At 74.2% G+C, this 57,671-nt stretch carries 42 protein-coding genes (1 of these 42 running past the window's edge); 9 read left to right on the forward strand and 33 right to left on the reverse strand.

All coding sequences use genetic code 11. From position 1 onward, the window contains the following. Positions 1-334 precede the first annotated feature (334 nt). The 9 genes from ACFYUY_RS36460 to eccD all read right to left on the reverse strand — a co-directional run bounded on the left by ACFYUY_RS36460 (position 335) and on the right by eccD (position 11,402). Positions 335-2,020 carry a ribonuclease J gene (locus ACFYUY_RS36460; protein ID WP_387907356.1) on the reverse strand — a complete coding sequence of 562 codons (1,686 nt, stop codon included), beginning with the start codon at positions 2,018-2,020 and terminating at the stop codon, positions 335-337. A 169-nt stretch (positions 2,021-2,189) separates the two neighbouring features. Beyond that, a complete protein-coding gene (gene dapA, locus ACFYUY_RS36465) occupies positions 2,190-3,089 on the reverse strand; it encodes a 4-hydroxy-tetrahydrodipicolinate synthase (RefSeq protein ID WP_360214392.1) in 900 nt (299 codons plus the stop codon). A 261-nt stretch (positions 3,090-3,350) separates the two neighbouring features. Beyond that, on the reverse strand, positions 3,351-4,082 hold the full coding sequence (gene thyX / locus ACFYUY_RS36470) for an FAD-dependent thymidylate synthase (RefSeq protein WP_360214394.1): 732 nt from the start codon (positions 4,080-4,082) through the stop codon (positions 3,351-3,353). Next, complete coding sequence (locus ACFYUY_RS36475) at positions 4,079-4,537, reverse strand: tetratricopeptide repeat protein (RefSeq protein ID WP_360214396.1); 459 nt, start codon at positions 4,535-4,537, stop codon at positions 4,079-4,081. Before ACFYUY_RS36475 ends, thyX begins: the two co-directional genes overlap by 4 nt. A gap of 25 nt (positions 4,538-4,562) precedes the next feature. Then, a complete protein-coding gene (gene dapB / locus ACFYUY_RS36480) occupies positions 4,563-5,309 on the reverse strand; it encodes a 4-hydroxy-tetrahydrodipicolinate reductase (protein WP_360214398.1) in 747 nt (248 codons plus the stop codon). A 13-nt stretch (positions 5,310-5,322) separates the two neighbouring features. Beyond that, positions 5,323-6,675 (reverse strand): pitrilysin family protein, encoded by a 1,353-nt coding sequence (locus ACFYUY_RS36485; RefSeq protein WP_360214400.1) that lies wholly within the window; start codon positions 6,673-6,675, stop codon positions 5,323-5,325. Positions 6,676-6,790: 115 nt separating this feature from the next. Beyond that, positions 6,791-8,998, reverse strand: a complete 2,208-nt coding sequence (locus ACFYUY_RS36490; protein WP_360214402.1) for a polyribonucleotide nucleotidyltransferase — start codon at positions 8,996-8,998, stop codon at positions 6,791-6,793. Between the two features lie 454 nt (positions 8,999-9,452). Continuing rightward, positions 9,453-9,743 carry a 30S ribosomal protein S15 gene (gene rpsO / locus ACFYUY_RS36495; protein WP_360214403.1) on the reverse strand — a complete coding sequence of 97 codons (291 nt, stop codon included), beginning with the start codon at positions 9,741-9,743 and terminating at the stop codon, positions 9,453-9,455. Positions 9,744-9,944: 201 nt separating this feature from the next. Then, positions 9,945-11,402, reverse strand: a complete 1,458-nt coding sequence (gene eccD / locus ACFYUY_RS36500) for a type VII secretion integral membrane protein EccD (RefSeq protein WP_387907362.1) — start codon at positions 11,400-11,402, stop codon at positions 9,945-9,947. 474 nt (positions 11,403-11,876) lie between these two features. On the opposite strand from eccD, the gene eccCa reads away from it, so the two are divergent. Together eccCa and ACFYUY_RS36510 are read left to right on the forward strand one after the other, a co-directional pair. Continuing rightward, positions 11,877-15,821 carry a type VII secretion protein EccCa gene (gene eccCa / locus ACFYUY_RS36505; RefSeq protein WP_387907364.1) on the forward strand — a complete coding sequence of 1,315 codons (3,945 nt, stop codon included), beginning with the start codon at positions 11,877-11,879 and terminating at the stop codon, positions 15,819-15,821. A gap of 467 nt (positions 15,822-16,288) precedes the next feature. Next, positions 16,289-17,692 carry an APC family permease gene (locus ACFYUY_RS36510; protein ID WP_360214409.1) on the forward strand — a complete coding sequence of 468 codons (1,404 nt, stop codon included), beginning with the start codon at positions 16,289-16,291 and terminating at the stop codon, positions 17,690-17,692. Between the two features lie 69 nt (positions 17,693-17,761). On the opposite strand, the gene ACFYUY_RS36515 is transcribed toward ACFYUY_RS36510, so the two are convergent. The 6 genes from ACFYUY_RS36515 to ACFYUY_RS36540 form a co-directional block, all read right to left on the reverse strand. Next, positions 17,762-19,054, reverse strand: a complete 1,293-nt coding sequence (locus ACFYUY_RS36515; protein ID WP_387907369.1) for a hypothetical protein — start codon at positions 19,052-19,054, stop codon at positions 17,762-17,764. Between the two features lie 69 nt (positions 19,055-19,123). Continuing rightward, entirely contained in the window at positions 19,124-19,666 is a 543-nt protein-coding gene (locus ACFYUY_RS36520) for a SigE family RNA polymerase sigma factor (protein WP_360214413.1), read from the reverse strand. Between the two features lie 142 nt (positions 19,667-19,808). Then, a complete protein-coding gene (mycP, locus tag ACFYUY_RS36525; protein ID WP_360214415.1) occupies positions 19,809-21,041 on the reverse strand; it encodes a type VII secretion-associated serine protease mycosin in 1,233 nt (410 codons plus the stop codon). A 99-nt stretch (positions 21,042-21,140) separates the two neighbouring features. Next, positions 21,141-21,431, reverse strand: coding sequence for a WXG100 family type VII secretion target (locus ACFYUY_RS36530; RefSeq protein ID WP_360214417.1), 291 nt, complete (start codon positions 21,429-21,431; stop codon positions 21,141-21,143). Positions 21,432-21,532: 101 nt separating this feature from the next. Continuing rightward, positions 21,533-21,838 (reverse strand): WXG100 family type VII secretion target, encoded by a 306-nt coding sequence (locus ACFYUY_RS36535; RefSeq protein WP_360214419.1) that lies wholly within the window; start codon positions 21,836-21,838, stop codon positions 21,533-21,535. 180 nt (positions 21,839-22,018) lie between these two features. Continuing rightward, positions 22,019-23,725 carry a type VII secretion protein EccB gene (locus ACFYUY_RS36540; RefSeq protein WP_387907373.1) on the reverse strand — a complete coding sequence of 569 codons (1,707 nt, stop codon included), beginning with the start codon at positions 23,723-23,725 and terminating at the stop codon, positions 22,019-22,021. 177 nt (positions 23,726-23,902) lie between these two features. Here ACFYUY_RS36540 and eccE point away from each other — a divergent pair, with 177 nt between their 5' ends. From eccE to ACFYUY_RS36555, 3 genes are all read left to right on the forward strand, one after another. Next, complete coding sequence (gene eccE / locus ACFYUY_RS36545; protein ID WP_360214423.1) at positions 23,903-25,303, forward strand: type VII secretion protein EccE; 1,401 nt, start codon at positions 23,903-23,905, stop codon at positions 25,301-25,303. Further along, entirely contained in the window at positions 25,303-26,070 is a 768-nt protein-coding gene (locus ACFYUY_RS36550) for a hypothetical protein (protein ID WP_360214425.1), read from the forward strand. Before eccE ends, ACFYUY_RS36550 begins: the two co-directional genes overlap by 1 nt. 128 nt (positions 26,071-26,198) lie before the next feature. Next, positions 26,199-28,469 carry an AAA family ATPase gene (locus ACFYUY_RS36555; RefSeq protein WP_387907376.1) on the forward strand — a complete coding sequence of 757 codons (2,271 nt, stop codon included), beginning with the start codon at positions 26,199-26,201 and terminating at the stop codon, positions 28,467-28,469. Positions 28,470-28,581: 112 nt separating this feature from the next. Here the strand turns inward: ACFYUY_RS36555 and ACFYUY_RS36560 are convergent, their stop codons facing one another. From ACFYUY_RS36560 to rimP, 10 genes are all read right to left on the reverse strand, one after another. Beyond that, positions 28,582-29,526 carry a bifunctional riboflavin kinase/FAD synthetase gene (locus tag ACFYUY_RS36560; RefSeq protein WP_360214429.1) on the reverse strand — a complete coding sequence of 315 codons (945 nt, stop codon included), beginning with the start codon at positions 29,524-29,526 and terminating at the stop codon, positions 28,582-28,584. A gap of 65 nt (positions 29,527-29,591) precedes the next feature. Beyond that, the gene (locus ACFYUY_RS36565) at positions 29,592-33,248 is read right to left on the reverse strand and encodes a serine protease (RefSeq protein WP_387907380.1); all 3,657 of its coding nucleotides are present in this window, start codon (positions 33,246-33,248) and stop codon (positions 29,592-29,594) included. A gap of 310 nt (positions 33,249-33,558) precedes the next feature. Then, the gene (truB, locus tag ACFYUY_RS36570) at positions 33,559-34,488 is read right to left on the reverse strand and encodes a tRNA pseudouridine(55) synthase TruB (RefSeq protein ID WP_387907383.1); all 930 of its coding nucleotides are present in this window, start codon (positions 34,486-34,488) and stop codon (positions 33,559-33,561) included. Positions 34,489-34,522: 34 nt separating this feature from the next. Continuing rightward, on the reverse strand, positions 34,523-35,626 hold the full coding sequence (locus ACFYUY_RS36575) for a bifunctional oligoribonuclease/PAP phosphatase NrnA (protein ID WP_360214435.1): 1,104 nt from the start codon (positions 35,624-35,626) through the stop codon (positions 34,523-34,525). A gap of 2 nt (positions 35,627-35,628) precedes the next feature. Further along, positions 35,629-36,069 (reverse strand): 30S ribosome-binding factor RbfA, encoded by a 441-nt coding sequence (rbfA, locus tag ACFYUY_RS36580; protein ID WP_360214437.1) that lies wholly within the window; start codon positions 36,067-36,069, stop codon positions 35,629-35,631. 153 nt (positions 36,070-36,222) lie between these two features. Next, positions 36,223-36,519: a DUF503 domain-containing protein gene (locus ACFYUY_RS36585; protein ID WP_030289887.1), complete on the reverse strand. Its 297-nt coding sequence runs from the start codon at positions 36,517-36,519 to the stop codon at positions 36,223-36,225. 149 nt (positions 36,520-36,668) lie between these two features. After that, on the reverse strand, positions 36,669-39,800 hold the full coding sequence (gene infB / locus ACFYUY_RS36590) for a translation initiation factor IF-2 (protein WP_360214439.1): 3,132 nt from the start codon (positions 39,798-39,800) through the stop codon (positions 36,669-36,671). A 241-nt stretch (positions 39,801-40,041) separates the two neighbouring features. Further along, a complete protein-coding gene (locus ACFYUY_RS36595) occupies positions 40,042-40,341 on the reverse strand; it encodes a YlxR family protein (protein WP_360214441.1) in 300 nt (99 codons plus the stop codon). Between the two features lie 98 nt (positions 40,342-40,439). Next, entirely contained in the window at positions 40,440-41,462 is a 1,023-nt protein-coding gene (nusA, locus tag ACFYUY_RS36600) for a transcription termination factor NusA (RefSeq protein WP_360214443.1), read from the reverse strand. A 54-nt stretch (positions 41,463-41,516) separates the two neighbouring features. After that, positions 41,517-42,071: a ribosome maturation factor RimP gene (rimP, locus tag ACFYUY_RS36605; RefSeq protein WP_360214445.1), complete on the reverse strand. Its 555-nt coding sequence runs from the start codon at positions 42,069-42,071 to the stop codon at positions 41,517-41,519. An 839-nt stretch (positions 42,072-42,910) separates the two neighbouring features. Between rimP and ACFYUY_RS36610 the strand changes: the two genes are divergently transcribed. Together ACFYUY_RS36610 and ACFYUY_RS36615 are read left to right on the forward strand one after the other, a co-directional pair. Further along, positions 42,911-43,540 carry a ferritin-like domain-containing protein gene (locus ACFYUY_RS36610; protein WP_387907407.1) on the forward strand — a complete coding sequence of 210 codons (630 nt, stop codon included), beginning with the start codon at positions 42,911-42,913 and terminating at the stop codon, positions 43,538-43,540. A 129-nt stretch (positions 43,541-43,669) separates the two neighbouring features. Continuing rightward, complete coding sequence (locus ACFYUY_RS36615; RefSeq protein ID WP_360214447.1) at positions 43,670-44,593, forward strand: aminoglycoside phosphotransferase family protein; 924 nt, start codon at positions 43,670-43,672, stop codon at positions 44,591-44,593. 55 nt (positions 44,594-44,648) lie between these two features. On the opposite strand, the gene ACFYUY_RS36620 is transcribed toward ACFYUY_RS36615, so the two are convergent. From ACFYUY_RS36620 to dxr, 5 genes are all read right to left on the reverse strand, one after another. Continuing rightward, positions 44,649-45,209, reverse strand: coding sequence for a GNAT family N-acetyltransferase (locus ACFYUY_RS36620; RefSeq protein ID WP_360214449.1), 561 nt, complete (start codon positions 45,207-45,209; stop codon positions 44,649-44,651). Positions 45,210-45,304: 95 nt separating this feature from the next. After that, entirely contained in the window at positions 45,305-46,180 is an 876-nt protein-coding gene (locus ACFYUY_RS36625) for a GNAT family N-acetyltransferase (RefSeq protein ID WP_360214491.1), read from the reverse strand. Between the two features lie 159 nt (positions 46,181-46,339). Continuing rightward, a complete protein-coding gene (ispG, locus tag ACFYUY_RS36630; protein WP_360214451.1) occupies positions 46,340-47,500 on the reverse strand; it encodes a flavodoxin-dependent (E)-4-hydroxy-3-methylbut-2-enyl-diphosphate synthase in 1,161 nt (386 codons plus the stop codon). A 143-nt stretch (positions 47,501-47,643) separates the two neighbouring features. Beyond that, complete coding sequence (locus ACFYUY_RS36635) at positions 47,644-48,948, reverse strand: site-2 protease family protein (protein ID WP_360214453.1); 1,305 nt, start codon at positions 48,946-48,948, stop codon at positions 47,644-47,646. Between the two features lie 118 nt (positions 48,949-49,066). Then, positions 49,067-50,296 (reverse strand): 1-deoxy-D-xylulose-5-phosphate reductoisomerase, encoded by a 1,230-nt coding sequence (gene dxr, locus ACFYUY_RS36640; RefSeq protein ID WP_360214455.1) that lies wholly within the window; start codon positions 50,294-50,296, stop codon positions 49,067-49,069. Positions 50,297-50,535: 239 nt separating this feature from the next. Here dxr and ACFYUY_RS36645 point away from each other — a divergent pair, with 239 nt between their 5' ends. Further along, positions 50,536-51,204, forward strand: a complete 669-nt coding sequence (locus ACFYUY_RS36645) for an NAD(P)H-binding protein (RefSeq protein WP_360214457.1) — start codon at positions 50,536-50,538, stop codon at positions 51,202-51,204. Positions 51,205-51,347: 143 nt separating this feature from the next. Here ACFYUY_RS36645 and ACFYUY_RS36650 read toward each other — a convergent pair whose 3' ends face one another. The 3 genes from ACFYUY_RS36650 to ACFYUY_RS36660 all read right to left on the reverse strand — a co-directional run bounded on the left by ACFYUY_RS36650 (position 51,348) and on the right by ACFYUY_RS36660 (position 56,766). Continuing rightward, positions 51,348-52,790: an aldehyde dehydrogenase family protein gene (locus tag ACFYUY_RS36650; RefSeq protein WP_360214459.1), complete on the reverse strand. Its 1,443-nt coding sequence runs from the start codon at positions 52,788-52,790 to the stop codon at positions 51,348-51,350. A 235-nt stretch (positions 52,791-53,025) separates the two neighbouring features. Beyond that, a complete protein-coding gene (locus ACFYUY_RS36655; RefSeq protein ID WP_360214461.1) occupies positions 53,026-54,591 on the reverse strand; it encodes a PucR family transcriptional regulator in 1,566 nt (521 codons plus the stop codon). A 153-nt stretch (positions 54,592-54,744) separates the two neighbouring features. Continuing rightward, complete coding sequence (locus ACFYUY_RS36660) at positions 54,745-56,766, reverse strand: ATP-binding protein (protein WP_387907391.1); 2,022 nt, start codon at positions 56,764-56,766, stop codon at positions 54,745-54,747. 300 nt (positions 56,767-57,066) lie between these two features. Between ACFYUY_RS36660 and gabT the strand changes: the two genes are divergently transcribed. After that, positions 57,067-57,671, forward strand: partial view of a 4-aminobutyrate--2-oxoglutarate transaminase gene (gene gabT / locus ACFYUY_RS36665; RefSeq protein WP_360214465.1) — the start only. 736 nt of this gene lie beyond the right edge of the window; only the first 605 of its 1,341 coding nucleotides appear in the window; its start codon is at positions 57,067-57,069; the stop codon falls past the right edge of the window.

Genomic DNA, 57,671 nt, shown 5'->3' on the forward strand with positions numbered 1-57,671 from the left:
TTCGGTCTGCCTTCCAGCAGGCCCTCCGGGCGCTTCGTTCTTTCGTGTTTCCAGCTTATCAGATGTTTTCCGCTCCGTTTTCCCGGAGTTTCATTCACCCGACCGGCTTTTTGCCTTTCGGCGCTCCCGAACTCTACCAGAGTTTTCCGGGCCGTTTTCCGCGGTCATTCCCGAATTCATATTCGAGAACTTCCGGCGGGGCCGTCCCGTGGGGCAACCCGGAGAACATTACGCACCGGGCTGCCCCACGTCAAACCGGGACCGGCCTGGCCCGCTCCTGCGGGGTGGCACCCCTCAGGAGCCGGCCCGGGCCAGGGACCAGGCCCTCACGGCATCAGACCTCGACGACGACCGGGAGGATCATCGGCCGGCGGCGGTAGTTGTCCGCCACCCACTTGCCGATGGTCCGGCGGACCAGCTGCTGGACCTGGCGCGGCTCCAGGACGCCGTCGCTCGCCGAGCGGTCCAGAGCCTCCTGGAGCTTGGCGACGACCGGCGCGAACGCGCTGTCCTCGATGCCGGAACCGCGGGCCTGGATGGTCGGGCCGCCCACGATCTTGCCGTTGGCCGAGTCGACCGCGACGAAGACCGAGATGAAGCCCTCCTCCCCGAGGATTCTGCGGTCCTTCAGCGAGGCCTCGGTGATGTCACCGACCGAGGCACCGTCCACGTAGACGTACCCGGCCTGCACCTTGCCGACGATGCGGGCGACGCCGCCCTCGAGGTCGACGCAGACGCCGTCCTCGGCGATGACCACGCGGTTGCGCGGCACACCGGTGGCGATGCCCAGGTCGGCGGCGGCGCGCAGGTGCCGCCACTCGCCGTGGACGGGCATCAGGTTGCGCGGCTTGCAGATGTTGAAGAAGTACAGCAGCTCGCCGGCCGAGGCGTGGCCCGAGACGTGCACCTTGGCGTTGCCCTTGTGCACGACCTTGGCGCCCCAGCGGGTCAGGCCGTTGATGACCCGGTAGACGGCGTTCTCGTTGCCCGGGATCAGCGAGGAGGCCAGGACGACGGTGTCGCCCTCGACGATGCGGATCTGGTGGTCGCGGTTGGCCATCCGGGACAGCGCGGCCATCGGCTCGCCCTGCGAGCCGGTACAGATCAGCACGACCTCCTTGTCCGGCAGGTCGTCCAGCTGCTTGACGTCGACGACCATGTTGCCGGGGACCTTGAGGTATCCGAGGTCGCGGGCGATGCCCATGTTGCGGACCATCGAGCGGCCGACGAAGGCGACCTTGCGCTTGTACTCGTGCGCGGCGTCCAGCACCTGCTGGATGCGGTGCACGTGGCTGGCGAAGGAGGCGACGATGATGCGCTTGTCGGCGTTGGCGAACACGTTCCGCAGCGCGGCCGAGATGTCCCGCTCGTGCGGGATGAAGCCGGGGACCTCGGCGTTGGTGGAGTCCACCAGCAGCAGGTCCATGCCCTCCTCCGCCAGCTTGGCGAAGGTCGGCAGGTCGGTGAGGCGGCCGTCGAGCGGCAGCTGGTCCATCTTGAAGTCGCCGGTGGCGACGACCATGCCCGCGGGGGTGCGGACCGCGACCGCGAGGGCGTCCGGGATGGAGTGGTTGACCGCGATGAACTCGCAGTCGAAGGGACCGATGCGCTCGCGCTGGCCCTCCTTCACCTCCAGCACGTACGGCCGGATGCGGTGCTCGGCGAGCTTGGCCTCGATCAGGGCGAGGGTCAGCTTCGAGCCGATCAGCGGGATGTCCGGGTTCTCCCGCAGGAGGAACGGTACGGCGCCGATGTGGTCCTCGTGGCCGTGGGTGAGGACGATGCCGTCGATCTTGTCGAGGCGGTCCCGGATGTAGCTGAAGTCCGGGAGGATCAGGTCCACACCGGGCTGCTCGTCCTCGGGGAAGAGGACGCCGCAGTCGACGATCAGGATGCGGTCCCCGTACTCGAAGACCGTCATGTTGCGGCCGATCTCGCCGAGGCCGCCGAGCGGAGTGATGCGGAGGGCGCCCTCCTTCAGGGCGGGGGGCGCGCCGAGTTCGGGATGCGGGTGACTCAAAAGACTCTCCTCACGACGCACGCCATATGTCCAGGGTCCTCCCCTGGAGACATATGGCGTGCGTTCTCAGTGTCGTTTTCCTACCGGGTCTGTGCTCTCGCGCCTTCGGTCCGGTCCAGCGGCGGGCCCGTGAGGGTCCGGCGAGCCGGGGCGCGCACGTCTGTGTCTGCTACAGGTGTACCCCGCCGGCGGCGAGATCCTTCGTCAATTGCGCGATCTCCTCGGGAGTCGCACCGACCAGGGGCAGCCGCAGCGGGCCGGCCGGGAGGCCCTGGAGCCCCAGTGCCGCCTTGGTGAGGATGACGCCCTGCGTGCGGAACATACCGCTGAACACCGGGAGCAGGCTCTGGTGGATCGCAGTGGCCTTGGCCACATCGCCGGACAGGTACGCGTCGATCATCGCACGCAGTTCGCCGGCCACCACGTGCCCGACGACGCTGACCACACCGGCGGCCCCGACGGAGAGCAGCGGCAGGTTGAGGACGTCGTCGCCGGAGTACCAGGCGAGGCCGGAACGGGCGATGGCCCAGGAGGCCGCGCCGAGGTCCCCCTTGGCGTCCTTGTTGGCGACGATCCGCGGGTGCTCGCCGAGGCGGACCAGCGTCTCGTGGGAGAGCGCGACGCCGCTGCGGCCCGGGATGTCGTAGAGCATGACCGGCAGGCCGGTGGCGTCGGCGATGTGCACGGTGTGCCGGTACAGGCCCTCCTGCGGGGGCTTGCTGTAGTACGGGGTGACGACCAGCAGGCCGTGGGCTCCGGCGGCCTCGGCCTGGCGGGCCAGTTCGGCGCTGTGGTGGGTGTCGTTGGTGCCGACGCCCGCGACCACGTGGGCACGGTCCCCGACCGCCTCCACCACGGCGCGGACGAGCTGGGCCTTCTCGGCGTCGCTGGTGGTCGGGGACTCACCGGTGGTGCCGTTGACGACGAGACCGTCGTTGCCGGAGTCGACGAGGTGCGTGGCGAGGCGCTGGGCGCCGTCGAGGTCGAGTCCGCCGTCGGCGGTGAACGGGGTGACCATCGCGGTCAGGACCCGGCCGAAGGGCGTCTGGGGGGTGGAGGTCGGAGCCATGCGTCCAAAGCTACTCGTAGGCGGTGGGGCGGTACCCACACCGGTCCAGGGTTCGGACATCGGGCAGGTGCCGTGAGCGGCCGAAACGGGCGGCGGCCGGACGGGGCCGGGCGGGGGGAACGGCGGAGGGGTGGGATCCCGGTGCTGCCCGCTCGGGGGTTCGGGCAGCACCGGGATCCGTGTTCACGAATGTAGGGAGCGGCCAGAAAAGCCGCAATCCAGACATGCCAGACACTCAGGCCATATGCCCATCGCCCCAGGTCAGGGGGCGACCCGGCCGTGCTTCTCGAAGGCCGCATGGGTGAGCGGCATCAGCCTCGCCCACTCCTGCTCCATCTGCTCGGCGACCATCTCGATCTCGCGCTGCGGGAAGGACGGCACCGCCGAGTTCTCCCGCTTGGTCCGCAGCGACAGGAAGTGCATCAGCGAGCGGGAGTTGCAGGTCGCGTACATCGAGGAGAACAGGCCGACCGGCAGCACCGCGCGGGCCACCTCGCGGGCCACGCCGGCCGCCAGCATCTCCCGGTAGCGGGCGTAGGACTCGCGGTACGCCGCCTCCATCGCCTCCGTGGTGGTGCGGTGCTGCTCCGGGGTGCCCTCGACGAACTCGTAGCGGCCCGGGCGGCCCTGCTGGACGAGCTTGCGCTCCTCCGCCGGGACGTAGAAGACCGGCTGCAGCTCGCGGTAGCGGCCGGACTCCTCGTTGTACGACCAGCCGCTGCGGTGCCGGTGGAACTCGCGGAACACGAAGATCGGCGCACTGATGAAGAAGGTCATCGAGTTGTGCTCGAAGGGCGTGCCGTGCCGGTCCCGCATCAGGAAGTTGATCAGGCCCGCGGACTTCTCCGGGTCCTCCCGCACCGCCTCCAGGGACTGCTCCCCCGCGGTCGAGACCCGGGCCGCCCAGATGACGTCCGAGTCGGCGGCGGCACTGCGGACCAGCTCCACCGTGACGTCGCTGCGGAAGCCGGGGACCGGCGCTTCGTCGCTCACGCGTTGCTCCTTGCGGGATCGGTGCTGTGCAGCCTGATGGCGTGCTGCATGGTCTTGCGGGCCCGCGGGGTGTCACCGGCGTCGGCGTACGCCACCGCGAGGCGGAACCAGACCCGCCAGTCGGCCGGCGAGGCCTCCGCCTCCGTCCGGCGCCGGGCGAACACCGCGTCGGCCGAGGCACGGTCGATCCGCCCGCCCCCGGTGCGCACCAGCTCGTCCACGGGCAGGCCGCCCTCGGCCTCGAGCTGCCGGGCGAGCAGCTCGCTGGCCCGGCCGAAGCGGACGGTCTGGCGCAGGAACCAGACGCCGATCACCGGGATCACGAAGGCGCACACCCCGATGCCGATGCCGAGCGGCTTGCCGGTGGCGACCAGCTGGACGCCCTCCCCCACGCAGATCAGGGCGACCAGCAGCAGCACGCCGGACAGGACGAAGAAACCGGTACGGGAGGTCATGACGCGCTCCTGGGGATCGGCACGGTCACAGGTCCAGGAAGTGCTCGAGGCCGAAGGTCAGCCCCGGGTGGTCGACGACCTTGCGGACGCCCAGCAGGATGCCCGGCATGAAGCTGCTGTGGTGCAGCGAGTCGTGCCGGATGGTCAGCGTCTCACCGGTGTCGCCGAACATCACCTGCTGGTGCGCGAGCAGGCCGCGCAGCCGGACGGCGTGCACCGGCACCCCGTCCACGTCGGCGCCGCGGGCGCCGGGCAGGCCGTGGGTGGTCGGGTCCTGCTGGGGCGGCCGGCCGGCCTCGGCGCGGGCCGCGGCGATCAGCTGCGCGGTGCGGGTGGCGGTGCCGCTGGGGGCGTCGGCCTTGCGGTCGTGGTGCAGCTCGACCACCTCGACCGACTCGAAGTACCGGGCCGCCGTCTGGGCGAACTTCATGCCGAGGATCGCACCGATGGAGAAGTTCGGCGCGATCAGCAGACCGAGCTCCGGTGCCCCGGCCAGCAGGCCGCGGACGGTGTCGAGCCGCTCGTCGGTCCAGCCGGTCGTGCCGGTGACCACGTGGATGCCGTGGTTCAGGCAGTAGTCGAGGTTGCCCATCACCGAGTCCGGGTGGGTCAGCTCGACGGCGACCTGGGCACCGGCCTCGGTCAGCTCCTGCGGCTTCGACCCGCGGCCGAGGGTGGCGACCAGCTCCATGTCCGGAGCGGCCTCCACCGCCTTGACCGCCTCGGAGCCGATCCGTCCCCTGGCGCCGATCACGGCGACACGCAGCGTCATAGCGGTAGTCCTCTCACACCAGCAGGTCGGCGAGCTTGGCCGCCCGCCTGTCGTTGACCGGGCCGATCAGCGCCAGCGACGGCCGGTACGCGCCCAGCACATCACGGGCCACCTCGTGCACGTCGTCCAGGGTCACGGCCGCGATCCGGCCCAGCATCTCGTCCACCGACAGGTGGTGGCCGTAGCTGAGCTCGGCCTTGCCGATCCGGTTCATCAGCGAGCCGGTGTCCTCCATGCCGAGCACGGTGGAACCGGAGATCTGGCCGATCGCGCGCTGCAGCTCCTCCTCGGTGATGCCCTCGGCGACCACCTTCGCCAGCTCGGCGCGGCAGATCCGCAGCACCTCCTCGACCCGCTTGGGCTGGCAGCCGGCGTAGATGCCGAACAGGCCGCTGTCCGCGTAGGAGGAGGAGTACGAGTACACCGAGTAGGCGAGGCCGCGCTTCTCCCGGACCTCCTGGAACAGCCGGGAGCTCATCCCGCCGCCGAGGGCGGCGTTGAGCACGCCCATCGCCCAGCGGCGCTCGTCGTGCCGGGGCACCCCGGGCACGCCCAGCACCAGGTGGGCCTGCTCGGTGGAGCGGTTGAGCACCTCGACCTTGCCGGCCGTGCGCAGCGCCTTGACGCCGCGGCGGGCCTCGGCGGGGGCCGCCTCCGAGCGGGCCAGCACCGGCGCGAAGGCCTGCTCGACCTGCTTGACGACCTTGCGGTGGTCGAGGTTGCCGGCCGCCGAGACGACCAGGTTCTCGGGCCGGTAGCGGCGGTGGTAGAAGCCGGCGATCTGGTCCCGGGTGAGCGCCTTGATGGTCTCCTGGGTGCCGAGGATCGGGCGGCCGAGCGGGCCGCTGCCGTAGATCACCCTGGCGAAGAGGTCGTGCACCACGTCGCCCGGGTCGTCCTCGGCCATCGCCATCTCCTCGAGGATGACGCCGCGCTCGGCGTCGACGTCCTCGGGGCGGATCAGCGAGCCGGTGAGCATGTCGCAGACCACGTCGATGGCCAGCGGCAGGTCGGTGTCCAGGACCCGGGCGTAGTAGCAGGTGTTCTCCTTCGCGGTGAAGGCGTTCATCTCGCCGCCGACCGCGTCCAGGGCCGCCGAGATGTCCAGCGCGCTGCGCCGCTCGGTGCCCTTGAAGAGCAGGTGCTCCAGGTAGTGGGTGGCGCCGTTGAGCTGCGGGGTCTCGTCCCGCGAGCCGACGCCGACCCAGATGCCGAAGGTCGCGGAGCGCACCGTCGGCAGGGTTTCGGTGACGACCCGCAGGCCGCCGGGGAGGACGGTGCGGCGCACCGTGCCGGCGCCGTCGACGCCCTTGAGCAGGGTCCGGGTGGTGCCGGGGCGCTGCTTCGCCGCCGGGGCCTGAGCCACGGGGGGTACCTCCAGAGGAAACGCGCGCGGGAACGCGCGGACGAACGCGGGGGCAACAGGGTGCGGCCCGCACGCCGGGAGGCGTACGGGCCGCAAGGGGTCAGCTAGCGGCGCTTCACTCGGAAGCGGCCTCGCCGCCCTCCTCGCCCTCGATGACGGGGATCAGGGAGAGCTTGCCGCGCGGGTCGATCTCGGCGATCTCGACCTGCACCTTGGCGCCGACGCCGAGGACGTCCTCCACGTTCTCGACGCGCTTGCCGCCGGCCAGCTTGCGGATCTGCGAGATGTGCAGCAGGCCGTCCTTGCCCGGCATGAGCGAGACGAACGCGCCGAACGTCGTGGTCTTCACCACGGTGCCCAGGTAGCGCTCGCCGACCTCCGGCATGGTCGGGTTGGCGATCTGGTTGATCGTGGTGCGGGCGGCCTCGGCGGCCGGGCCGTCGGCGGCACCGATGTAGATGGTGCCGTCGTCCTCGATCGTGATCTCGGCGCCGGTGTCCTCCTGGATCTGGTTGATCATCTTGCCCTTGGGGCCGATGACCTCGCCGATCTTGTCCACCGGGATCTTGATGGTGATGATGCGCGGCGCGTTCGGGGACATCTCGTCCGGGGAGTCGATGGCCTCGTTCATCACGTCGAGGATGTGCAGGCGGGCGTCGCGGGCCTGCTTCAGCGCGGCGGCGAGCACCGACGCCGGGATGCCGTTGAGCTTGGTGTCCAGCTGCAGGGCGGTGATGAAGTTGCGGGTACCGGCGACCTTGAAGTCCATGTCGCCGTACGCGTCCTCGGCACCCAGGATGTCGGTCAGCGCGACGTAGTGGGTCTCACCGTCGATCTCCTGGGAGATCAGGCCCATGGCGATGCCGGCGACGGCGGCCTTCAGCGGCACACCGGCGTTCAGCAGCGACATGGTGGAGGCGCAGACCGAGCCCATCGAGGTGGACCCGTTGGAGCCGAGCGCCTCGGAGACCTGGCGGATGGCGTACGGGAACTCCTCGCGCGAGGGCAGGACGGGGATGATCGCCCGCTCCGCCAGCGCGCCGTGGCCGATCTCGCGGCGCTTGGGCGAGCCCACGCGGCCGGTCTCGCCGACCGAGTACGGCGGGAAGTTGTAGTTGTGCATGTAGCGGCGGCGCGTCTCCGGGGAGAGCGTGTCCAGCTGCTGCTCCATGCGCAGCATGTTCAGCGTGGTGACGCCCAGGATCTGGGTCTCGCCGCGCTCGAACAGGGCCGAGCCGTGCACGCGCGGGATGGCCTCGACCTCGGCGGCCAGGGTGCGGATGTCGGTGACACCGCGGCCGTCGATGCGGACCTTGTCCTTGATGACGCGCTCGCGGACGATCTTCTTGGTCAGCGCGTTGTAGGCGGCGCTGATCTCCTTCTCGCGGCCCTCGAACTCGGGGAGCAGCTTCTCGGCGGCCAGCGCCTTGACGCGGTCCAGCTCGTTGTTGCGCTCCTGCTTGCCCGGGATGGTCAGGGCCTGGGCGAGCTCGTCCTTGACGGCGGCGGTCAGCGCGGCGAGGACGTCGTCCTGGTAGTCCAGGAAGACCGGGAACTCGCCGGTCGGCTTGGCGGCCTGGGCGGCGAGCTGCGACTGGGCGGCGCAGAGGACCTTGATGAACGGCTTGGCGGCGTCGAGACCGGCCGCGACGACGTCCTCGGTCGGGGCCTCGGCACCGTCGCCGACCAGCTTGATGGTCTTGTCGGTGGCCTCGGCCTCGACCATCATGATCGCGACGTCGCCGTCCGGCAGGACGCGACCGGCGACGACCATGTCGAAGACGGCCGACTCCAGCTCGCTGTGGGTCGGGAAGGCCACCCACTGGCCCTTGATCAGCGCGACGCGGACGCCACCGATCGGGCCGGAGAACGGCAGGCCCGCCAGCTGGGTGGAGGCGGAGGCGGCGTTGATCGCGACCACGTCGTACAGGTGGTCGGGGTTGAGCGCCATCACGGTGACGACGACCTGGACCTCGTTGCGCAGGCCCTTGACGAAGGACGGACGCAGCGGGCGGTCGATCAGGCGGCAGGTGAGGATCGCGTCCTCGGAGGGCCGGCCCTCGCGACGGAAGAACGAGCCGGGGATGCGGCCCGCGGCGTACATCCGCTCCTCGACGTCCACGGTCAGCGGGAAGAAGTCGAAGTGCTCCTTCGGCTGCTTGGACGCGCTGGTGGCCGACAGCACCATGGTGTCGTCGTCCAGGTAGGCCACGGCGGAGCCGGCGGCCTGACGGGCCAGGCGGCCGGTCTCGAAGCGGATGGTACGGGTGCCGAAGGAGCCGTTGTCGATCACGGCCTCGGCGTAGAACACGTTCTCTTCCACCTGGAAGATCTCCTCTTTCGTACGTCTCCGGGAGAGCGTCCCCGCGTACTGCCTGCCGGCCGACCGGGTCCTCCCGTCAGGGAGGCCGGCAGTCGGGCCGGTCTTCGATCGAAGCCTCCGGGGCTCCCCGCTCGTCCGGCGGGGTTTCCGGGGGCCACTACCGAGGACCGGCGCCTCACGGCTGCCGGGCCGGGGCGGGCGGTCCGCGTCTGGACGCTCTCTCGGATGCGGGCGGCTTCCGTTTGAAGCCTTCGGCCCGCGGGGGTTCGGGTCCTTGTGCCCGGGTGGCGCGCTGGTGCGCCATCACCCGGCATGCCCACAACCCTACGGTGCAATCCTCGGGCACCCGGGGAGGTGCGCGCGAGTTGTTATGTCCGGGCGCCGCGGTTCGAACACCGCGGCATACGCGCGAGGGGCGGCTCCCCGGTGTGGGGAGCCGCCCCGAGCGGCGGTCTTAGCGGGCGCCGCCGGCGGCACCACGACGGATGCCCAGGCGGTCGACGAGCGTACGGAAGCGCTCGATGTCCTTCTTGGCCAGGTACTGCAGCAGGCGGCGACGCTGGCCGACCAGGATCAGCAGGCCGCGGCGCGAGTGGTGGTCGTGCTTGTGGGACTTCAGGTGCTCGGTCAGGTCCGAGATGCGACGGGAGAGCATGGCCACCTGGACCTCGGGGGAGCCGGTGTCGCCCTCCTTGGTGCCGAACTCGGCGATGATCTGCTTCTTGACGTCAGAGGCGAGAGCCACTGCAACTCCTTCGGGGTCTACCGAGCGGTCCTGGTCGACAGCACAGGACTCAGTGAGAACTCGGTGTCGTACGGGCGCGGCCGGCGGTCTGCGACCCAAGGGGGCGGACACACGGCTGCGCTCGAAGGCCAAGCGTACCAGTGCCGCCCACGCCACCGGTCGGCGGGCCGGGGCGGGCGGCGGCGGAGGGGTGCGGGCCGGTCAGCCGGTGGCACCGCGGACCAGCCGGTAGACGTCCAGCACGGCGAGCGCGAGCGGGACCAGCGAGATCAGCGTGAGGCTGTCGACCAGGTCCAGGATGCGCCCCCAGAACGGGGAGACGCCCAGCCGGGGCACCACCAGGGCGATCGCGGTGAGCAGCGCGGCACCGAACGCGATCGAGGCGGCCAGCCAGACGGTGCGCAGGTCGACCTGGGCGGCGCTGGTGGCGCGCAGGACGTACTGCGGGGTGTGCAGGGACAGGCCGACGATCAGCAGGGAGAGGCCGAGCAGCCCGGCGATGGTGAGGCTGAAGACCTGCGCGGTGTAGCGGAACAGCCGGGCGCGCAGCATGGTGGCGATCCCCAGGGCGAGCGCGAGCAGCTCGGGGAAGGTCCGGTCGGTGAAGCCGAGCACCACGCAGGAGCCGACCACGACCGCGGCGCAGCCGCCGACCAGGCCGACCAGCACCTCGTGGCCGCGGCGGGCCTGGTGGGCGATCCGCTCGTACTGGACGGCCTCGGCGCGCTCCGCCTCCTCGTCGTAGTCGCGGCTGCGGGTGCGCGTCTGGCCGGGGGCGCTGAAGCCGACGGGCAGCCGGGCGAAGCGGGCGGACAGGCCGGGCAGGAAGCCGACGGCGGCCACCGCGGCGACGCCGGTGACGGCGGCGATGTGGCCCGCCGGGGTCTCCGGCAGCAGGACGGCGGCGAAGGTGGCGAGCGCACCGGCGGCGGCGACCAGCGCGGCGGCGACGAACACCGCGTCCTGCTCGGGCAGCAGGCCGACCAGCAGCACGGCGACGACCAGGACGGTGACGCAGCCGGCCAGGAACTGGAGCCGGCCGGGGCCGTCCCACGGGTGGGTGACGGCGATCAGCCCGCTGCCGCCGATCATGGCGTGCGGCAGGGCGCCGAGGCCGAGCGCCAGGGCGGCGTGGGCGTCCTGGTAGACCCGGGCGCGGACGCCGGCCAGTGCGGTGAGGACGACGGCGGTGACGCCGGCCAGGACGCCGGGCAGGCCGTGCATGTCGTGGCGCAGGTCGGAGAACCAGAGCGCGAAGCCCAGCAGGGTGAGCAGGAGCCCGGCGCCGATCAGGCCGAAGGCCCGCATCAGCTCGGCGCTCCAGAACCGGCGGTCGGCCTCGACGGCGCTGGCGATGGCGTCGGCGACGTCGTCGTAGACGGCCGGCGGGAGCGACTCGGCGAAGGGGCGCAGCGCGAGCAGGTCGCCGTCGCGGACCTGCTGGGCGGCGAGCGGCAGGCCGCTGTCGAGGACGGTGCCGTCCCGGCGGACCAGGTGGAAGCCGGTGGGGGCGCCGTCGGGCTGGGACTGGTTGGCCAGCCGGAGCACCTCGGGGTAGACGTCCGCGAGCGGGACGTCCTCGGGCAGGGCGACGTCGATCCGGCGGTCCGGGGCGACGACGGTGACCCGGCAGTAGCCGGTCGCGGCGGCGCTGCTCATGCCCGCCCCCCGCTCCGCCCGGCGGGTGCTCCGACGACGGGCCCGCGCTGCTCGCTCATGCCCGCACCTCGATCCTTCGACGCACTGGGCGCTCCCCCTCGTTGACGGTGCCGCGGCACGGCGGCACTCGGTGTGGCTGCTGCGCGGGCGTCCGGTCGTCCGTGAACGGGCCCGGCCGGGCCGCCGGTTGGCGCGGCGTTACCCTACCCGCTCGCTCCGTGCCCGGCGGCGGCGCGGGGCCGGGGCCGGCGGCCGGTGCGGGGCCTGGCGGGGGCGGCGGCGACGACCGTTAGGATCGGCGCCTGCGCACGGTACGGGGCGGCGGGCCCGACCCGGTACCTGCGGTCGGCGGAGCGGGGGCGGCGCCGTGCAGGCGCGTCCTCACCCGTGGTGAAACCCGTACGAGCCGTGCGGGTCCAGTTGCGTGAGGGCTGATGCCGAAGTGATCGATCGACGCCGCGGGGTGGATGACACATGGGTGTGATCACGGTCAAGCGCCCGGCCAGGGCCTATCCGCCGGCGGTGCCGGACGAGCCGGTGGAGCTGGTGAGCCCTCCCGAACTGCCCCGGCAGGGCGGCGAGGACTGGCTGATGAGCATCCTGCCGATGCTCGGCATGGGCGGCTCCGCGGTGTTCTTCTTCGCGCCCGGCGCGGCGGCCCCGATGAAGATCATGGGCGGTCTGATGATCGCCTCGACGGTCGGCATGGTGCTGGCGCAGATCGTGCGGGCCCGCAAGGGCGGCTCGACCGCACTGGCGGACGAGCGCCGCGACTACCTCAAGTACCTGCAGCAGATGCGCCGCCAGGTGCGCCGCACCGCGGAGCGCCAGCGCGGCGCGCTGCTGTTCCTGAACCCCGCGCCGGACCAGCTGTGGTCGATCGTCGCGGACGGCCGACGGCTCTGGGAACGCCGCACCGGGGACGGCGACTTCGCCCAGATCCGGGTGGGCCTGGGCCCGGTGCAGCTGTCCACGCCGCTGGTGGCCCCGCAGACCGCGCCGATGGACGAGCTGGAGCCGCTGTCCTCGGCCGCCATGCACTCCTTCCTCAAGGCTCACGGCACCCTGCAGGACCTGCCGCTGGCGGTGTCGCTGCGCGCCTTCTACCACATCACCGTCTGCGGGGACGCGGACTCGGTGTACGGCAACGTGCGCGCGATGATCGCCCAGTTGACCACCCTGCACTCCCCCGACGACCTGCTGGTCGCGGTGGCCGCGGCGCCGGGCGCCGCCGAGGAGTGGGAGTGGACCAAGTGGCTCCCGCACAACCAGCACCGCAAGGAGGCCGACGGCGCGGGCTCGCGCCGGCTGGTCGCCACCGACCTCGGCGAGCTGGAGCACCTGCTCCAGGAGGAGCTGGCCGGCCGCCAGCGGTTCATCCGGGACGCCTCCCCGGTGGCCGACCAGCCGCACCTGGTGGTGGTGATGGACGGTGCCGGGGTGCCGCACGACTCGCTGCTGGCGGGCTCGGAGGGCGTGCAGGGGGTGACCGTCATCGAGGTGGTCCCGGGCGACCTGGACGAGCCGAGCGGGCACCTGATGGTGACGGTCGGCCCGCAGGAGCTGGTGCTGCGCTCGGCCTCCGGGGCGACGTACACCGGCAAGCCGGACCTCCTGTCGGTCTGGCAGTCCGAGGCGCTGGCGCGCCAGTTGGCGCCGTACCGGATCTCGGCCGGCGGTGACGACGAGCCGCTGCTGTCCAACCTGGACTTCACCGACCTGATGAACTCGGGCGACCCGGGCTCCTTCGACGTGACCCGCAGCTGGCGCCCGCGCGCGCAGCACGAGCGGATGCGGGTGCCGATCGGCGTCGGCGCCAACGGCGAGCACGTGTACCTGGACATCAAGGAGGCCGCGCTGGAGGGCATGGGCCCGCACGGCCTGTGCGTCGGCGCGACCGGCTCCGGCAAGTCGGAGCTGCTGCGCACCCTGGTGCTGGCGCTGGCGATGTCGCACTCCTCGGAGATCCTCAACTTCGTCCTCGCCGACTTCAAGGGCGGCGCGACCTTCTCCGGCATGGCCGACATGCCGCACACCTCCGCGGTGATCACCAACCTGGAGGGCGAGCTCACCCTGGTCGACCGCATGCGCGACGCGATCGAGGGCGAGCTGCACCGCCGCCAGGAGCTGCTGCGCTCGGCGGGCAACTACGCCAACATCCACGAGTACGAGCGGGCCCGGGCGGCCGGCGCGGCGCTGGACCCGCTGCCCTCGCTGGTGCTGATCATCGACGAGTTCTCCGAACTGCTCACCGCCAAGCCGGACTTCATCGAGATGTTCATCCAGATCGGCCGGATCGGCCGGTCGCTCGGGGTGCACCTGCTGCTGGCCTCGCAGCGCCTGGAGGAGGGCAAGCTGCGCGGTCTGGACACCTATCTCTCCTACCGGATCGGTCTGCGCACCTTCTCGGCGGCCGAGTCGCGGGCGGCGATCGGGGTGCCGGACGCGTACCACCTGCCGCCGGTGCCCGGCGTCGGGTACCTCAAGTTCGGCGAGGACGTGATGGAGCGGTTCAAGGCCGCGTACGTCTCCGGGCCCTACCGGGCGCCGGGGCAGCAGCGGTCGACCGGCGGGCACCGGGTGAACGCGCGACCGGTGCTGTTCACCGCGGCCCGGGTGGAGCTGCCGGAGCCGGCGGCCGAGCAGGAGGTGCCGCAGACCCCGGAGCAGGACGACGCGCTGGTCGACACCGTGCTCGACGTGTTCGTGCAGCGGATGACGGGCCAGGGCCCGGCCGCGCACCAGGTGTGGCTGCCGCCGCTGGAGGAGGCGCCGAGCATGGACCACCTGCTGCCGCCGCTGCAGGTGGTGCCGGAGCGCGGCCTGACCGCGCCCGGCTTCCCGATGGGCCGGCTGCGGGCGCCGATCGGGATCGTGGACAAGCCCCGGGAGCAGAAGACCGACATCCTGGAGGTGGACTACGCGGGGGCGGCCGGCCACGGCCTGGTGGTGGGCGGCCCGCGCTCGGGCAAGTCGACGGTGGTGCGCACCACCGTCGCCTCGTTCGGGCTCACCCACACCCCGCTGGAGGTGCAGTTCTACCTGCTGGACTTCGGCGCGGGCAGCTTCCGGTCGCTGGCCGGGCTGCCGCACGTCGGCGGGGTCGCCGGGCGCCTGGACGTCGACAAGGTGCGCCGGATGGTCTCCGAGGTGCACGGGGTGCTGAACCGGCGCGAGGAGCTGTTCCGGGCCGCCGGGATCGACACCATCGGGACGTACCGGGCGCGCCGCGCGGCCGGGCAGCTGCCGGACGAGGCGTTCGGCGACGTGTTCCTGGTGATCGACGGCTGGAACACCTTCAAGCAGGAGTTCGAGGTGCTGGAGCCGGTGATCGGCGACATCGCCCAGCGCGGCCTCGGCTACGGCGTCCACCTGATCATCACCGCGGCGCGGTACGCGGAGGTGCGTCCGGCGCTGAAGGACCTGCTGCAGAACCGCACCGAGCTGAAGCTCGGCGACGCGATGGAGTCCGAGGTGGACCGCCGGGTGGCGCAGAACGTGCCGCCGCTGGCCGGGCGCGGCATCACCCCGGAGCGGCTGCACTTCCTCTCCGGCCTGCCGCGGCTGGACGGGGCCTCCACGGTGGACGACCTGCAGGACGGGGTGGCCGGCCTGGTGGCCGCCGTCGACGGGGCCTGGAGCGGGCCGCGCGCCCCGCAGGTCCGGATGCTGCCGGCCGTCCTGGACGGGCACGCGCTCCCGAAGGGCTTCGAGCACCCGGAGCGCGGCGTCGCGTTCGGCGTGGACGAGGCCGAGCTGGCACCGGCCTTCGTGAACTTCGAGACCGATCCGCTGTTCATCGTCTTCGGCGACACCGAGTCCGGGAAGTCGGCGCTGCTGCGGATGCTGGTCAAGCAGATCACCGAGCGGTACACGCCGGACCAGGCGGGCATCGTGGTCGGCGACTACCGCCGCGCGCTGCTGGGCGCCGTCCCGTCGGAGTACCTGGTGGAGTACGCGGCGGCGCAGCCGGCCATGGCGTCCGTCGTGGACATGCTGCGCGGGGCCTGCGCCCGCCGCCTGCCCGGCCCGGACGTGACCGCCGAGCAGCTGCGCAACCGCAGCTGGTACAGCGGCAAGGACATGTTCGTGATCGTGGACGACTACGAGCTGGTCGCGACGAGCTCGGGCAACCCGCTGGCGCCGCTGGCCGAGTTCCTGCCGTTCGCGCGGGACATCGGCCTGCGGGTGATCGTGGCGCGCAGCGCGGGCGGCGCCGGCCGCTCGCTGTACGAGCCGGTGCTGCAGCGGATGCGCGAGCTCGGCGGGCAGGGCGTGATCCTCTCCGGGAACCGGGACGAGGGCGCGCTGCTGGGGGCGGTCCGGCCGATGCCGCTGCCGCCGGGGCGCGGGGTGTTCGTGTCGCGCCGGGCGACCGGCGGGCAGATGGTCCAGACCGGCTGGCTGCCGGTGGCGTGACGGCGGTCCGGCTACGGACGGTGAGCAGAGGGGCCGGACTCCGGGAGTCCGGCCCCTCCGCGTCCCAGGTGCTGAAACGTTACCTAGATCTTTCCGGGCCGGGGCTGCGGTTCCCGCACCCCGGGCGGGGGCCGCCGGACACGTCGGAGGTGCCTGGGCGTACCACTGTCCACCCGGGTCGACGCCTTTGAATATCAGCCTTCAACACTCTGTTCACCTTGGATTCACACGCGATGTGGCCGAGGTAACAAGGCGGACAAACCTCGCAATGACTGAAAGCGATCATCAGATCGCATGTTTATGCCCCGTACTGCAACGGATTCCGAAGCAGTTCCGGCGTTGACGCGATCAATACGCCCAAGGTTCCATTGCGCCCCGGGAGCGACCGACGAAGGACCCGAGCAGCCAGCCAGCGGAGGCGATACCGCTCCCACCCCCAGGACCGCACAGAGCCGATCGGAAGCCAGATGACCGACACGCTTCGCCCGCCACAGACCGTAGCCGCCACGGCGGCCGAGGGCGCCGCTCCCCAGCAGCTCAAGCGCTCGATCGGCGTCGTGGGCGGCACGCTGCTCACGCTGTCGTGCGTCACCCCGGCCTCCACGCTCTTCGTGATCGTGCCGGAGCTCTTCTCCAGCATCGGCAGCGCCACCGCCCTGGCCATCGCCATCGGCACCGTGCTCTGCGTGGCCGTCGCGTTCTGTTACTCCGAGCTCGGCACCCTGATCCCCAGCGCCGGCGGCGAGTACGCGATGGTCGGCACCCTGGCCGGCCGGCTGATGGGCTGGCTGGTCTTCGTGCTGTCGCTGATCGTGGTGATGATCGTCCCCTCGGTCATCGCCCTCGGCACCGCCGACTACCTCGCCCCCGTGCTGCACGTCGACAAGGCCATCACCGGCGCCGCCGTGATGCTCGCCGCCACCCTGGCCGGCCTGCTCGACCTGCGCGCCAACGCCTGGATCACCGGCATCTTCCTGGTCCTGGAGGTCATCGCCGCCGGTGTCGTCTCGGTCCTCGGCTTCGCCCACGCCAACAGCGGCGCCCCCAGCCTGCTGCACGGCGTCGTCAGCGGGGACGACGGCACCGCCACCACGGTGAGCATCGGCGCCGTCGTCGGCGCGCTCGGCATCGCCCTGTTCATCACCCAGGGCTTCTCCACCGCCGTCTACCTCTCCGAGGAGCTGGAGAACCCCCGCCGCAACGTCTCGCGCACCGTGCTCTGGACGCTCGGCATCTCCGCCGCGGTCATCCTCGTCCCGGTCGTCGCCATCACCGTCGGCGCCCCCGACCTGCAGACCCTCACCTCGGGCGACATCTCCGGCATGGTCACCGCCTGGAGCAACTCCGCGGTCGGCACCTTCATCAGCCTCTGCGTCGCGCTGGCCATCATCAACGCCGGCATCGTCATGGTCATCCAGAACTCCCGGGTGCTGTTCGCCTCCGCCCGCGACAAGGCCTGGCCCGAGCCGGTCAACAAGGCCTTCGCCACCCTGGGCCGGTTCGGCTCCCCGTGGATCGCCACCCTGGCCGTCGGCCTCCCCGGCGCCGCGCTCTGCTTCGTCAAGGGCGAGCTGCTGAGCAACATCACCGGTGTCGCCGTCACCGGGATGTACCTGCTGGTCGCGATCGCCGCGCTGCTCTCCCGCCGCGCCCACCACAAGCACGCCCCCGCCTGGCGGATGCCGCTGTGGCCGGCCGTCCCGGTGGTGCTGATCGCCGTCCTGGTCTACGTGATGACCCAGCTCGACGCCGAGCCCCTGCTGTGGACCGGCGGCATCACCGCCGTCGCCACCCTCTACTGGCTGTTCTACCTGCGCCCCCGGCAGGACACCCGCTGGGTGATCAGCCTCCCCGAGGACCAGCAGTCCTGACCCCCACCTCCCCCACCCCCCACGGCAGTGCCCCGGGCTCCCCCGCCCGGGGCACTGCCGTGTCCGGCACTACTTCTTGAGCTTCCAGACCGCCGCGGTGGCGATCGCCTTCAGCTGGTCGTCGCTCAGCGCCGCGGTGCTGCGGGTCGCCTTGGTCCGCTGGCTGCCGCTGTTGTACGCGGCGACCACCACCCGCAGGCCGTCCGCGTGCAGGGTGTCGACGATCCAGCCCGCCGGGTTGCCGGCCTGCTTGCGGACGACCACCTTGGTGCCGTCCGGCTGGGGCGCGACGCCGTCGAAGATCTCCCCGGCCGGGCTCTTGCCGCCGCTCCAGTCCTGCACGTTGATCTCCACCAGGGACTCGCCCCTGCCGTCGTCGACCACGAAGTTCGCGTAGCCCGGCTGGCCGCCGGTCTTCGCCTCGGTCAGCCCGGCGGGCAGCAGCTTCGCGGCGATCGCGAGGATCTCCTCCTGGCCGTACTCGTGGCTGGTGTCCCGCGGCTTGACCGGCGCGGGCACCGGGATCGCGGCGATCACCCGGTCCCAGGACGCGTCGGTGACGACCGCCTTGAGCTGCTCGGCCGACAGCGGGGGCTGCGGGCGGCTGTCCGGCGAGCCCTTCTCCGCCGGGGAGTTCCACTCGGACAGTTCGATCTGGCGGCCGTCCGCGCCGATCAGCTTGGCGTTCCACCACTTGGTGGTGGCCCGCTTGTCCGGGTACTCGTAGCCCTGCAGCACCGTCAGCGTGCCGCCGCCGGGCAGCGTGGTGGTGGTGCAGGCGTCGTACGGGACGAGCTTCCCGTCCGGGCAGGTGTTCTCCGCCCGGCCCGGGTCGCCCTCCCCCAGGCGGCCCAGCGAGATGCCCATCGCGGACCTGCCCCTGCCGTCGTCGAAGACCAGCGAGGCGCCGGCGGCGACGCCGCCTCCCCACGGCTTGCCGTCGGCGGGCTCGGTGCCGGTGCCCCGCCCGTCGGTGACCTGCCCCTTGGGCAGCAGGGCCTGGAAGGCGGCCAGCACCTCGTCGCCGCCGACCGGCTTGACCGCCGGGGAGGCGGCGGAGGTCGCGGGCGCGGAGGGGGCCACCGAGGGGGTACCGGAACCGCTGCCGGCCGCCGGGCTCGGGGCGGCGGCCGCGCGCACCGGCGCCGGGCCGGCGGAGCCGGTGAGGTACAGCGTGCCGGTGCCCACCAGGGCCAGCGCGGCCGCACCGCCCAGCACCGCGGCGGTGGAGCGCCGGCGCCAGCGGCTCCGGCCGCGCCGGTAGCCCCCCGCGACCAGGTCGGCCGGCTCGGTGCGGAAGCCCTCACCGGTGCGGGTCATGGCGTAGAGAAGATCGTCCTCGAACTCTTCGGGTCGGGACATGCGTGGTCACCGTCTCCTTGCGTCGCGGTCTGCGGGACGTGGTGTGCGGGAAGTGGTCTGCGGGAGGTGTCAGCGCGCGGCGAGCTCGGCCAGCGAGTCGCCGAGCAGGGTGCGCAGCCGGGCCAGGGCCCGGGTGGTGCGGGTGCGGACCGCCCCGGAGGAGACGCGCATCGCCTCGGCGGTCTCCTCGACGCTGCGGTCCTCCCAGTAGCGCAGCACCAGGACGGCCCGGTCCTTGGCCGGCAGCCGGCCGAGGGCGTCCAGCAGGGTCAGCCGCAGGGTGCTGTCCGTCTCCCGCCCCTCCGGTTCGGGGAGCTCCCCGGTGGGGCGTTCGGAGCTGGAACGGCGGCGCTGCTGGGCCAGGAAGGTACGCACCATCACGGTGTGGGTGTAGGCCGCCGGGTTGTCGATCCGGTCCCGGCCGCCCGTCCAGGCGCTGCGCCGCCACAGCACGTACATCCGGCTGAGGGCCTCCTGGACGAGGTCCTCGGCGTAGTGGGTGTCGCCGCTGGTGAGCAGGCAGGCCGAGCGGTACAGGTGGCCGGTGCGGACCGAGACGAGTTCCAGGAACTCGGCGTCCTTGGCCTCCCGGCCCGACCTGGTCCACCCCATGCGTACCGCCCCCGTTGCCCGCGCTCCCCGACACCTCTTGGATGCGCCGAGGGGCCCGCGGTGTTACAGGCGCCCCACGGGACTCCTCCGGCCACCGGAGGGGTGCTGCGCACACGGACCGGTCGGCCGCCGTACGCAGCGGTCAGTCGGCGGACCGGCGGCGGTGGTCCCGCAGCACCACGCCGCCGCCGATCAGCAGGGCGACCAGCAGCGCCCCGGCGGCGAGCACGTACGTCGCGGTGCGGCCGTCGCGGTCGGCCTGGGTCTCGCCGAGGCCGACCGGCTGCGGCACGATCGGGGCCGCCGCCAGCTGGACGGGGGCGTCCGGGGCCGGGGTCGCCGGTGCGACGTCGGGCGCCTTGGTGACGGCGCGGACCGGGTCCACCACGCCCCAGCCGATGAACCGGTTCGGGCCGCGCTCGGTGCGCTGCGCGGTCTGCTCGATCCAGGCCCGCACCTGGGCCGGCTTCCAGTCCGGGTGGGCGCCGACCAGCAGCGCGGCGAGCCCGGACACGTACGGCGCGGCGAAGCTGGTGCCGTTGTCCACGCACTGGCCTCCGCGCGGGACGGTGGAGAGCATGTCGACCCCGGGCGCGGCGACCTTCACGAAGGAGCCGTACTGGGAGAACGGGGCGCGCTCGTTGTTGCGGTCGGAGGCGCCGACGGCGAGCACGGTCGGGAAGGCGCCCGGATAGGTGTCGCCCTCCTTGCCGTCGTTGCCGGTGGAGGCGACCACCACGGCGCCGCCGTCCTCGGCGGCCTGGATCGCGGCCTTCAGCTCGTTGTAGCCGCCGAACGCCGCGGTGCCCGCGCCGCGGACGTCCTGGGAGATGTTGATGACCCTGGCCTTGGCCCGGACCGCCTCGTTGACGGCCTGGACGAGGGTGGAGACGTCCCCGTTGCCGTCGCTGTCGTTCTGCCGGATCGAGAGGATCCGGGCGTCGGGGGCGAGCCCGACGAAGCCCGTCCGGTCGCTGCGCCCGGCCGCGATGATGCCGGCCACCTTGGTGCCGTGGCCGACCGGATCGTCCTTGGAGCCGCCCGGGACCTTCTCCTTGGTCTCCCGGTTGACCAGCAGGCTGGGGCCCTCCAGGACCTTGCCGGCCAGCTGCGGGTTCTGGTCGTCCACGCCGGTGTCGATGACCGCGACCAGCACGTCCCTGCCGGTGGTCCGCCCGCCCTGCCACAGCTCGTCCAGCAGCAGCCGCTGCAGCGACCACGGCACGGTCGGCACGTCGGGCGCGTTCTTGGGGCAGTCGCCCGCGGCGGCCAGCCCGGGGCCGCCGTCCGCCGCCGCCGGGGCCGCGAGCGGGCCGCCCAGCACCGCGAGCGCGGCCAGCACCGCGGCCGCCTTCCGGTACCCGCGTCCGGACACCCTGCCACCCCTCATGTCGTCCACCCCTGCCGCGCACCGGGGGCGGGCACCCGGAGCCCGGGTACCCGCCCCCTCACGTCCCCGCCCGGGGACGCGTCGTCACTGCCAGAGCTTGGCGTTGTTGTCCTCGGTGGTCTTGTAGCTGGTCGCCGCGTTGTCCAGCGAGGTGGCGATCTGCGCGCAGACCTTCTGCAGGTCCGCGGCGCGGGTGTCCCACTGGGTCTGGTAGGTCTGGTAGCCCTGCTGGGCGGCGCCCTGCCAGCTGCCGGAGACCTTCTGGACGTCGCTCTTGAGGTCGTTCAGCAGGTGGTCGATGCGGCCGGCCGAGGCGCGCACCTCCTCCGCCGCGTGGTGGACGGTCTCGAAGTTGACGAGGATGTTGTCGGACACGGTGACTCCTTGACGAGGAATGCGGGGCGCCGCACGATCGGCCGCGGGCGCCCCGCCGAGCGGAAGGTCGGAACAGGCGGGTGGTCAGCGCGGTGCGGTGATCAGCCCTGCGCGGAGGCGAACAGCGCCTTCTGCTCCTCTTCGGTGCTCGCGTAGTGCTTGGTGGTCAGCTCGATCGCGTGCTGGATCGCCGTCAGCGACTCCTTCAGCTTCGCGATGTCGGTGTTCACCTGCTCCTGCAGGGTCTTGTAGGCGGTGGCCGCCTGGCCCTGCCAGCCACCGGTGACGCCGTCGACCGTGCTGATCAGCTTCTGCCGCTCGGCCTCGATCTTGCCGACCGCTTCCTCGATCCGCTTGGCGAACGCCAGCATCTCCTGTGCCGTCATCGTGAACTGACCCTGAGCCATGTTCCACCATCCCCCATGAGACAAGCCGTGTGTACGGAGGGCCTCCCGGCCCGAGCCGCCGCATCACCCGAGTGATGCCCACGTGCACTGTAGTCGGCGGGCGCAACCCGCCCAACACCGAGCACAGAGTAGTTACCAGACCATGACACGGGGGCCAATTCCGTTGTCCGGCCCCGCCCGTCAGGCGTTCTGCGGCTGCACGGCGCTCTTCGCGGCCAGCGGCGGACCGGCCGGCACCAGGTTGGACCACTCGCGCGGCACCGGCAGCGGCTGCAGCCCCTGGTAGCCCAACCGGGCCTGGTTGGCGCCGGGTTCGTCCTGCTGCTGGGGCTGCTGGTCCGGCGCGGTGGCGCCCGGCTGCGGGGTCGGCGACTTCGTGGCGCCGCCCCCGCCCGACTGCCCCCCGGGCGGCGCGGTGGCACCCGCGGACGGCGCGGCGGCGGCACCCCGGCCACCGTCGCCGTTCGCCGGAACGGAGTACCGCAGACCGGTCTCGGTGATCAGGAAGTCGGTGCCGGAGCCGCCCGCGGTGTTGTCCATCGCCCGGTAGAAGAGGCCGTGACCGGGGGTCACGTAGGCCGCGCCGGCACCGTTGTTGTACGGCGCCGGGTACGCCGGGCCGGCCCAGACGCTGCGCCTGGGCGTGCGGCCGTCCTCGCCGACGCCGTCGAAGGTGCTGCAGACCACCAGGCGCGGGTCCTGGCGGTCCTGCCAGTTGTTGGCCGGCGCGGCGGCCTTCAGCGGCCAGTCGTCCCCGGCGTTCGGCAGCCGGGTGTCGCCGCCGAACGCGGCGTGGTCGGCCGGGGTCATCTCGTCGCTGCGCGGCTTCCTGTCCGCGTCGTACTTGTAGAGGACCTGGTAGGCCGGGTTCTGCCGGATCAGCTCCGCCTGGAAGGCCGTCACCAGGTACAGCCGGTCCTTGCCGACCACGTAGTTCCGGTCCTGGTAGTGCACCAGCCGGCCGATCCGGCGGTCGGCCTGGTTGCCCAGCGCCACCGAGGAGTTCGGCCCCTGGCTGTCCGCCACCCCGTCGATCTGCGGGAAGACCACCGGGCTGCCCGGCACCAGGGTGTCCAGCCACTCGCGCTTGACCCGCTGCGGCACCGCATTGGGCCCGAAGACCGCGGTGATCAGCGCCTTGCGCTCCTTGTCGTCCGCCTGCGGGGACCCGATCTCGTGCTTGCGCCCCTGCGCGTCGACCAGGAACACCTTCGCGTCTCCCGGCCGGGCGCCCGGCTGGCCCGGCGCCGGCTGCACCGAGACCTGCTGCTCGTCCGCCTGCTGCACCAGCAGCAGTTGGTCCGGGCCGAGCATCCGGTCCCTGGCCGAGAGGGCCGCCGCGTCCTGGCCCGCCGCCACGAACACCGCCTGGTTGACGGTCTCCTGCTTGTCGTCCGAACCCGGGCGGTCGCAGACCGACCACTTCATCGGCCGGCCCGCGTTGTCCTTGCTCGGCAGCTTGTCCGGCGCGTACGGGATGCCGATCGTCGGCCCGTGGTTGGGGTAGGCGTCGAGCACCCCGTCGTCCACCACGACCACCTTGGCGTCGGCCGGCAGCACCAGCCGCGCCGAGGACATGTTCAGCACCTGGTGCAGCCGCTTGGTCCGGCCGTCCGGATCCGTCAGCACCACGTACCGGGTGGTCGACTTCTTGCCCTGGATGACGCTCTTGCCGTCGTCCCAGTGCAGCGGCGCGCTCGGCTTGAACACCCCCCACAGGCCGAACCCGGCGACCACCAGCGCCCCGACCAGGACGCTCGGCAGCACCGCCTTGACCGGCCGCGGCGCGTCCTCGTCGCTGCCGCCGCCGGCGGGCTGCAGGAACGCCCCCACCGTGCGCTTGCGCGCGAACGTGTACGCGTTCAGCTCGTCCCGGCGCGATGCCATCCTCGTCGTCCCCCTCGTCGGACATGGTCAGACCGGCCTGCCCCGCCGCCCGCACCCGCCGGGCGGCGACCCGCGCGAACCCTCTACGATGCGGCAGCAGCCGGTGAGTACCGTACGGGTAGGGTCCGCGAACCAGCCAGCCGGGCCGCGACAACCGATCAGAGAGGTCACCGGGGGATGCCAAGCCAGACCGCTCCAGGACGCCGCGACCCGGCAACGGGCGGGAGGTCGCGCCGCTCCGGCCGGGCGCAGCGCGGCACCGCGGCCGCCGGGGCCGCGCCCGAGCCGCCGCAGCCCGGTGGCGGCGGGCCCGTCGCGGTCCGGGTCAACCCCCGGCCCGGCCTGCTCGGCGGCCGGCTGAAGCTCCAACAGCTCGTCCTCGTCGAGGTCGCGGCCGCGCTGGTCGCGGTCGGCTGGACGATCAGCCGACCGGTCGCCGCCGGGTTCGGCGCGGTCGCCCTGGTCCTGGTCGTGTGCGCCGCGGTCCCGCTGCGCGGGCGCACCGTCGCCGAGCTGCTGCGGGTGCGCGCCGCCCTCAAGTCCCGCCGCCGGCAGGCCCGCAGCACGCTCCCCCCGGCCGGCACCGACCCGGCGCTCGCGCCGGCCCTGGAGCTCGAACCGGCGCTGCGCACCTGCACCCACGCCACCGAGGCCGACCTCGGCGGCCGCCCGGTGCGCCGCGAGACCGGCATGGTCGGCGACGGGACGTTCCTCAGCTCCGTCCTGCTCGTCCAGGCCAAGGACCAGCCGCTGCGCCCGGTGCGGACCGCACTACCGCTGCCGCTGGACGTGGTCTGCTCCGCGCTGACGGTGGACGACATCACCCTGGAGTCGGTGCAGCTCGTCCAGCACACCCAGCCGGCCCCGGCCCCGCACCTGCCCGAGCAGTCCCTCGCCGCCCGCGCCTACCGCGAACTCCCGGACGGCACCGCCACTCCGGGCCTCCGGCTGACCTGGGTCGCCCTCAAGCTCGACCCCGAACGGGCCGCGGCCGCCGTCCGGGCCCGCGGCGGCGGTGAGGAGGGCGCCCGCAAGGCGCTGCAGCGGGTCACCGACCAGCTGGCCGGGCGGCTCAACAGCGCCGGGTTCAACGCCACCGTGCTGGACGAGCGCGAACTGATCGCCGCCCTGGCCATCTCCACCTGCGCCAATCCGATCGCGGTGGCCGGTCGCCAGGGCACCGGCAGCGGCGGCGGCACCACCCGCCGCACCCAGGAGGGCAACCGGTTCTGGCGGATCGACGACCGCTGGCACAGCACCTACTGGATCTCCCGCTGGCCGCAGCTCAGCCGCCCCGGCGGCGCCCCCGGCCGGATCGCCGCCCCCGACCTGGTCAACCTGATCACCGGCACCCCGGCGCTGGCCAGCACCTTCAGCCTGACCGCCGGGCACGGCACCGGCGGCTCGGTCACCGTCAGCGGCCACCTGCGGGTCACCGGGCGCAGCGAGAGCGAGGTGGTACAGGTCGGCCGCCAGGTGGAGACCCGGGCCCAGGGCGCCGGGCTCGGCCTCGTCCGGCTCGACCTGGAACAGGCCCCCGGGGTGCTCGCCACCCTGCCGCTGGGAGGAGCGTCCTGATGGCGTACCAGACCTATCCGGCCCCCGGCCCGCAGCACGGCGCCGAACGGCCCCGGGTGCGGGCGCGGATACTGCCCGGCTTCGGGCTGCGCGGCCCCCGGCGGGAGAAGCACGTGCTCGACCCCGCGGACCTCGGGGCGCTGGCCTTCCCGGTCGGCGACGACGGCGTGGTGATCGGCGCCGACCCGCAGGGGCAGCCCGCGGTGCTCGGCCTGTTCCGGCCCAGCGCCTACGACCTGGTGCTGGTCGGCGGCGTGTGGACGGCCCAGGTCATCGCGCTGCGCGCGGCCGCGACCGGCGCCCGGGTCGCGGTGGAGACCGCCCGCGGGCAGCTCTGGGGCCCGCTGGCGCAGGCCGCCGGCGGGGGACAGCCGTGCGTGACGGTCCACCAGGTCGGCCGGCTCGGCCCGCAGGGCGCCTCGGTGACCTCGCCGGTCCTCGTCGTCCGCGACCTCGGCGCCCGCCCGCCGCGCAGCCGGCTCTCCGCCGCCCCCTGGCAGACCACCCTGACCCTGCTGCCCTACCTGGGCCCCAACGCGGCCCGGGTGCTCAACGCGGCCGACCTGGTGGGCCTGCAGCGGATCTCCCCGCAGGAGGCGGAACTGACCGGCCGGGTGCTCTCGCTCCCCCCGGAGGACGTCGCCGCCCTGCCCGCCCTCGGCGACGACCTCACCCTGTGGACCACCCGGATGCGCCGTCAGTACGTGCGGGCCGTCGCCGGGCCGGCCGAGCAGCAGGTTCTCGGCGGGCCGCGCCGGATGGACTGAGCCGCCGATCCCGGCCGGGGCCCCGGTCGGGATCGGACGCCGCCTTCAAGGGGGGTTGCCGCACGGCCTAGTCTGTGATGCGGCAACGGCACCGCTGAACAAGCGGCGGCGAACACGAGGGAGCCCTAGTGAGCAGCGATCGGGACGGCGTCTACGTCGGCGACAACGCGGCGGAGGACGACGACGACTGGTCGGACGCGCCTGACTACACTCCCCCGTCCTGGTACGTGCAGACGGACGCCGCGGCGGCACCGGCGACCCCGGCCCCGAACCCCGCCGGGCCGACCGCCCCGGTGGCTCCGGCCGCTCCGGTGGCCCCCGTCCCCCCGTCGGCACCGACCGCACCGGCCACCGCCGCCCAGGCACCCGCCGCTCAGGCACCGACCGCCCCGGCCCCCGCCGGCCCGGCTCCGGTGGGCCCCGCCGCCGGCCCGTACCCGTCCGCGCCGGCCCCGGTGCCCGCGCAGGCGCAGCCCCAGGCGCCCGTGGCCGTCCCACCCGTCCAGGCCGAGGCGCAGCACGTCCCGTTCCCGGTGGCCGCCCCGGCGCCGGACCCGGCCGCCCCCGCCCCGGTCACCCCGCAGCCGGTCCCCGCCCCGGTCACCCCGCAGCCGCAGCCCGCCGCCGCCGAGTACCCGCAGGCCGTCGCCCCGGGCTGGCCGGCGGCCGAGGCCGCGGCACAGCCGCACCCGCAGCCCGCACCGCTGCAGCAGCCCGGCCCCGTCCCGGCCGCGCAGCAGCCGTACCCGGTCCCGGCCGCCCAGCCGGCCCCGGCCGCCCAACCGGTGGCGCCCGCCCAGCCGGTGGCGCCGCAGGCGTACCAGCAGCCGGTCCCCGCCCACCAGCCGCAGGACCCGCAGGCCGCCGCGTGGGGCGCCGCCCCGCAGGCCCCGTTCCAGCCGGACCCGGCCCAGCCGCAGCCCGCGGCCCCGCAGCCGGCGCCGGTGGACCCGCGCCAGGGAGGCTGGCCGCAGCCCGCCGCCTACCAGCAGCCGGCCCAGCCGCAGCAGCCCGGCCCGGGGCAGCCCTGGCCGCCGCAGGGCGGCCAGCCGCAGGCGCAGCCCGCCGCGTTCCAGCAGGCCGCCGCGCCGCAGCAGGTCGCGCACGGCGCTCCGCTGGGCTACACCGCCGCGGTCGAGCTGTCCTCGGACCGGCTGCTGCGCAGCCAGCCCAAGCAGCAGCGCCAGCAGCCGCGGTTCCAGTTCGGCGGCAAGGCGGCGGCCGCCGAGAAGTCCCGGAAGCTGGAGATCATCCGCACCCCGGTGCTGAGCTGCTACCGGATCGCCGTGATCAGCCTCAAGGGCGGCGTCGGCAAGACCACGACCACCACCGCGCTCGGCGCGACCCTGGCCAGCGAGCGCCAGGACAAGGTGATCGCGATCGACGCCAACCCGGACGCCGGCACCCTGGGCCGCCGGGTGAAGCGGCAGACCGGCGCGACCATCCGCGACCTGGTGACGGCCATCCCGCACCTGCGCAGCTACATGGACATCCGTCAGTTCACCTCGCAGGACCTCAACTCGGGCCTGGAGATCCTGGCGAACGACGTCGACCCGGCGGTCTCGACCACCTTCAACGACTCGGACTACCGCCAGGTCATCGACGTGCTGGGCCGCCAGTACCCGATCATCCTGACCGACTCCGGCACGGGTCTGCTGTACAGCGCGATGCGCGGGGTGCTCGACCTGGCCGACCAGCTGATCATCGTCTCCACCCCCAGCGTGGACGGTGCCTCCAGTGCCTCGACCACCCTGGACTGGCTCTCCGCGCACGGCTACGCGGACCTCGTGCAGCGCAGCATCACGGTGGTCTCCGGAGTGCGCGAGACCAGCAAGATGATCAAGGTCGAGGACATCGTCGCGCACTTCCAGACCCGCTGCCGCGGGGTGGTCGTGGTGCCCTTCGACGAGAGCCTGGCGGCCGGCGCCGAGGTCAACCTCGACATGATGCGGCCCAAGGTCCGCGAGGCCTACTTCGAGCTGGCCACCCTGGTCGGCGAGGACATCGCCCGGGCCCAGCAGGCCGCCGCCCAGCAGGCCGGGTGGCAGCAGCAGGCGCAGGCGGCCCCGTACCCGCCGCAGGGCGGCCAGCCGGCCCCGCAGCCGTACACGGGTCAGCAGGGACTGCCCGGCCAGGCCGCCCAGCCGGCCCCCGGGGCGCCCTGGGCACCGCAGCCCGGCCAGACCCCGCCGCCGGCCGGGTACGGATACCCGCCGCCGCAGCCCGCCCCGACGGCCTGGCCGCAGCCCGGCCAGCAGCCCCCCGCCCCGCAGCCGGGCCCGGGCTACGGCTACCCGCCCGCCCAGGGCCAGCCGCCGCAGCCCGCGCCGCCGGCCCAGCCGGAGGGCTACCAGCCGCCGCCCGGGTACGGCTACCCGCCGCCGCAGCCCCAGCAGTGACGCCGAAGGGCCCGCCGACCTCGTGGTCGGCGGGCCCTTCCGCGCGGGCGGTGCGGCGCTCGGCGGCCGGCACTCAACAACCGGCGCTCGACGGCCGGCGCTCAGCAGCCGGTCAGCGGCCGTCGGTCAGCTCGCGGGCCTGCTTGACGTCGTCGGCCATCCGGTCGAGCAGCGCCTCGATGGAGTCGAACTTCTCCATCCCGCGCAGGTACGCCAGGAAGTCCACCGCCACGTGCAGCCCGTAGAGGTCCAGGCCGACCCGGTCGATGGCGTAGGCCTCGACGGTGCGGCTGGTGCCGTCGAAGGTCGGGTTGGTGCCCACCGAGATGGCCGCGGGCATCCGCTCGCCGTCGGCGGTCAGCCAGCCCGCGTACACGCCGTCGGCCGGGATGGCGCTGTGCGCCACCGTCTCCACGTTGGCGGTCGGGAACCCGAGCTCGCGGCCGCGCTGGGCGCCGCGCACCACCGTGCCCTCGACCCGGTGCGGGCGGCCGAGGACCTCTCCGGCGCCCGCCATGTCGCCGGACTCGACCAGGCTGCGGGTCAGCGTGGAGGAGAACGGCCGGCCGTCCCCAGCGCTGCCGCTCACCTGGAGGTCGACCACCTCGACGTCGAAGCCGGCCGCCCGGCCCAGCTCGGCGAGCAGCGCGACGTCCCCGGCGGCCCGGTGCCCGAAGCGGAAGTTGGGGCCCTCGATGACGGTCCGTGCGTGCAGCGCGTCCACCAGGACCTGCTGCACGAAGGTCTCCGGCGACTCCTGGGAGAGCTCCGGGGTGAACGGCAGCACCAGCACCGCGTCCACGCCGAGGCCCGCGATCAGCTCGGCGCGGCGCGCCTGCGGGGCGAGCAGCGCCGGGTGGCTGCCCGGGCGGATCACCTCGCGGGGGTGCGGGTCGAAGGTCACCACGACCGTGGGGAGGCCGAGTTCGCGGGCACGCTCGACGGCCCGGCCGATGATCAGCTGATGCCCGCGGTGCACCCCGTCGAACGAACCGATGGTGACGACGCTGCGTCCCCAGTCACCGGGGATCTCCTCCAGGCCACGCCAGCGCTGCACCCTGACCGCTCCTTGTTCCGTACGGCGCGTACCCTCTGTACGCTCAAACGCTCAAACCCGAACCCCTATAGCGTGCCATGCGCCTGCTCCTGCTCCGGCACCGGAATACGGGTTGACCGCACCTGCGCCCGTACGGCCCGCCCGGCGGCGGTCCGCTCCGCCTCCGCGGCGGCGCTCCGGGGATCCCGGCCGGCCGCCACCAGGCCCCGCATCCGGGCCAGCCGGGGGCCCTCCGGCGGAGCCGGGGCGGCGTCCTGCGGCCACTCGGCGAGCAGCCGGGCGAAGGCCGCCGAGCGTCCTGCGCAGCCCACCAGCACCTCGTCCGCCGCCGCCAGCGCGGGCGCCGCCCGGGCCAGCACCGCGCGGGCCCGGGCCGGCCGCTCGGCCGCGCAGTGCTCGGCCAGCCCCTCCACCGCGGCGGTCAGCACCGCCGGGTCGGCCTCGGTGGCGAGCAGGGTGTCGAGCAGCTCGCAGCGCAACGCGTCCGCCGCCGGGTCGGCCACCGGGGCGGACAGCACCCGGGCGAACGGGCGGCGCACGGCGGGCGACCGGGCCGCCAGGGCTCCGCCGAGCAGCACCCGCAGCTCGAGCCGGGCCGCCGGGCCACCGGTCGCCGCGCGGGCCAGCCGCCGGCCCAGGTAGTCGACGGCCACCGGGCCGGCCAGCTCCGGCCGCTCGCGCAGCAGCCGGGCCGCCAGCTCGGCGCCCCGGCGGGTGGCCACCGGGGCCGTCGCGTCGGCGAGCACCCGCAGGGTCTCGGCGACCGCCGCACCGGGGGCGGCCAGCCGGTCCGCCAGCGCGGCCAGGACGGGCTCCGGGTCGCTCTCCAGCGCCGGTGCGAGCGCCGCGGCGGTGAGGAAGGCGTCGCCGCCCGCCCGGTGCAGCGCCAGCGCGGCCGGGAGGTGCCCGGCACGCGTCGCCGGATCGCCGAGCAGCAGGGCGAGGGCGGCTCCGTGCAGGCCCGGCTCGTCCTCGCGGGCGAGCAGGGTCTGCGCGGTGAACCGCAGCAGCCCGGCGGCGGCGCCGACGGCGTGCGGGGCGACCCGCAGGGCGTGCACGGCGGCCGCCACGTGCCGCTCGGGCCGCCGGTCGTGGCTCCAGCGGTCGACCGCCCGGCAGAGCGCGGAGGGCTCCTCGGCGGCGAGCAGGGTGAGCAGCGCGTCCGCCCGCGGGTGCGCGGCGTCGACCAGCGCGTCCGCCAACTCGTCCAGGGCGAGCCGGCGGTGGGCGTGCAGCAGGTCGTGGGCGAGGTCGGCGACGGTGTGACCGGGGCGCCCCGGCAGCCCGCGTCCGTCCTCGAACCAGCCGCAGAGCAGGGGGAACACCGCGACCGGGTCGGCGCGCAGCCGACCGGCCACCGCGGCCAGGTGGCCCTGCCCGGGGCCGTCCGCGACCACCAGGCGGCGCAGCAGGGCGAGTTCGGCCTCGACCGGCAGGCCGAGGCCGGTCCAGAAGGCCGGACCGAACGCCGCTCCCCCGGCCGCCGCGCCGCCGCCCGCCGGACCGTCCCCGGCCCCCGCCCCCTCCGCGGCCGACGCCCGGTCGACGGCCCGGTCTGCGATCCGATCGGCCAACTGCTCCAGCAGCGCCAGGTGTTCGACCGGGTCAGGGCTGGCGGCCAGCCCGGCGGTCAGCAGGCGTCCGGCCCACCAGGCGGGTTCGCTGCCGGGCGGGCGCAGGTCCAGCGCCCGCCCGATCCGGTGCAGCCACGGGTCCAGCGCCGGCGCGCCCCAGGCCTCCGCCAGCTGGCGCAGCGCGGCGACGACCGGGCCGATCCGGTGCCGGGGGACACCGCACGCCCGGCCCGCCGGGACGCGCCCCCCGGCCGGCCCGGTGGGCGTGTCCTCGGCCTCGCCCAGCAGCAGCCGCAGCGCGGCGTCCAGATCCAGGTGCGAGCCCTGCAGCCAGTCGGCGAACTCCCCGTGCGCGAACCGGAAGCCGGTGCCGGCCGGGACGAACAGGCCCTCCGCGAGCACCGCGGTGGCCCAGCCGCCGGCCGCCGGGAACAGCTCCTCGAAGGCCTCCCGGCCCAGCCCGCCCGGATCGGCGCCGAGCATCCGCCGGGCCGCCTCGTGCACCCGCCCGGCGACCGCCGCCGCCAGCCGCCGCACCCGCCCCTGAGCCGGACCGGCCGGCGCGCCCCGCCGGTGGGCGCCGGGGCGCCGGGGCCGGGGGTCCTCGACGAGCCGCCGGGCCACCCGCAGGCACTGCAGGTCCAGGTGGCCGCCGAACAGCTCCGCCCGCCCGCCCGGCTCCCCGCGCAGGCCCTCCGCCCAGAGCTCGCCGGCCAGCCGCACGGCCAGCGGGTGCCGGGCGTCGGCGGCGGCCGGCCACCCCGGCGGCAGCCCGTAGCGGCGGCGCACGCGTTCGGCCGCCTCGGCGGGCAGCGGCCCGAGCCGGTGGCCACCCAGGCTGGGGGCGCCCGGGCCGGCGCCGTCCATCCGGACGGTGGGGGCGCTGGCCAGGTCGCCGTACGGGGCCGGCTCCTCGTCGTACCCGGCGCGGGCCGCGCCGCCGCCCCACGTCTCGGCCGCCAGCCGTTCCCAGGTCTCCTCGGCGCAGGCGGTCAGCAGCCGCGCCCCGCAGCCGGTGAGCCAGTCCCCGGCGCCGCGCAGCCAGCGCGGCTCGAGCGGCGCGGGCGCCTCCTCCGGGCCGTCCAGGACCACCAGCAGCGGGCGGCCGGCCGCCGCGCACAGGGCCGCCACCGGCTCCGGCGCGGGCGCGGGGGTGCCCAGCTCGGCCGCGGCGGCGGCCAGGGCCCGCTCCACCGGCTCGGCCAGCGAGCGGTCCCCGGCCCGTAGGTCCGCGCCGCGCAGCCACAGGGTCGGCAGTTGCCGGGCGCCGTCGGCCCGGCGGGCGGCGAGGGCGGCGAGTTCGGTGGTGCGCCCGCTGCCGGGGGCGCCGACCATGGCGGTGACGGTGGTCCGCGGCTCGTCCCCGGTCAGGCCGTCGGGCCGGTCGACCCGGTCGGCGGCGAGCCCGGCCACCCGGCCCGGTCCGGCCCCGGCGGCGGCCAGCTGGACGGCGGCCAGCCGCAGCACCCCGGCCAGGTTGAGGGCGGGCCCGTAGGCGGGCACCGCGGCGGCGTTGCGCGCCAGGAGTTCGGCCAGCGCGGGGGCGGCCGCCGCCGCGCCGCCGCCGGCCGGCACCGCGGCGAGCGCGCCGCCGTGCCGCGGGCCGCCCAGGGCGGGCGCGGCCAGCGCGACCACGGCGCCGCTGCGGGCGTCGAGCACCGGCGAGCCGGCCGGCACCGAGGCCCCGGTGACCACCGGCGGGTCCAGCAGCAGCACGCCGCCCGGCAGGTGGCGGCCGTCCGGCCCGGTGTACCCGAGGCCGGTGACGCCCAGCAGGCCGCAGCGCAGCGCCACCGCCCGGTCGTCCTCCCCCGCCAGCGCGGGCACCACCACCTCGTGTCCGGCCGCGAGCGCGGCGACCGGCAGCGCGGGTACGGGCAGCCCGCCGACCGCGTCGGTGCGCAGCAGGGCGAGTCCGTGCCCGGGCAGCGCGAGGACGGCGTCGGGGCCGAGCACCCGGGTCTGCCCGCCGGGGGTGTGCAGCACGAGGCGGTCCAGGCCGGCGACGGCCTCGTGCGCGGTGAGGACGGTGCCCCTCGGGTCGGCGACGAACCCTAAGCCGTGCAGCCGCCCGTTGAGGTCCCGGATCCGCAGCAGGTACCGCCCCGGGTCCCCCGCCACCCCGTCGCCGTCCGGCATGCCCGCCATGTGCTCCGCCCCCTCGACTGGCGCCGGCCGCCTCGGGGGCGCGCCGGGTGCCCGCGGCCGTCGCTGCGGGGCCCGTCCCACCGGCGGCCCCGCTCCGTCCGCGGTGGCACCGGCGCGCCTCCTCGGCCTGCTCGCGCGAGGCCCTCGGGCCCGGTTCCGGACCCGCCGGGGAGCCTGCCCGGAGCGGCGGCGGCCCGACCGCGCCCGCGCCGCTCACCACCGGCGTTCACCTCGCGCGCTCCCCCGCACGAGTGAAACCCCCGCCGGGACGGATCCCGACGGGGGTGACAGCAGGGGCGTGCGGGGCGCGTCAGCCGACGAAGACCGCGACCGGCTTCGCCTGGCCGTCCTTCTCCTCGACCAGCGCGAGGAAGCGCCCGTCCGGCCCGTACACCGCGATCGGCCCGTCCACGCCGAGCCCGGGCGCCTTCAGCCGGGCGCCGTGCGACAGCTTCTGCGCGGACGCCTCGTCCAGGTCCCAGCGCGGGAACGCGGCCGCGGCGGCCTCGCCGATCGGCAGCACCTCCAGGCCGGTGGCGGCCTCGCCGGTGACGGCGGCCTCCAGCTCCTCCAGCGTGCGCGCCGACTCCACCGCGTAGGGCCCGACCCTGGTGCGCCGCAGCGCGGTCAGGTGCCCGCCGACGCCGAGCCCGGCGCCCAGGTCGCGGGCCAGCGCCCGGATGTACGTGCCGGAGGAGCACTCCACGGTCACGTCCAGGTCGATCACCGGCGTGCCGTCCTCGGCCACCGCCGCGCGCTGCCCGTGCACGGTGAAGGAGTGGATCGTGGTGGGCCGGGCGGCGAGCTCGAACTCCTCGCCCTCGCGCACCCGCGCGTACGAGCGCTTGCCGTCGATCTTGATGGCGCTGACCTTGGACGGGACCTGCATGATCTCGCCGGTCAGCGCCGCGATCCCGGCGTCGATCGCCTCCCGGGTCACCCCGTCGGCCGGGGTGGCGGAGGTGACCTCGCCCTCCCGGTCGTCGGTGACGGTGGTCTGGCCGAGCCGGACGGTCGCCTCGTAGGTCTTGGCGGTCAGCATCAGGTGGCCGAGCAGCCGGGTGGCGCGCTCGACGCCGATCACCAGCACGCCGGTGGCCATCGGGTCCAGCGTGCCGGCGTGCCCGACCTTCCGCGTCCCGGCCAGCCACCGCATCTTGGCGACGACCCCGTGCGAGGTGATGCCCTCGGGCTTGTCGACGATCACCAGGCCGTCCGGGCCGGTGCCTTTGCGCTTCATCGGGTTCTTTCTCTCAGGAGCGGTCAAGAGGTGATCAAGGTACCGGCCGCAGCGCGGCCCGGAACCGTTCGACCACCGCGGGCACGTCCTCCCGCGCGCTGAACCCGGCGGCGAAGACGTGCCCCCCGCCGCCCAGCTCGGCACAGGCTGCGGCGACGTCCACCGCGCCCTTGGAACGCGAGGAGCCCCGCAGGGTCCCGTCCGGGTCCTGCTTGAGCACCAGCGCCACCTCCGCCTCGGCGGGGCGGCGCAGGATGTCGATCAGCCCCTCGATCTCCTCGACCGTGACGCTGAACAGCACCAGGTCCTGGTACGGCACCCAGGTCCACACCAGCCCCAGCCCGCCGGCCGCGTCCGGTTCGTAGACGGCCCGGTCGAGCGCGCCCGCGAGCACCTTGAGGTAGCCGAAGGAGGAGGTGTCCCACAGCTGCCGGGAGATCAGGTCGTGCCGGATGCCGGTGGCCAGCAGCCGCCCGGCGAGTTCGTGGGTCGCGGGCGTGGTGGCCCGGTACTTGAACGAGCCGGTGTCGGTGGCGACGCCGGTGTAGAGGCAGGTGGCCAGGTCCTGGTCGAGCTCGACGCCGAGCCGGCGCAGCAGTTCGTCGACCAGCACGGCGGTGGCCGGGGCGGTCGGGTCGATCAGCTGGTGGGTGCCGAAGCCCGGGTTGGAGGCGTGGTGGTCGATCACCACCAGGACGGGCGCGGCGAACGCCTTGTCGTGCAGCAGCCCGAGGCGGCTCTCCGCGGCCACGTCGAAGCAGAGCACCAGCTCGGGGACGTCCGGGACGTCGGCCGCCGGCACGATCAGCTCCTGGCCGGGCAGGAAGGCCAGCGACTCGGGCACGATCTGCGGGTCGTCGCCGAAGGAGACCCGCACCTGCTTGCCGAGCCCGCGCAGCGCCAGCCCCGCCGCCAGCGAGGAGCCCAGCGCGTCGCCGTCCGGGCAGATGTGGCAGATCAGGTCGATCGAGCGCGCCCGCCCGATCTCCGCCACCACCTGCTGCCAGAGCAGTTCGAAGCCGCTCTCCTCGGCGCGCGGCCCCGGAAGCGCCGCGAGGGCACCCTCCACCGTGCTGGTGGAGGACGCCCCCGTGGTCGAACCGGCTCGCGAGGCGGCCTGCGCCGGCTCACCCGCCATGTCTACTCGTCCTCGTCGTCACGCTCGGACGCCGGAACCTTGTACGGGTCCGCGTCGCCGGCGTAGGCCGCCCCCGCGGCGGTGGTGCGCACCGCCGCGTCGATGGCCTTGGCCCGGTCGAGCAGGTCGTCGATGTTCCGGGCGTTGTCCGGCAGCGCGTCCGCGACGAAGGTCAGCGTCGGGGTGAAGCGCACCCCGATCTTGCCGACCTCGGAGCGGATCACGCCCTTGGCGCTCTCCAGCGCGGCGGCCGTGGCCTCGCGCTCGGTCTCGTCACCGAAGACGGTGTAGAAGACGGTGGCCTCGCGCAGGTCGCCGGTCACCCTGGTGTCGGTGATGGTCACGAACCCCAGTCGCGGGTCCTTGATCCGTCGTTCCAGGGTCTGGGCGACGACCACCTGGATGCGGTCGGCGAGCTTGCGCGCCCTTGCGGTGTCGGTCACGTTGCCTCCTCGTGCAGTGGGCCCGGTACCCGGGTGAGCTGCGCACCCGTCGGGGCCCACGCCCCAAAGTACCGGCCCGCGCCCGGCCTTGCGGGCGCTCCGGGTCCTGATCTGTGTGAGAACGGCGACTTCCGCCGACCGCCTCCACAGCTCTCATTCGTCGTCGTCGTTGTGGTAGCGCCTCCTCGCGGAGAGGAGCTGCACCTCGGGGCGGCCGGCGACCAACCGCTCACAGCTGTCCAGGACCTCGGTGACGTACCCGGCTTCGCCGGACACCACCGCCAGGCCGATCTCGGCCCTGCGGTGCAGGTCCTGGTTCCCGGTCTCGGCAGCGCACACGCTGTACTTGCGCTGCAGTTCGGCCACGATGGGCCGCACGATCGAACGCTTCTCCTTGAGCGAGTGGACGTCGCCCAGCAGCAGGTCGAAGGTGAGTGTTCCCACGAACATGTGTGACAGGTCTAGCCGACCTGAAGGCCTCGGGGGCACCGCCCGGAACCGGGCCGGTGCTTCGTCGTTCGACTACCGGGACCCTACACAGCGAGACCGGGGCCGGTCGACGGAAATACCACCCGTCGACCGGCCCCGGATTCCACCGACTACGAGCGCGGCTTCTCGCGCATCTCGTAGGTCTCGATGACGTCGTCGACCTTGATGTCGTTGAACGACCCCAGGGTGACACCGGCCTCGAAGCCCTCGCGGACCTCGGTCGCGTCGTCCTTGAAGCGGCGCAGACCCTCGATGGTGAGGCTCTCCGCCACGACCTTGCCGTCGCGGATGAGGCGGGCCTTGGCGTTGCGGCGCAGCAGGCCCTCGCGGACCAGCACACCGGCGATGTTGCCGAACTTGGAGGAGCGGAACACCTCGCGGATCTCCGCGGAGCCGAGGCGGACCTCCTCGTACTCCGGCTTGAGCATGCCCTTGAGGGCGTTCTCGATCTCCTCGATCGCCTGGTAGATGACCGAGTAGTACCGGACGTCCACGCCTTCCTTGTCGGCCGCGGTGCGCGCACGGCCTTCGGCGCGCACGTTGAAGCCGATGATGATGGCGTCCGAGCCCATCGCCAGGTCCACGTCGGACTCGGTGATGGCACCCACACCGCGGTGCAGGACCCGGAGCTCGACCTCCTCGCCCACGTCCAGCTTGACGAGGGCGTCCTCGAGGGCCTCGACCGAACCGGAGACGTCACCCTTGATGATGAGGTTGAGCTGCTCGATGGAGCCGGCGGCGATGGCCTTGTCCAGGTCCTCCAGGGACACCCGGACCCGACGCTGCGCGAAGGCGGCGTTGCGGTCGCGGGCCGAGCGCTTCTCGGCGATCTGGCGGGCGGTGCGGTCCTCGTCGACGACGATGAAGCTGTCGCCGGCGCGGGGCACCGAGGTCAGACCGAGCAGCAGCACCGGGCGGGACGGGCCGGCCTCGGAGAGGCTGTTGCCGTTCTCGTCCAGCATCGCGCGGACGCGGCCGTAGGCGTCGCCCACGACGATCGAGTCGCCGACGCGGAGGGTACCGCGCTGCACGAGCACGGTCGCCATGGCGCCGCGGCCCTTGTCGAGGTGGGCCTCGATGGCGATGCCCTGCGCGTCCTGGTCGGGGTTGGCCCGCAGGTCGAGCGAGGCGTCCGCGGTGAGGACCACGGCCTCCAGCAGCTGGTCGATGTGCAGACCCTGGCGCGCGGAGATGTCGACGAACATGGTGTCGCCGCCGTACTCCTCGGCCACCAGACCGAACTCGGTCAGCTGACCGCGGACCTTGGTCGGGTCGGCGCCCTCGACGTCGATCTTGTTGACGGCGACCACGATCGGCACGCCGGCGGCCTTGGCGTGGTTCAGCGCCTCGACCGTCTGCGGCATGACGCCGTCGTTGGCCGCGACCACCAGGATCGCGATGTCGGTGGACTTGGCACCACGGGCACGCATGGCGGAGAACGCCTCGTGACCCGGGGTGTCGAGGAAGGTGATCGGGCGCTGCTCGCCGTTCACCTCGGTGACGACCTGGTAGGCACCGATGTGCTGGGTGATGCCACCGGCCTCGCCGGCCACCACGTTGGACTTGCGGATCGCGTCCAGCAGTCGGGTCTTACCGTGGTCGACGTGACCCATGACGGTGACGACCGGCGGGCGCGGGGCCAGCTGGTCCTCGTCGCCCTCGTTGGCGCCGAAGTCGATGTCGAACGACTCCAGCAGCTCGCGGTCCTCGTCGTCCCGGCTGACGATCTCCAGGACGAAGCCCATCTCGCCGGCCAGCAGCTCGAGGGTCGCGTCGGAGACCGACTGGGTCGCGGTGACCATCTCACCGAGGTTGAACATCACCGAGACGAGCGCGGCCGGGTTGGCGTTGATCTTCTCGGCGAAGTCCGTCAGGGACGCACCGCGCGACAGACGGACCGTCTGGCCGTTGCCGCGGGGCAGCATCACACCGCCGACGGACGGGGCCTGCATGGCCTCGTACTCCTGGCGCTTCGCCCGCTTCGACTTGCGACCGCGCGCCGGGCGACCGCCCGGGCCACGACCGAAGGCACCCTGCGTGCCACCACGGGCACCCGGGCCGCCCGGACGGCCGCTGAAGCCACCGGGACGCGGACCGAAACCGCCGCCACCACCCGGGGCACCGCCACCGGGACGCGGGCCGCCGAAGCCGCCGCCACCGGCCGGGCGCGAGCCCGGACCGGCCGGACGGCCCTGGAAGCCGGGACGCGCGCCGCCCGGAGCACCCGGACGACCGCCGGGGCCACCGGGGCCACGACCGCCGGGGCCCGGACGCGGGCCGGGAGCCGGACGCTGCGGCATCATGCCGGGGTTCGGGCGCGGCATGCCGGACGGGGTCGGGCCGCCGGGACGCGGCGCGGCCGGACGCGGCATGCCGTCGGGACGCGGAGCACCACCCGGACGGGGGGCACCGGCACCCGGAGCACCCTGGCCACCCGGACGCGGACGGTCGCCGCCCGGACGCGGGGCACCACCGGGACGCGGCGCACCGGCACCCGGCGCACCGGCCGGACGCGGGGCACCGGCACCCTGGGCACCGGCCGGACGCGGACGGTCGCCGCCCGGACGCGGACGGTCGCCGCCCTGGGCGCCCTGACCGGCCGGACGCGCACCCGGCGCGCCGGGACGGCGGTCGCCGGGGCGGGCCATGCCGGTGGCGCTGCCCGAGGTGAACGGGTTGTTGCCCGGACGCGGGCCGGCCGGACGCGGGCCCGGACGGGCGCCGCCGCCGGCGGCGGGACCGGCCGGACGCGCGGCCGGGGCGGCCGGACGCTGCGCCTGGGTCTCACCGGCGGGAGCCGGCGAGGAGAACTCGGCCGCGGGCGCGGCCGGGGCCGCCGGGGCGGCGGGACGCGCCGCCGGGCGCGGGCCCGGGGTCGGTCCGGCCGGCTTCGCGGCAGGGGCGGCCGGAGCGGCGGGAGCCGCGGCGGCCGGGGTCGGACGGGGACCGGGGGTCGCGCTGGGGCGCGGACCCGGGGTCGGAGCACCCGGCTTGGGTGCACCCGCGGCGGCAGAGCCGCCGGCGGGCTGGGGCGCCGCGGTCTTCCGCGGGCCCGGCTTGGCAGCGGAGCCACCACCGGTGGGGGCAACGCCAAGCGCGTCAGTCAGCTTGCGCACGACCGGCGCCTCGATCGTCGAGGACGCCGAACGGACGAACTCACCGAGCTCGGTCAGCTTGGCCATGACGGCCTTGCTCTCCAAGCCAAGCTCCTTGGCGAGTTCGTAAACCCGGACCTTAGCCACTTCACTCCTGTCTATGAGTCCGGGGTGTCTCGTCCGCCGGACCGTCGCTACTTCATGGGCGTACCCATCGCGTACTCATCGCGTACTCATCGAGTGCTCATCGCAATCTCGACCTACTTCCACATCGCGAGGTACCTGACTGGTGGCACGGCGCGCGGCTGCCCGCGCACTGTGCTTGTTGCGGTGGTTCTTCCGCCGCCTGAGCTGAGCGGCGGCCGTTGCGGGCGGCCGCACCGGGCGCTCAGGGCGCCGGGGTGTCGCCGGTCCGCTCCTCGATGAACCCGCGGAGCCGCTCCGTGTCGAGCGCGCCCTGGAGCCGGAAGGCCCGGGGGAACGCCCTACGGCGGACCGCGAGGTCGAGGCAGGCCGGGTCGGGGTGCAGGTGCGCGCCCCGGCCCGGCAGTGCGCCACGGGGATCGGGGACGCAGACGCCCTCGACCGCCGTGACACGCAACAGCTGGTGCTTGGCCGCTCGCTTGCGGCAGCCCACGCAGGTGCGTTCCGGGCGTGCTCGGACGTGCGTCCGGCCAGACGAAGGCAAGTCTACCCCTCCGAAGGGACATGGCGCCGCCCCGCCGATCCCGCCCGGACCGGCGGAGCGTCTAGGACAACACTGACGACCGGGTGGATGCCACCCGATTACGACCGGCCGTGACCGCCCTCGGGGCGGTCGCCGTCCTCCGGCTGCCCCTCGGTGTCCGGCCGGATGTCGATCCGCCAGCCGGTGAGACGGGCGGCGAGGCGGGCGTTCTGCCCCTCCTTGCCGATCGCCAGCGACAGCTGGTAGTCGGGCACGATCACCCGTGCGGAGCGCTGGGCGGCGTCGACGATCTCCACGCTGGTCACCCGCGCGGGGGACAGCGCCGCGGCGACCATCTCGCGGGGGTCCTCGGACCAGTCCACGATGTCGATCTTCTCGCCGTGCAGCTCGCCCATCACTGCGCGCACCCGGCTGCCCATCGGGCCGATGCAGGCGCCCTTGGCGTTCAGCCCGGCCCGGCGCGACCAGACCGCGATCTTGGTGCGGTGGCCGGCCTCGCGGGCGATGGCGGCGATCTCCACGCTGCCGTCCGCGATCTCCGGGACCTCCAGCGCGAACAGCTTCTTCACCAGGCTCGGGTGCGTGCGCGACAGCGTGACCGAGGCCCCTCGGACACCGCGGCGCACCGCGACCACGTAGCACTTCAGACGGGTGCCGTGCCGGTAGTCCTCGCCCGGGACCTGCTCCTGCGGCGGCAGGATGGCCTCCAGCTTGCCGATGTCGACCAGCACGTTCTTCGGGTCGTTGCCCTGCTGGACGACACCGGTGACGATGTCGCCCTCCTTGCCCGCGTACTCGCCGAAGGTCTGGTCGTCCGCGGCGTCGCGCAGCCGCTGCATCATGACCTGGATGCCGATGCTGGACGCGATCCGGCCGAAGCCGTTCGGGGTGTCGTCGAACTCCTTCGGCTCGACGCCCTCGTCCAGCTCCGCCGGGTCCTCCGTCGCCCACACGGTGACGTGGCCGGACTTGCGGTCCAGGTGCACCCGGGCGCGGCGGCGCGAGCCCTCGGTGCGGTGGTACGCGGTGAGGAGGGCGGACTCGATGGACTCGACCAGCAGGTCGAAGGGGATGTTCTTCTCGTTGACCAGCGTGCGCAGGGCACTCATGTCGATGTCCACGGCTACGCCTCCTCGTCTTTCGTCACGTTCGTCATGGTCCAGGCGGTGCGCAGGTCACTCCGCACCGTCGTCCCCCTCCTCGGAGGCGTCGCCGTCCGCGAAGTCCGCGGTCTCGTCGAGGAGCTGCTCGTCCTTGCGGTTGAACTCGACCTGCACGCGCGCCCGGTCCACCTCGGCGTACTCCAGCCGACGCTCCTTCGGGCGGCCGCGGCCCTTCACCGGCTGCACCTCGACCAGCGCGCCGTCCTCGTCGGCCTCCAGCACCCGGGCGACGATCTCCCCGCCGTCGACCAGGTGGATCGCGGCCAGCCGGCCCTGGGCCCGCTGCCAGTGCCGGGGCAGGAGCAGCGGACGCTCGGCGCCCGGCGAACCCACCTCCAGCAGGTAGGCCTCGTCACCCATCAGGTCCGACTCGTCCAGGGCCTCGCCGACCACCCGGCTGAACTCGGCGATGGTGTCCATGTCCACGCCGCCGTCGGTGTCGACGTCGATCTGCACCTGCCGGCGGTTGCCCGCCCGGGTGACCTTGACGTCCTCCAGGTCCAGACCGGCCTGCGCGGCCAGCGGCTCCAGCAACGCGCGCAGCCGGTCGGTGTGGGTGGTGCTCATCCGGGTGGACTCCTCGGCCGCGTCTGCTGTTGTCAGAAGGTCGCGCCGCGACCCCGGCGCCGGGATACGGCGCGCACCGGGTCACGGCAGCTCGGCCCAAAGCCTAGCCGGTGAAGCCGCCAACCACCGATTCCGGACCACCCCCGACCGGTCGCACGCCACCCACTGCGAGCAAGCTCACACCGGTCCGGACAGGCCTTCGTGATCCGAATCAGTGCCCGGAAACATGGGGATTCTGTAATCATTCACGCCTACGAGGGCAGGCGGGGAGTCCGTCCTCCCGTACACGCCCCGGAGTGACACCGATGCAGCCGCCCAGCCGACGGACCCTCCTGGCCCTCGGACTGCTCCTCCTCGCCACCGCCTGCACGGGCGGACACGGCGGCAACGGCGCGGCGCCCGGCGACCGCGGCACCGCCCCCAACCCCGACGAGCCGGTCATCCTGCGCGCCGTCGCCGCCACGGACACCCTGCTCACCGGCTACGACACCCTGCTCGCCACCCCGGCCGGGGCCGCGGACAAGGACCTGGCGGCGCTGCGCGCCGAGGTCGTCCGGCACCGGGCCGCCCTCGCCCACGACCTGCCCGCCGCCTCCGTCCCGCCCGCGCCGGGCGCCGCCCCGGCCACCTCCGGCAGCGCGAGCACGGCCCCCGGCCCGACCGCGACCCCGCCGGCCACCGCCGTCGGCACCCCCGCCGCGCTGGCCGCCCTGGAACGCCAGACCGCCCGGACCCGGCTCGCCGACCTGGCCGCAGCCCGCCCGCCGCTGGCCCGGATCCTGGCCTCGATCGCCACCTCCGACGTGCTGCACGCCGTCGCGCTCGGCGACAACACCCCGCTGGTCACCCCGCCGCCCGCCCCGACCGCCGCGCCCACCGGCACCCCGTCCGGCCCGGCCGCCCCCGGCTCCGCCGAACCGTCCGGCTCCCCCTCACCGGCCGCCGCCCCGCCCACCACCGCCACCACCCCGGCCGCCACCGCCCCGCCCGGCGCCGTCGCCGCCCTCCAGGGCGCCCTCGGCGCCGAGCACGCCGCCGTCTACGGCTACGGCGTGGTCGGCGCCCGGCTCCCCGACGACCAGCAGCGCGCCGACGCCCGCACCGCCTACGCCGCGCACGAGGCCCGCCGGGACGCCTGGCAGCGGCTGGTCGGTTCGCTCGGCGCCACCCCCTCCGCCGCCGCGGCCGGCTACCAGCTCCCGTTCGCCGTCACCGACGCGGCCGCCGCCGGCCGGCTCGCCGCCCACCTGGAGACCCGGCTCACCACGGTGTACGCCGACCTGGTCTCCGCCGTCCCCGGGCCGGAGCGCACCGCCGCCGCCGACGCGCTGCGCGAGTGCGCCCTCCGGGCCCACCGCTGGGGCGCCCCCGACCAGGCCTTCCCCGGCATCCCCGACACGCCCCCCGGCCCGTCCCCGTCAGCCCCGGCGACCGCCTCCGCCCCGGCCACCGCAGGCAGCACGGGCTGAGCGCCCCGCCCGCCCTGCCCCCGCCCTGACCCGTGCCACCGACCCCGCGGCACTGACCTGCGAGTTCACCCCCATGACCGACAATGGACGGAGCAGTACCCACGGGGGAGCGTCAACCGGAAGGCCGGCATGTCGGGAGCAGCAGCACAGATCACCGTCCCCACCTGGCTGGCCCGCGGCGTCACCGCGGGCGAGGGCGACCGGGGCCGGCAGTGGCTGGCGGGCCTCCCCACCGCGGTGGCCGCCCACCTCGCCCGCTGGGACCTCACCCTGGAACGGGTGCTCGACCCGGGCGGCAGCCTGAGCCTGGTCGCCTACGTCCACCGCGACGACCTCTCCCCCGCCGTCCTCAAGGCCGGCCTGCGCACCCACGAGACCGCCCACGAACACGCCGCCCTGTCCCACTGGGCCGGCCGCGGCGCGGTGCTGCTGCTGGACGCGGACCCGGCCGAGGGCGTCCTGCTCCTGGAACGGCTGCACGGCGACATCCCGCTGCGCTCGCTGGCGGAGGCGAAGGCCATGCTGGAGGCGACCAGCCTGCTGCACCGGCTCTGGACCCCCCTGCCCGAGGGGCACCCCTTCGCCACCCTCGCCGAGCGGGCCGCCGACACCGCGCAGCGGCTGGAGCGGCACCGCACGCTGCCCGGCGCGGCCGAGGCGCAGCCCCTCGTCACGGAGGCCCTGGAGACGGCCCGCGCGCTCACCGGGTCCGCGGCCGAGACCTTCCTCCTGCACGGGGACTTCCACCACGGCAACGTGCTCGCCGCCGACCGGGCGCCCTGGCTGGCAATCGACCCGCGCCCGCTGGCCGGGGAACGCGCCTACGACCTGGCCCGGCTCGCCCTGGAACGCGCGGACACCCTGATCGGCTCCCCCGGCGCGCCCGCGGCCGTCCGCCGCCGGCTGCACCAGCTCGCCGACGCCCTGGACGTCGACCGGGAGCGGCTGCGCGGGTGGACCCTGTTCCGCTCCGTCGACCTCGGCCTGCGCGCCCTGGCCGCCGGCCGCCACGAGGACGCCGAACTGCACCTGGAGTTCGCCGGGCAGCTCTGAAGCCGCGCCGCCGGCACCCGCCGGCCCCGGAATCCGCCCGGTCGCCGGGCGGCGGTCAGAACCGCCCGGACGGCCCGGGCCCCCGCAGCGGCAGCCGCGCCCCCATCACCGCGTACAGCCGGTCGGTGGCCGGGAACCGCACCGCGCGGGCCAGGTCCTGGTAGCCCAGCGCGCGGTAGAGCCGCCGGGCCGGGGTCTCCGCGTCGATCGCGGAGAGGATGCTGCGGTCCAGGCCGGAACGGTCGCAGAGGGCCCGGATCAGCCGCGAGCCCACGCCCTGCCCCTGGAAGTCGGGGAGCACGTGCAGCTCGGTGACGGCGAACACGCCGTCCAGCCAGTCCCCGTGGCCGCGCGCGGTCAGGTACGGCTCGATCACCGTGCTCCACCAGTGCTCGCGCTGGTTGGGCATGCCGTAGCCGAACCCGACCAGCCGGCCGCCGCTCATCGCCCCGAAGGCGACCACCCCGGGCTGGCGGGCGTGCCGGCCCACGATGTGCAGCCGTACCGCGACCTCCTCGGGGGTGAGCCCGAAGGCCACGGCCTGGACCTCCAGCGCCGTCGGCGCCCAGGCCGCAAGGTCGATGGCCTCGATCGTCACCCCGGTCAGCTGATCCATGCTCCGGACGTTACTACCCGCGCGGCCGTGGCGCGGGCGAAGATCGGAACCGGACCGCGCGGGACCGGACCGGACCGCCGGCCCGGCGGAAGGGCTCAGAACAGCACGCTCATGAACGCCCCGACCTCGCGGAACCCCACCCGCCGGTAGGCGGCCCGGGCGCGCAGGTTGAAGTCGTTGACGTACAGCGAGACCACCGGCGCGACCTCGCGCAACGCGATGCCGAGGACGGCGGCCATGCCGGTCTCGGAGAGCCCCTGGCCACGGTGCTCGGGCGCCACCCAGACCCCCTGGATCTGGCAGGCGCCCTCGGTGACGGCGCCGATCTCGGCCTTGAAGACGACCCGGCCGTCCTCCCCGAAGCGTGCGAACGACCGTCCGGTGGAGACCAGTTCGGCGACCCTGGCCTGGTAGAGCAGGCCCCCGTCGCCGGCCAGCGGGGAGACCCCGACCTCCTCCGTGAACATGGCGACGCAGGCCGGCATCAGCGCCTCGACCTCGTTGCGCCGCACCCGCCGCACCAGCGGGTCCGGGGCGATCTCGGCCGAGGGCGCGGTGGTGGCCAGCAGCGGCTGGTGGGCGCGGACGTCGCGGGCCGGGCCCCAGCTGCGCTCCAGCAGCGCCCAGAAGGCCGCGGTGGACTCCGCCGGCCCGACGATCGAGGAACAGCGCCGGCCCTGTCGGCGGGCCCGCTCGGCGAAGGAGGCCACGGCCTCGGGCCCGGCGTTGACCAGGACGAGGTTGGCCCCGGCGTAGCAGAGCGCGGCCAGCGCGCCGTCCCCGTCGTACCAGCCCCACATCTCGCCGCCGAGCCGCCAGGGGTCGAGACCCACCGCCTCGACCCGGGTGGCGACGAACGCGTTGGCGACCGGGTCGCGGTGGAGGATCTCCAGGGCGTCCGCCAGGTCCGGGGGCTCCAGCACGCGGGTGGTGGCCAGGGCGCGCGCGGCCTGGAACGAGCTGGGGAGCATCACACCTCGATCGAGCATCGAGACAGCACCTCACTGAGACGACTCTGGCCGCACCCTACTCCGTGGCCCCACCCGGCTACGGCCGCGGGGCCGTCCGCGCACGGACGGCCCCGCTTCCGGAAGAACAGCGCGCGGCGGACCCGCGCGGACCCCACCTGCTCAGTCGGCGGCGACGACGGTCGGCGCACCGGCCTCGACGCCCTCCTCCTGCATCTGCTCGGCGAGCTTGAGGGCCTCCTCGATCAGGGTCTCGACGATCTTCGACTCGGGGACGGTCTTGATGACCTCGCCCTTGACGAAGATCTGGCCCTTGCCGTTGCCGGAGGCGACACCGAGGTCGGCCTCGCGGGCCTCGCCGGGGCCGTTGACGACGCAGCCCATGACGGCGACGCGCAGCGGCACCTCCATGCCCTCCAGGCCGGCGGTGACCTCCTCGGCGAGCTTGTAGACGTCGACCTGGGCGCGGCCGCAGGACGGGCAGGAGACGATCTCCAGGCCGCGCTGGCGCAGGTTCAGCGACTCCAGGATCTGGATGCCGACCTTGATCTCCTCGGCCGGCGGCGCGGAGAGCGAGACCCGGATGGTGTCGCCGATGCCCTCGGCGAGCAGCGCGCCGAAGGCGACGGCGGACTTGATGGTGCCCTGGAAGGCGGGGCCGGCCTCGGTGACGCCCAGGTGCAGCGGGTAGTCGCAGGCGGCGGCGAGCTGGCGGTAGGCCTGGATCATCACGACCGGGTCGTTGTGCTTGACCGAGATCTTGATGTCGCGGAAGTCGTGCTCCTCGAACAGCGAGCACTCCCAGAGCGCCGACTCGACCAGCGCCTCGGGGGTGGCCTTGCCGTACTTCTCCAGCAGGCGCTTGTCGAGCGAGCCGGCGTTGACGCCGATCCGGATCGGGACGCCGGCGTCCTTGGCCGCCTTGGCGATCTCGCCGACCTTGTCGTCGAAGGCCTTGATGTTGCCGGGGTTGACGCGGACCGCGGCGCAGCCGGCGTCGATCGCGGCGAACACGTACTTCGGCTGGAAGTGGATGTCCGCGATCACCGGGATCTGGGACTTCCTGGCGATGATCGGCAGCGCGTCGGCGTCGTCCTGGGAGGGCACGGCCACCCGGACGATCTGGCAGCCGGACGCGGTGAGCTGGGCGATCTGCTGCAGCGTGGCGTTGATGTCCGAGGTGACGGTGGTGGTCATCGACTGCACCGAGACCGGGGCGTCGCCGCCGACCGGGACGTTGCCGACCATGATCTGCCGGGATACGCGGCGCTTGGCCAGCGGCTTGAGCGGCAGGGACGGAATACCGAGCGAGATCGCGGTCATGTGCGCAGGGTTCCCCGGGGTTGAGGTGTGGTCGTCCGCCCCGCCGTCGGGACGGCGGAGGCCGGGCGCGCCTCGATCGCGCACCCGGCCTCCACGGTACGGCACGGCGCAGGGGCCCAGCACACCCGCCGTACCCGAACGCCCTAGCCGATCTTCACCGGGTTCACCAGGTCGGCGACCATCACGAGCAGGGTGAAGCCGATGAAGATGCTGGCCACGACGTAGGCGACCGGCATCAGCTTGGCGACGTCGAACGGTCCCGGATCGGGCCGGCGGAACATCCGTGCGAGCCGTCGGCGGACCGCCTCCCAGGCCGCACCGGCGATGTGACCGCCGTCCAGCGGCAGCAGCGGCAGCATGTTGAACAGGAACAGCGACAGGTTGATGCCCGCCAGCAGGTTGACGAACATCGCCACCCGCTGTTCGGCGGGGAGGTCCAGGTTGGCCAGCTCGCCGCTGACCCGGGCCGCGCCGACCATGCCGATCGGGGAGTCCGGATCGCGCGGGGCGTCACCGACGACCGCGTTCCACAGACCGGGGATCTTCCCGGGCAGGGCGGCCAGCGACTTCACGCCGCCCTCGGCCATGTCGTACATCCGGTCGACGGACTGCCCGAAGCCCAGCCGCACGACCCCCTGGCCGGGGGTGAACCCGAGGAAGCCCGCCTGGACGGTCTGGCCCTTGAGGGGGAGGCCCCGGTCGTCGTACTTCTGCACGTCGTTGACGGCGATGACGGGCGACAGGGTGAGCTGCTGCCCGTCCCGCTGGACGACGATGTCCACCTTCTGCCCGGCCGACCTGCGGATGTCCGCCTGGAGCTGGTCGTAGTCGTGGATCCGGTCGCCGCCGAAGGAGAGGACCTTGTCCCCCTGCCGCAGGCCGACCTCGTTGGCCGGGGTCTTGGGCGCGTCGGCGGGGCACACGTCGGTGGGCTGGCCGGCCTTGACGACGCACTGCGCGACCGAACCGATGGTCGGGATCGCGGTCTTGACGCCGAAGCCCATCATGACCGTCAGGAACAGGCCGAAGGCCAGCACCAGGTTCATGAACGGCCCGGCGAACATGACGATGATCCGCTTCCACGGCTTGCGGGTGTAGAACAGCCGCTGCTCGTCGCCCTCCTGGAGCTCCTCGTAGGAGGCCTCCCGGGCGTCCTCGATCATCGTGCGCCAGGGCGAGCTGCTGCGCTTGGTGATCCGGCCGTCCTCGCCGGGCGGGAACATCCCGATCATCCGGATGTAGCCGCCCAGCGGGATCGCCTTGAAGCCGTACTCGGTCTCGCCCTTCCTCCGCGACCAGACCGTCGGACCGAAGCCGACCATGTACTGCGGCACCCGGATGCCGAACAGCTTGGCCGTGGACAGGTGGCCCAGCTCGTGCCAGGCGATCGAGATCAGCAACCCGACCACGAAGACCAGGATGCCGACCACCCACATCACCGTTGCCACCGCTGCTCCTCCGTCATGCCGCTCCGCTCTTCGTCTTGTCTTACCGCAGTCGCGCCCGTGCCGGTACCGGCACGGGCCCACCCGGGCGGGCGCGACCCGGACCGCCGGACCGCCGCCGTCAGCCCGCCGCGAGCTCGCGGGCCCGGGCGCGGGCCCAGTCCTCCGCGTGCAGGACGTCCTCGACCGTCAGGGAAGTTCCCGACCCGGGCGTCCCGTGCTCCGCGACGACCTTGGCAACAGTGTCCACGATCCCCGTGAAGGCCAGGCGGCCCTTCAGGAAGGCCTCCACGCACTCCTCGTTGGCCGCGTTGAACACCGCGGGCGCCGTCCCGCCCAGCGTGCCGACCTCGCGGGCCAGCTCCACCGCCGGGAAGGCCTCGTCGTCCAGCGGGAAGAACTCCCAGGTCGCGGCCTTGGTCCAGTCGCAGCCGGGGGCCGCGTCCGGCACCCGGTCCGGCCAGCCCATGCCCAGCGCGATCGGCATCCGCATGTCCGGCGGGCTGGCCTGCGCCAGCGTCGAACCGTCGGTGAACTCCACCATCGAGTGCACCACCGACTGCGGATGGACCACGACCTCGATCCGGTCGAAGGGCACGTCGTACAGCAGGTGCGCCTCGATCACCTCCAGGCCCTTGTTGACCAGGGTGGCCGAGTTGATCGTCACCACCGGGCCCATCGCCCAGGTCGGGTGCGCCAGCGCCTCCTGCGGGGTCACCCCGGCCAGCTGCTCGCGGCTGCGGGTGCGGAACGGGCCGCCGCTGGCCGTCACCACCAGCTTGCGGACCTCGGCGCGGGTGCCGCCGGCCAGCGCCTGGAACAGCGCGGCGTGCTCGGAGTCCACCGGGACGATCTGCCCCGGCCTCGCCACCGCCTTCACCAGCGGGCCGCCCACGATCAGCGACTCCTTGTTGGCCAGCACCAGCACCCGGCCCGCCGCCAGCGCGGCCAGCGTCGGGCGCAGACCGATCGAGCCGGTGATGCCGTTCAGCACCGAGTGGCACTCCACGGCGGCCAGCTCGGTCGCCGCGTCCGGGCCCGCCAGCACGGTCGGCAGCGGCGCACCCGCCGCCTTCGCGGTCAGCGCCGCGCGCAGCGCCGGCTCCGCGGCCGGGTCCGCGACCGCCACCGTGTGCACGCCCAGCCGCAGCGCCTGCTCGGCCAGCAGCTCCACCCGGCCGCCGGCCGCCGACAGGGCGACCACCCGGAAGCGGTCCGGGTTGCGGAGCACCACGTCGATGGCCTGGGTGCCGATCGACCCGGTGGAACCGAGGATCACCAGCTCCCGGGGGCCGGAGGGGTCCTGCACGGTGGGCGTGAAGCGCAGCTGCGGGTGGGCGAGCGAAGTCATGCGCCCATTGTGTCCTGCCCCGGGCCCTGCCCAGGCCGCGTCCGGCGGATCCGCGCCCCCGGGGCGCTCCCCGACCGGACCGCACTCCCCCGCCCTCCCGCGGGACGGCGCCTCCGCGCGGGCCGCCGGCCGGCCCACGGGCTCCGTTCGAGCAGCGCGCTCGGGACCTTCGTCCGGTACTGAGCGCGGTACCGCGCTCCGCAGGACGGGGACACCCGCCCCGGGCTACCGTCGGAGCCATGCGTACCGTCATCGCCGGGGGACACGGACAGATCGCGCTGAAGCTCGAACGGCTGCTCGCCGCCCGCGGCGACCGGCCCGCCGGGATCATCCGCCGCCCCGAACAGGCCCAGGACCTCACCGCGGCCGGCGCCGAGCCGCTGCTGCTCGACCTGGAGTCCACCACCGCCCCCCGGCTCGCCGAACTGCTCACCGGCGCCGACGCGGTGGTCTTCGCCGCCGGCGCCGGGCCGGGCAGCGGGACCGCCCGCAAGAACACCGTCGACCGCGACGCCGCCGTCCTGCTCGCCGACGCCGCCGAACTGGCCGGCGTCCGGCGCTACCTGATGGTCTCCTCGATGGGCGCCGACGCCAACGCCCACCACCCCGCCGACGAGGTCTTCGAGACCTATCTGCGGGCCAAGGGCGCCGCCGACGACGCCGTCCGGGCCCGGACCACCCTGGACTGGACGGTGCTGCGGCCCGGTCGGCTCACCGACGGCCCCGGCACCGGCCTGGTCCGGCTGGCCCCCTCCGTCGCCCGCGGCGCCGTCGACCGGGCCGACGTGGCCGCCGTCCTCGCGGCACTGCTGCACGAACCGGGCACGGCCGGACGGACGCTGGAACTGGTCGCCGGGAACGCCACCGTCGAGGAGGCCGTCGCCGCCGCCGGCGGACACGACGGCTGAGGCCCCTCCCGGGGCCCGGAGGCCTGCACGGGCGCCGGGGCCGGAGGCCTGCACGGGCGCCGGGGCCCGCGGAGACCCGGGCGCGGACACGCGAAGGGCCCGGTCGGTCGACCGGGCCCCTCGTCGACGGGGAATCCGTCCGGTCAGAGGTCGAGGCCGGTGAGGACCAGGACCTTCTCCACCGTGTAGTCGTCCATCGCGTAGCGGACGCCCTCGCGGCCGACACCGGAGTCCTTGACGCCGCCGTACGGCATCTGGTCGGCGCGGTAGGAGGGCGCGTCGCCGATGATCACACCGCCGACCTCCAGCTCCCGGTGGGCGCGGAAGGCGGTCTGCAGGTCGTGCGTGAACACGCCCGCCTGCAGGCCGAACGGCGAGTCGTTGACGGCCGCGAAGGCCTCCTCGACGCCGTCCACCCGGTGCAGCGACATGACCGGGCCGAACACCTCGGCCTTGGCCAGGATCGCGTCCTCCGGCAGCTCGGCCAGCACGGTCGGCGCGTAGGTGGCACCCTCGCGCGTCCCGCCGGTCAGCACCTTGGCGCCCTTGGCGACGGCGTCGTCCACCCAGGACTCCACCCGCTTCGCGGCGTTCTCGTCGACCAGCGGGCCGACGTCCGTCGCGTCCTCGTTCGGGTCACCGGTGACCTGCGCCCCGACCTTGGCCACGACCTTCTCCACCAGCGCGTCGTACACCGACGCGTCGGCGATCACCCGCTGCACCGAGATGCAGGACTGGCCGCCCTGGTAGTTGGCGAACATCGCGATCCGGGTCGCCGCCCAGTCGAGGTCGGCCTCCGAGGACCAGTCGGCGAGCACCACGGCCGCGGCGTTGCCGCCCAGCTCCAGGGTGGTGTGCTTGCGCGGCACCGAGTCCATGATCTGGTAGCCGACCTTGTCCGAACCGGTGAACGAGATCACCGGCAGGCGCTTGTCCTGCACCAGCGCCGGCATCCGGTCGTTCGGCACCGTCAGGACGCTCCACGAACCGGCCGGGAGGTCCGTCTCGGCCAGGATCTCGCCCAGCACCAGCGCCGACAGCGGGGTCGACGGAGCGGGCTTCAGGATGATCGGGGCACCCACCGCGATCGCCGGCGCGACCTTGTGCGCGACCAGGTTCAGCGGGAAGTTGAACGGGGCGATCCCCAGCACCACACCGCGCGGGAAGCGGCGCACCACCGCGAAACGGCCCACGCCGCCCGGGTCGGTGTCCAGCCGCATCGTCTCGCCGTTGGTCCGGCGGGCCTCCTCGGCCGCCCAGCGGAAGACCGACACCGCGCGGCCGACCTCGCCGCGCGCCCACTTGATCGGCTTGCCGTTCTCGGCGGTGATCAGCCGGGCGATCTCCTCGGTCCGCTCGGCCAGGCGCTTCGCCACGTGGTCCAGCGCGGCCGCACGCTGGTGCGCCGGGGTCGCCGCGAACACCGGCAGCGCGGCGACGGCGGCGTCCAGCGCCTCCTCGACCTGGGCCTCGGTCGGGATGCTCACCTTGCCGACCAGACGGCCGTCCCAGCTGTTGTGCACCTCGAAGTCGGCGTCACCGCTCGCCCGGCGGCCGGCGAGCCAGAAATCGTACGTGGTGGTCACCGTGGTACCGGCCCTCTCCTCGTCGTCGTCGGACCCACGGACGTGGGGCCTGAACCCGAGGGTAGGGGCGGCGACGCGCCGACCGGATTGGACGACTAGGAGCGTTCCGCCCCGAGGCCACTCCATCCCGTCCAGCCGAACGGCCCGGGATCCGCTACCCGGGCCGACCCGCGGCCACCGGCCCCGCCGCGGCCCTCCCGGCCGGTCGGCCGCCTGCCCGCCGGCTCGCTCCCGCCTACTCCTCGCCGGAGCGCAGCGCCAGCCACAACTCCATCCGGACGTCCGTGTCGTCCAGCGAACGGCCGAGCAGCTCCTCCACCCGGCGCATCCGGTAACGCAGCGTGTGCCGGTGCACCCCGAGGTCCGCCGCCGCGGCGTCCCACTGCCCGTGTCTGGACAGCCACGCCCGCAGCGAGGCCACCAGATCGCCGCGCGCCGTCCGGTCGTGCTCGCGCAGCGGCCGCAACAACCCCTCCGCGAACGCCGTCACCGCCTCCTCCCCGAGCAGCGGAAGCAGCGAACCCGCACCGACCTCCTCGTGGTCCACCGACCGGCGGCCACCGCGCAGCGCCACCGCCAGCGCCCGCTCGGCCTGCGCGTGCGCCGTCCCCGCCTCCTCCAGCGAAGCCGGCGCCGACACGCCCAGCGACAGGCCCTCGTGCTCCTCCACCGCGCCCAGACAGGCCCGGTGCACCGAGCCGTTGTCCAGCGCCAGCACCATCAACCGCGGCCCGTGCGCGCCGTCCTCCCGCGCCACCAGCAGCTTCTCGCCCACCCGGGCACCCGCCTGCTCGGCACGGTCCCCCAGCTCACCGAGCGCCTCCGCCGCCTCCGCGTTCGGCCCCGCACCGGCCACCAGAACCCGTATCGTCCCCTCCGGCAGACCGCCGAACAGCCCCACCGCCACCTGGCGGGCCGTCGCCACCTCCCCCGCCAGCACCATCCGCAGCAGCGCCGCGCCCATCCGCTCCTCCGCCTGCCGCAGCTCGCGCGACCGCTCCAGCGTCAGGGTCAGCAGCGCCACCGCAGCGTTCAGCACGTACCGCTCGGTCGGGGTGATCCGGTCCTCGGTGCCCACCGCCAGGAACCCGCGCGCCCGCCGGTCCGCCCCCAGCGACTGGACCACGACGTAGTCCTCGTCCGCCGTGTCTATCCCCGGCGCCCGCCCCTGCAACGCCGCACTCGACGGCGCCGGCCGCCGACGCAGCCGGTCCACCTCCGCGGCCAGCCGCCCCGCCCGGCGCGCCGCCCAGTCCGGCGCCACCACCGACAGCGCCCCCGAACCGTCGTACAGCGCCGCCCAACCGCCCAGCCGCGCCGCCAACCGGCGCACCACGGCCGTCGTGCCGTCCTTGCCCAGAGCAGCCCGGGTCAGCTCCTCCTGCGCCTCGAAGGACGTCGTCACCGCCTCGTACTGCTCCGCGGCCAGCGCCGCCGACACCACCTTGCTGATCGCGATGAACGGCGTCGGCTCCGGCACCCGCAGCAACGGCAGCCCCCGCTGCGCCGCCGCGTCCACCAGCGGCTGCGGCACCTCCGTGTGCGACAGCCCCACCCCCAGGCCCAGACCCACCACCCCGGCATCGGCCAACCGGTGCACGTACGCCTGCAACTGCGCCGCCGTACGACCCAGCTTGATCCCGGTGGTGAGCAGCAGCTCGCCACCCTCCAGGAACGGCGTCGGGTCGTCCAGCTCACTGGTGTGCACCCAGCGGACCGGCCGCTCCAGATGGTCCGCACCGGCGAGGACCGTCAGATGGAGCGAACTGTTGCGGACGACGGAGGCGAGTGTGGGGGGCATGGCACCTTCGGGGGATCGACCTGACCGCGCCGTTGCGGCCGGGCGAGGAGAGGGCAATGGGACAAGTGAGAAACTCTCCCCTTCATTATGGACGCTCCGGACAACCCGCACTGCCGAATCCACCTCGAAGGCGAGCTTCCTCCCCCGCGCCCCTCACCCCCGCAGGTCCACCAGCAACGGCGGCACCTGCTCCCCCGACACCGCCGTCAACGACACCACCGCGTGCCCCGCCGGCAACGCGTGCGCCAGATCCGACGGCGACCACCGCAACCGCTCCACGTCCCGCGTCGTCACCGACTCCGTCTGCGCCGCCGTCCCCGACAACGCCTTCCGCCCCACCCGCCCGGCCCGCCGCATCACCCCACCGGAGGTGTCGGGGGTGTGGGTCACCGCGGTCTCCTGCACGAGGTGCGTCCCCCAGGCCTCCGAGAACAGCCGGCCGTCCCACGGCGCGATCCCCGGGAACGCCATCCGGCACCCCACCGCCCCGAACAGCGGCGCCCGCAAGGCCTCCGGCAGATCCACCAGCGTGCGCAGCAGCAGCACGGCCCCCGCGTTCGCCCCCCGCATCCGCTGCAACCCGCGCACGGCCGTCGCGTCCAGCGCCGCCGAGGCGTCATCCACCACCAGACCCGCGAAGAGCGAACGGTCCTCCCGCGCCCCCGCCGCCTGCACGAACTGCCCCACCACCAACCGCGACAGCATCCGGGCGGCCTCCGGGTGGCTGCGCTCCGGCAGCCGCACCCGCACCCGCAGCGGATGGTCCAGAACCCGCATCGCGAACGGTGGCCGGCCGGTCCCGTCCGTCGCGAAGGCCCCCTCGAAGGCCGGCCGGTCCAGCAGCGCCAGCCGGTCCGCCAGCAGCGCGCCCGGATCGTCGGCCCGGCCCCGCTGACGCTCCCGGTGCTCCAGATCGCGCTCGAACACCCCCAGCCGGCCCGCCACCCCCAACGCCTTCACCAGCGCCGCCGACGCGTCCGGCTCGCCGAGCAGCAGGGCCCGCAGCTCCCGGACCCCGGGATAGCGCCGGTACGCGGCGTGGAACGGGCCCACCACCTGCTGCAGCGCCGTCCGCGCGTTCTCCGCCCGCGCCGTCAGCTCGTCCGGCAACAGCGCCTCGGCGAGCCTGGCCGCCGCCTCGTCCGGATCCTGCGCCGCGCCGTACAGGTCCAACCCGTACACCGAGGCCGGATCGCCGGGCGCGATCACCACGTCGTACCAGGCGTCCGGGCCCAGGTCGGCGTCCGCGGCCCCGACCACCACCACGCACGCCGTACCGGCCAGCGCCTGCAGGCACAGCGCCTCCGCCACCGGCCGCGCCAGCCGCGCCGTCTTTCCCGTCCCCGCCGGGCCCACCGCCAGCAGCGAGGTGCCCAGTACCGCCGGGTCCAGGGCGAAACCCGCCGCCCGGTGGGCCAGGGGGTTCTTCGGCACGTCCTGGGTCGTCCCCAACCGGACCTGACCCAGCAGCAGATCGTGCCGCTCGCCCCGGCCCGGCAGCTCACGCGACTCCGAGGGGTGCGCGAACGCCGCCCCACCGCGCGCCACCACCTGCCCGACGAACGCCGGCACGAACGCCGGGTCCGCCTGCGCCGACTCCCACGCCCGCAGGATCCGCACGTAGTCGACGTCCCCGACCGCGTCCCGCTCCAGCCGCCCCGCCGCCTCGGCCGCCCCGCCCTGCCGCAGCCCGTCCCACGGGTCCGACCGGCGCGCCGCCTCAGCCACCGCCCGGCCGCCGTCCTCGGCGGGCTCCTCCTGCGTCACCGTCCGCGACAGCAGCGGCGCCACGTACCGGCGCCACACCTCCGTCCAACGGCCCATCCGGCCGAAGACCTTGATGACGAGCACGGCGACCACGAGGTTCACCGATACGCCGACGACCGTCACCGCGGTCTCGGTCGGGTTCTTCACCCAAACGGTGACAACGATCAGTCGGAGCACCAGCTGGGTGCCGTACAGGAAGGCGAACCACCCCACCACCGCGTTGAGCCCCGCCCGCAGGAGCAGGGGCCAGGCGGCGACCTGGGCGGCCTCGGCCCGTTCGGGGTCGATCGGGCGGTAGCCGAGCCGGTAGACGCCGGGTTCGGCCTCGGGTCGCGGGGTGCCGGCCCAGGTCGGAAGGTCGAAGGCGGGCCGGCCGCCCGCCGGGCCGCCGGGGCGTTGGTGGGGCATGGGGGTCGGGGGTCTGGTGGTGGTGCGATCCGTGTGGTGGTGTGCCCCGTCCTGCGCCATGTACGGCCCCGCTCCCTCGCCCGCCCGGCCCGACCGCCGTCGGTGCCGCCATACCCATGCCGCCGTACCGGCGACACGCCCGCGCTCAATGTAGTGGAGCGGGGCCTGCGGGTAGTCGTGCCGCCCGGGCTGGCCGCGTCGGACAAGTCGGACGGCCCAGTGCTACCGAGTGGCGCATGCCCGGCCGGTCGGGGCGGCCGTAGCCTGCGAAGCACCGAGCCGAGAAGTCTGGAGAACCCCATGAGCGCCGCAACGCCGCTCCCGCAGGAGCGCCGCCTGGTCACCGCGATCCCCGGTCCGAAGTCGCAGGAGCTGCAGGCCCGCAAGCTGGGTGCGGTGGCGGCCGGCGTCGGCACCACCCTGCCGGTGTACGTGTCCCGTGCCAACGGCGGCGTGCTGGAGGACGTGGACGGCAACTCGCTGATCGACTTCGGTTCCGGCATCGCCGTGACGAACGTCGGCAACAGTGCCGAGGCCGTGGTGGCCAAGGCGAGCGAGCAGCTGGCCGCGTTCACGCACACCTGTTTCATGGTGACCCCGTACGAGGGTTACGTGGCCGTCGCCGAGCAGCTCAACGAGCTGACCCCGGGTGACCACGACAAGCGCACCGCGCTGTTCAACTCGGGTGCCGAGGCGGTCGAGAACGCGGTGAAGATCGCGCGCGCCTACACCAAGCGCACCGCCGTCGTGGTGTTCGACCACGGCTACCACGGCCGCACGAACCTCACCATGGGCCTGACGGCGAAGAACATGCCGTACAAGCAGGGCTTCGGTCCGTTCGCGCCGGAGATCTACCGGGTGCCGGTGGCCTACCCGTACCGCTGGCTGACGGGTGCGGAGAACTG

Source organism: Kitasatospora sp. NPDC004745 (genome assembly GCF_042873275.1).
GTDB lineage: Bacteria > Actinomycetota > Actinomycetes > Streptomycetales > Streptomycetaceae > Kitasatospora.

What these genes read in the sequence shown, in the direction of transcription:
- dapA (WP_360214392.1), bottom strand. Translation starts at nt 3,089, where the DNA reads ATGGCTCCGACCTCCACCCCCCAGACGCCCTTCGGCCGGGTCCTGACC.
- ACFYUY_RS36475 (WP_360214396.1), bottom strand. Translation starts at nt 4,537, where the DNA reads ATGACCTCCCGTACCGGTTTCTTCGTCCTGTCCGGCGTGCTGCTGCTG.
- dapB (WP_360214398.1), bottom strand. Translation starts at nt 5,309, where the DNA reads ATGACGCTGCGTGTCGCCGTGATCGGCGCCAGGGGACGGATCGGCTCC.
- eccD (WP_387907362.1), bottom strand. Translation starts at nt 11,402, where the DNA reads ATGAGCAGCGCCGCCGCGACCGGCTACTGCCGGGTCACCGTCGTCGCC.
- eccCa (WP_387907364.1), top strand. Translation starts at nt 11,877, where the DNA reads ATGGGTGTGATCACGGTCAAGCGCCCGGCCAGGGCCTATCCGCCGGCG.
- ACFYUY_RS36510 (WP_360214409.1), top strand. Translation starts at nt 16,289, where the DNA reads ATGACCGACACGCTTCGCCCGCCACAGACCGTAGCCGCCACGGCGGCC.
- ACFYUY_RS36515 (WP_387907369.1), bottom strand. Translation starts at nt 19,054, where the DNA reads ATGTCCCGACCCGAAGAGTTCGAGGACGATCTTCTCTACGCCATGACC.
- ACFYUY_RS36520 (WP_360214413.1), bottom strand. Translation starts at nt 19,666, where the DNA reads ATGGGGTGGACCAGGTCGGGCCGGGAGGCCAAGGACGCCGAGTTCCTG.
- ACFYUY_RS36535 (WP_360214419.1), bottom strand. Translation starts at nt 21,838, where the DNA reads ATGGCTCAGGGTCAGTTCACGATGACGGCACAGGAGATGCTGGCGTTC.
- ACFYUY_RS36540 (WP_387907373.1), bottom strand. Translation starts at nt 23,725, where the DNA reads ATGGCATCGCGCCGGGACGAGCTGAACGCGTACACGTTCGCGCGCAAG.
- eccE (WP_360214423.1), top strand. Translation starts at nt 23,903, where the DNA reads ATGCCAAGCCAGACCGCTCCAGGACGCCGCGACCCGGCAACGGGCGGG.
- ACFYUY_RS36550 (WP_360214425.1), top strand. Translation starts at nt 25,303, where the DNA reads ATGGCGTACCAGACCTATCCGGCCCCCGGCCCGCAGCACGGCGCCGAA.
- ACFYUY_RS36565 (WP_387907380.1), bottom strand. Translation starts at nt 33,248, where the DNA reads ATGGCGGGCATGCCGGACGGCGACGGGGTGGCGGGGGACCCGGGGCGG.
- truB (WP_387907383.1), bottom strand. Translation starts at nt 34,488, where the DNA reads ATGAAGCGCAAAGGCACCGGCCCGGACGGCCTGGTGATCGTCGACAAG.
- ACFYUY_RS36575 (WP_360214435.1), bottom strand. Translation starts at nt 35,626, where the DNA reads ATGGCGGGTGAGCCGGCGCAGGCCGCCTCGCGAGCCGGTTCGACCACG.
- ACFYUY_RS36585 (WP_030289887.1), bottom strand. Translation starts at nt 36,519, where the DNA reads ATGTTCGTGGGAACACTCACCTTCGACCTGCTGCTGGGCGACGTCCAC.
- rimP (WP_360214445.1), bottom strand. Translation starts at nt 42,071, where the DNA reads ATGAGCACCACCCACACCGACCGGCTGCGCGCGTTGCTGGAGCCGCTG.
- ACFYUY_RS36615 (WP_360214447.1), top strand. Translation starts at nt 43,670, where the DNA reads ATGTCGGGAGCAGCAGCACAGATCACCGTCCCCACCTGGCTGGCCCGC.
- ACFYUY_RS36620 (WP_360214449.1), bottom strand. Translation starts at nt 45,209, where the DNA reads ATGGATCAGCTGACCGGGGTGACGATCGAGGCCATCGACCTTGCGGCC.
- ACFYUY_RS36625 (WP_360214491.1), bottom strand. Translation starts at nt 46,180, where the DNA reads ATGCTCCCCAGCTCGTTCCAGGCCGCGCGCGCCCTGGCCACCACCCGC.
- ispG (WP_360214451.1), bottom strand. Translation starts at nt 47,500, where the DNA reads ATGACCGCGATCTCGCTCGGTATTCCGTCCCTGCCGCTCAAGCCGCTG.
- dxr (WP_360214455.1), bottom strand. Translation starts at nt 50,296, where the DNA reads ATGACTTCGCTCGCCCACCCGCAGCTGCGCTTCACGCCCACCGTGCAG.
- ACFYUY_RS36645 (WP_360214457.1), top strand. Translation starts at nt 50,536, where the DNA reads ATGCGTACCGTCATCGCCGGGGGACACGGACAGATCGCGCTGAAGCTC.
- ACFYUY_RS36655 (WP_360214461.1), bottom strand. Translation starts at nt 54,591, where the DNA reads ATGCCCCCCACACTCGCCTCCGTCGTCCGCAACAGTTCGCTCCATCTG.
- ACFYUY_RS36660 (WP_387907391.1), bottom strand. Translation starts at nt 56,766, where the DNA reads ATGCCCCACCAACGCCCCGGCGGCCCGGCGGGCGGCCGGCCCGCCTTC.